Origin of the sequence: Pedobacter antarcticus (assembly GCF_900103515.1) — a bacterium.
GTDB lineage: Bacteria > Bacteroidota > Bacteroidia > Sphingobacteriales > Sphingobacteriaceae > Pedobacter > Pedobacter antarcticus.
This window is the reverse complement of the sequence record NZ_FNGZ01000003.1, coordinates 353,571-410,342: the sequence shown is the minus strand read 5'-3', so window position 1 is coordinate 410,342 and position 56,772 is coordinate 353,571. Positions and strand designations below refer to the sequence as shown.

Annotated in this window: 65 protein-coding genes (2 of these 65 running past the window's edge); 11 read left to right on the top strand and 54 right to left on the bottom strand. The window is 40.2% G+C overall.

The features are described from left to right. The 5 genes from BLR53_RS09040 to BLR53_RS09020 form a co-directional block, all read right to left on the bottom strand. Positions 1 to 1,823, bottom strand: partial view of a TonB-dependent receptor gene (locus BLR53_RS09040; RefSeq protein ID WP_074589092.1) — the 5' portion only. It extends 958 nt beyond the left edge of the window; 1,823 of the gene's 2,781 nt are visible here — the first part of the coding sequence; the start codon lies at positions 1,821 to 1,823; its stop codon lies off the left edge, out of view. Between the two features lie 240 nt (positions 1,824 to 2,063). Continuing rightward, complete coding sequence (locus BLR53_RS09035; RefSeq protein WP_037440818.1) at positions 2,064 to 2,369, bottom strand: hypothetical protein; 306 nt, start codon at positions 2,367 to 2,369, stop codon at positions 2,064 to 2,066. A gap of 121 nt (positions 2,370 to 2,490) precedes the next feature. Beyond that, positions 2,491 to 3,492, bottom strand: coding sequence for an NAD(P)H-dependent glycerol-3-phosphate dehydrogenase (locus BLR53_RS09030; RefSeq protein ID WP_037440774.1), 1,002 nt, complete (start codon positions 3,490 to 3,492; stop codon positions 2,491 to 2,493). Positions 3,493 to 3,564: 72 nt separating this feature from the next. Continuing rightward, positions 3,565 to 4,917, bottom strand: a complete 1,353-nt coding sequence (locus BLR53_RS09025) for an efflux RND transporter periplasmic adaptor subunit (RefSeq protein ID WP_074589089.1) — start codon at positions 4,915 to 4,917, stop codon at positions 3,565 to 3,567. Between the two features lie 27 nt (positions 4,918 to 4,944). Beyond that, on the bottom strand, positions 4,945 to 6,327 hold the full coding sequence (locus BLR53_RS09020) for a TolC family protein (RefSeq protein WP_037440770.1): 1,383 nt from the start codon (positions 6,325 to 6,327) through the stop codon (positions 4,945 to 4,947). Positions 6,328 to 6,405: 78 nt separating this feature from the next. On the opposite strand from BLR53_RS09020, the gene BLR53_RS09015 reads away from it, so the two are divergent. Together BLR53_RS09015 and BLR53_RS09010 are read left to right on the top strand one after the other, a co-directional pair. Further along, entirely contained in the window at positions 6,406 to 7,023 is a 618-nt protein-coding gene (locus tag BLR53_RS09015) for a polysaccharide deacetylase family protein (RefSeq protein WP_074589087.1), read from the top strand. Between the two features lie 285 nt (positions 7,024 to 7,308). Continuing rightward, positions 7,309 to 9,576, top strand: a complete 2,268-nt coding sequence (locus BLR53_RS09010; protein WP_074589084.1) for an aconitate hydratase — start codon at positions 7,309 to 7,311, stop codon at positions 9,574 to 9,576. 48 nt (positions 9,577 to 9,624) lie between these two features. Here BLR53_RS09010 and BLR53_RS09005 read toward each other — a convergent pair whose 3' ends face one another. Next, positions 9,625 to 10,959, bottom strand: a complete 1,335-nt coding sequence (locus tag BLR53_RS09005; protein ID WP_074589082.1) for a GH1 family beta-glucosidase — start codon at positions 10,957 to 10,959, stop codon at positions 9,625 to 9,627. Positions 10,960 to 11,043: 84 nt separating this feature from the next. Then, positions 11,044 to 12,873, bottom strand: coding sequence for a MutS-related protein (locus BLR53_RS09000; protein ID WP_074589080.1), 1,830 nt, complete (start codon positions 12,871 to 12,873; stop codon positions 11,044 to 11,046). Positions 12,874 to 12,974: 101 nt separating this feature from the next. On the opposite strand from BLR53_RS09000, the gene rlmH reads away from it, so the two are divergent. After that, positions 12,975 to 13,448, top strand: a complete 474-nt coding sequence (gene rlmH / locus BLR53_RS08995) for a 23S rRNA (pseudouridine(1915)-N(3))-methyltransferase RlmH (RefSeq protein ID WP_037440759.1) — start codon at positions 12,975 to 12,977, stop codon at positions 13,446 to 13,448. Between the two features lie 263 nt (positions 13,449 to 13,711). Here the strand turns inward: rlmH and BLR53_RS08990 are convergent, their stop codons facing one another. The 5 genes from BLR53_RS08990 to lpxK form a co-directional block, all read right to left on the bottom strand. Further along, the gene (locus tag BLR53_RS08990) at positions 13,712 to 14,251 is read right to left on the bottom strand and encodes a DUF5606 family protein (protein WP_074589078.1); all 540 of its coding nucleotides are present in this window, start codon (positions 14,249 to 14,251) and stop codon (positions 13,712 to 13,714) included. A gap of 4 nt (positions 14,252 to 14,255) precedes the next feature. Continuing rightward, positions 14,256 to 14,717 carry a peptidylprolyl isomerase gene (locus tag BLR53_RS08985; RefSeq protein WP_037440755.1) on the bottom strand — a complete coding sequence of 154 codons (462 nt, stop codon included), beginning with the start codon at positions 14,715 to 14,717 and terminating at the stop codon, positions 14,256 to 14,258. 128 nt (positions 14,718 to 14,845) lie between these two features. Then, on the bottom strand, positions 14,846 to 16,933 hold the full coding sequence (locus BLR53_RS08980; RefSeq protein ID WP_074589074.1) for a putative porin: 2,088 nt from the start codon (positions 16,931 to 16,933) through the stop codon (positions 14,846 to 14,848). Next, the gene (locus BLR53_RS08975; RefSeq protein WP_074589070.1) at positions 16,926 to 17,747 is read right to left on the bottom strand and encodes a purine-nucleoside phosphorylase; all 822 of its coding nucleotides are present in this window, start codon (positions 17,745 to 17,747) and stop codon (positions 16,926 to 16,928) included. The genes BLR53_RS08980 and BLR53_RS08975 overlap by 8 nt, the downstream gene beginning before the upstream one ends. Then, positions 17,698 to 18,771 (bottom strand): tetraacyldisaccharide 4'-kinase, encoded by a 1,074-nt coding sequence (gene lpxK / locus BLR53_RS08970; protein WP_074589066.1) that lies wholly within the window; start codon positions 18,769 to 18,771, stop codon positions 17,698 to 17,700. Before lpxK ends, BLR53_RS08975 begins: the two co-directional genes overlap by 50 nt. A 189-nt stretch (positions 18,772 to 18,960) precedes the next feature. On the opposite strand from lpxK, the gene pruA reads away from it, so the two are divergent. Next, a complete protein-coding gene (pruA, locus tag BLR53_RS08965; protein ID WP_074589063.1) occupies positions 18,961 to 20,589 on the top strand; it encodes an L-glutamate gamma-semialdehyde dehydrogenase in 1,629 nt (542 codons plus the stop codon). Between the two features lie 80 nt (positions 20,590 to 20,669). Here pruA and can read toward each other — a convergent pair whose 3' ends face one another. The 3 genes from can to BLR53_RS08950 form a co-directional block, all read right to left on the bottom strand. Continuing rightward, positions 20,670 to 21,341 (bottom strand): carbonate dehydratase, encoded by a 672-nt coding sequence (gene can, locus BLR53_RS08960; RefSeq protein ID WP_051759872.1) that lies wholly within the window; start codon positions 21,339 to 21,341, stop codon positions 20,670 to 20,672. A 1-nt stretch (position 21,342) separates the two neighbouring features. Then, positions 21,343 to 22,950, bottom strand: coding sequence for a SulP family inorganic anion transporter (locus tag BLR53_RS08955; protein ID WP_051759871.1), 1,608 nt, complete (start codon positions 22,948 to 22,950; stop codon positions 21,343 to 21,345). Between the two features lie 71 nt (positions 22,951 to 23,021). Next, complete coding sequence (locus BLR53_RS08950) at positions 23,022 to 23,363, bottom strand: hypothetical protein (RefSeq protein ID WP_037440747.1); 342 nt, start codon at positions 23,361 to 23,363, stop codon at positions 23,022 to 23,024. A gap of 186 nt (positions 23,364 to 23,549) precedes the next feature. Here BLR53_RS08950 and BLR53_RS08945 point away from each other — a divergent pair, with 186 nt between their 5' ends. The 3 genes from BLR53_RS08945 (at position 23,550) to BLR53_RS08935 (ending at position 27,174) form a co-directional block, all read left to right on the top strand. Beyond that, entirely contained in the window at positions 23,550 to 24,782 is a 1,233-nt protein-coding gene (locus BLR53_RS08945) for a porin (RefSeq protein ID WP_074589059.1), read from the top strand. Between the two features lie 115 nt (positions 24,783 to 24,897). Then, on the top strand, positions 24,898 to 26,013 hold the full coding sequence (locus BLR53_RS08940) for a M42 family metallopeptidase (RefSeq protein ID WP_074589054.1): 1,116 nt from the start codon (positions 24,898 to 24,900) through the stop codon (positions 26,011 to 26,013). Positions 26,014 to 26,274: 261 nt separating this feature from the next. Next, complete coding sequence (locus BLR53_RS08935; protein WP_037440740.1) at positions 26,275 to 27,174, top strand: nucleotidyltransferase family protein; 900 nt, start codon at positions 26,275 to 26,277, stop codon at positions 27,172 to 27,174. A gap of 137 nt (positions 27,175 to 27,311) precedes the next feature. Here BLR53_RS08935 and dnaK read toward each other — a convergent pair whose 3' ends face one another. From dnaK to rplC, 31 genes are all read right to left on the bottom strand, one after another. Further along, on the bottom strand, positions 27,312 to 29,228 hold the full coding sequence (gene dnaK, locus BLR53_RS08930) for a molecular chaperone DnaK (protein WP_037442563.1): 1,917 nt from the start codon (positions 29,226 to 29,228) through the stop codon (positions 27,312 to 27,314). Between the two features lie 176 nt (positions 29,229 to 29,404). After that, positions 29,405 to 30,595, bottom strand: coding sequence for a class I SAM-dependent methyltransferase (locus BLR53_RS08925; protein WP_074589050.1), 1,191 nt, complete (start codon positions 30,593 to 30,595; stop codon positions 29,405 to 29,407). A gap of 76 nt (positions 30,596 to 30,671) precedes the next feature. Then, entirely contained in the window at positions 30,672 to 31,217 is a 546-nt protein-coding gene (rplQ, locus tag BLR53_RS08920; RefSeq protein WP_037442567.1) for a 50S ribosomal protein L17, read from the bottom strand. 84 nt (positions 31,218 to 31,301) lie between these two features. Continuing rightward, positions 31,302 to 32,294, bottom strand: coding sequence for a DNA-directed RNA polymerase subunit alpha (locus tag BLR53_RS08915; protein ID WP_037442569.1), 993 nt, complete (start codon positions 32,292 to 32,294; stop codon positions 31,302 to 31,304). An 81-nt stretch (positions 32,295 to 32,375) separates the two neighbouring features. Next, entirely contained in the window at positions 32,376 to 32,984 is a 609-nt protein-coding gene (gene rpsD / locus BLR53_RS08910) for a 30S ribosomal protein S4 (protein WP_037442571.1), read from the bottom strand. A gap of 65 nt (positions 32,985 to 33,049) precedes the next feature. Continuing rightward, positions 33,050 to 33,439, bottom strand: a complete 390-nt coding sequence (rpsK, locus tag BLR53_RS08905) for a 30S ribosomal protein S11 (protein ID WP_037442574.1) — start codon at positions 33,437 to 33,439, stop codon at positions 33,050 to 33,052. Positions 33,440 to 33,460: 21 nt separating this feature from the next. Beyond that, positions 33,461 to 33,838, bottom strand: a complete 378-nt coding sequence (gene rpsM / locus BLR53_RS08900; protein ID WP_037442576.1) for a 30S ribosomal protein S13 — start codon at positions 33,836 to 33,838, stop codon at positions 33,461 to 33,463. Between the two features lie 79 nt (positions 33,839 to 33,917). Beyond that, entirely contained in the window at positions 33,918 to 34,034 is a 117-nt protein-coding gene (gene rpmJ / locus BLR53_RS08895) for a 50S ribosomal protein L36 (protein WP_010599887.1), read from the bottom strand. Position 34,035: 1 nt separating this feature from the next. Then, complete coding sequence (infA, locus tag BLR53_RS08890) at positions 34,036 to 34,254, bottom strand: translation initiation factor IF-1 (protein ID WP_008244555.1); 219 nt, start codon at positions 34,252 to 34,254, stop codon at positions 34,036 to 34,038. A 71-nt stretch (positions 34,255 to 34,325) separates the two neighbouring features. Then, positions 34,326 to 35,111, bottom strand: a complete 786-nt coding sequence (gene map / locus BLR53_RS08885; RefSeq protein ID WP_074589046.1) for a type I methionyl aminopeptidase — start codon at positions 35,109 to 35,111, stop codon at positions 34,326 to 34,328. Between the two features lie 6 nt (positions 35,112 to 35,117). Then, positions 35,118 to 36,461 (bottom strand): preprotein translocase subunit SecY, encoded by a 1,344-nt coding sequence (gene secY, locus BLR53_RS08880; protein WP_037442580.1) that lies wholly within the window; start codon positions 36,459 to 36,461, stop codon positions 35,118 to 35,120. Between the two features lie 3 nt (positions 36,462 to 36,464). Next, complete coding sequence (rplO, locus tag BLR53_RS08875; protein WP_037442631.1) at positions 36,465 to 36,911, bottom strand: 50S ribosomal protein L15; 447 nt, start codon at positions 36,909 to 36,911, stop codon at positions 36,465 to 36,467. A gap of 109 nt (positions 36,912 to 37,020) precedes the next feature. Beyond that, positions 37,021 to 37,200 carry a 50S ribosomal protein L30 gene (gene rpmD / locus BLR53_RS08870; RefSeq protein WP_074589042.1) on the bottom strand — a complete coding sequence of 60 codons (180 nt, stop codon included), beginning with the start codon at positions 37,198 to 37,200 and terminating at the stop codon, positions 37,021 to 37,023. 4 nt (positions 37,201 to 37,204) lie between these two features. Beyond that, complete coding sequence (gene rpsE / locus BLR53_RS08865) at positions 37,205 to 37,723, bottom strand: 30S ribosomal protein S5 (RefSeq protein WP_008244566.1); 519 nt, start codon at positions 37,721 to 37,723, stop codon at positions 37,205 to 37,207. 18 nt (positions 37,724 to 37,741) lie between these two features. Next, entirely contained in the window at positions 37,742 to 38,095 is a 354-nt protein-coding gene (rplR, locus tag BLR53_RS08860) for a 50S ribosomal protein L18 (RefSeq protein ID WP_037442582.1), read from the bottom strand. Between the two features lie 5 nt (positions 38,096 to 38,100). After that, positions 38,101 to 38,658 (bottom strand): 50S ribosomal protein L6, encoded by a 558-nt coding sequence (gene rplF / locus BLR53_RS08855; protein ID WP_037442583.1) that lies wholly within the window; start codon positions 38,656 to 38,658, stop codon positions 38,101 to 38,103. Between the two features lie 18 nt (positions 38,659 to 38,676). Next, positions 38,677 to 39,075 (bottom strand): 30S ribosomal protein S8, encoded by a 399-nt coding sequence (gene rpsH, locus BLR53_RS08850; protein ID WP_037442585.1) that lies wholly within the window; start codon positions 39,073 to 39,075, stop codon positions 38,677 to 38,679. 129 nt (positions 39,076 to 39,204) lie between these two features. After that, positions 39,205 to 39,474, bottom strand: a complete 270-nt coding sequence (gene rpsN / locus BLR53_RS08845) for a 30S ribosomal protein S14 (RefSeq protein WP_037442587.1) — start codon at positions 39,472 to 39,474, stop codon at positions 39,205 to 39,207. Beyond that, on the bottom strand, positions 39,474 to 40,049 hold the full coding sequence (gene rplE / locus BLR53_RS08840; protein ID WP_037442589.1) for a 50S ribosomal protein L5: 576 nt from the start codon (positions 40,047 to 40,049) through the stop codon (positions 39,474 to 39,476). The genes rpsN and rplE overlap by 1 nt, the downstream gene beginning before the upstream one ends. Beyond that, on the bottom strand, positions 40,049 to 40,390 hold the full coding sequence (gene rplX / locus BLR53_RS08835) for a 50S ribosomal protein L24 (RefSeq protein ID WP_037442591.1): 342 nt from the start codon (positions 40,388 to 40,390) through the stop codon (positions 40,049 to 40,051). The genes rplE and rplX overlap by 1 nt, the downstream gene beginning before the upstream one ends. 1 nt (position 40,391) lies before the next feature. Beyond that, positions 40,392 to 40,760, bottom strand: coding sequence for a 50S ribosomal protein L14 (gene rplN / locus BLR53_RS08830; protein WP_037442593.1), 369 nt, complete (start codon positions 40,758 to 40,760; stop codon positions 40,392 to 40,394). A 1-nt stretch (position 40,761) separates the two neighbouring features. Further along, a complete protein-coding gene (rpsQ, locus tag BLR53_RS08825; protein WP_037442595.1) occupies positions 40,762 to 41,016 on the bottom strand; it encodes a 30S ribosomal protein S17 in 255 nt (84 codons plus the stop codon). 13 nt (positions 41,017 to 41,029) lie between these two features. Further along, positions 41,030 to 41,239, bottom strand: a complete 210-nt coding sequence (gene rpmC, locus BLR53_RS08820) for a 50S ribosomal protein L29 (protein WP_037442597.1) — start codon at positions 41,237 to 41,239, stop codon at positions 41,030 to 41,032. Positions 41,240 to 41,312: 73 nt separating this feature from the next. After that, complete coding sequence (rplP, locus tag BLR53_RS08815; protein WP_037442599.1) at positions 41,313 to 41,735, bottom strand: 50S ribosomal protein L16; 423 nt, start codon at positions 41,733 to 41,735, stop codon at positions 41,313 to 41,315. Between the two features lie 37 nt (positions 41,736 to 41,772). Further along, positions 41,773 to 42,618, bottom strand: coding sequence for a 30S ribosomal protein S3 (gene rpsC / locus BLR53_RS08810; protein ID WP_037442601.1), 846 nt, complete (start codon positions 42,616 to 42,618; stop codon positions 41,773 to 41,775). A gap of 5 nt (positions 42,619 to 42,623) precedes the next feature. Then, on the bottom strand, positions 42,624 to 42,986 hold the full coding sequence (gene rplV / locus BLR53_RS08805) for a 50S ribosomal protein L22 (protein WP_037442604.1): 363 nt from the start codon (positions 42,984 to 42,986) through the stop codon (positions 42,624 to 42,626). Between the two features lie 7 nt (positions 42,987 to 42,993). Further along, positions 42,994 to 43,260 carry a 30S ribosomal protein S19 gene (gene rpsS, locus BLR53_RS08800; RefSeq protein ID WP_008244581.1) on the bottom strand — a complete coding sequence of 89 codons (267 nt, stop codon included), beginning with the start codon at positions 43,258 to 43,260 and terminating at the stop codon, positions 42,994 to 42,996. Beyond that, a complete protein-coding gene (rplB, locus tag BLR53_RS08795; RefSeq protein WP_037442607.1) occupies positions 43,260 to 44,084 on the bottom strand; it encodes a 50S ribosomal protein L2 in 825 nt (274 codons plus the stop codon). Before rplB ends, rpsS begins: the two co-directional genes overlap by 1 nt. A gap of 23 nt (positions 44,085 to 44,107) precedes the next feature. Continuing rightward, entirely contained in the window at positions 44,108 to 44,398 is a 291-nt protein-coding gene (rplW, locus tag BLR53_RS08790) for a 50S ribosomal protein L23 (protein WP_037442609.1), read from the bottom strand. 1 nt (position 44,399) lies between these two features. Continuing rightward, positions 44,400 to 45,029 (bottom strand): 50S ribosomal protein L4, encoded by a 630-nt coding sequence (gene rplD, locus BLR53_RS08785; RefSeq protein ID WP_037442611.1) that lies wholly within the window; start codon positions 45,027 to 45,029, stop codon positions 44,400 to 44,402. Positions 45,030 to 45,033: 4 nt separating this feature from the next. Beyond that, entirely contained in the window at positions 45,034 to 45,651 is a 618-nt protein-coding gene (gene rplC / locus BLR53_RS08780; protein ID WP_037442613.1) for a 50S ribosomal protein L3, read from the bottom strand. Between the two features lie 398 nt (positions 45,652 to 46,049). Here rplC and BLR53_RS08775 point away from each other — a divergent pair, with 398 nt between their 5' ends. Further along, positions 46,050 to 46,661 carry a hypothetical protein gene (locus tag BLR53_RS08775; RefSeq protein WP_234797571.1) on the top strand — a complete coding sequence of 204 codons (612 nt, stop codon included), beginning with the start codon at positions 46,050 to 46,052 and terminating at the stop codon, positions 46,659 to 46,661. Between the two features lie 64 nt (positions 46,662 to 46,725). Here the strand turns inward: BLR53_RS08775 and rpsJ are convergent, their stop codons facing one another. The 5 genes from rpsJ to BLR53_RS08750 all read right to left on the bottom strand — a co-directional run bounded on the left by rpsJ (position 46,726) and on the right by BLR53_RS08750 (position 50,774). Next, positions 46,726 to 47,031 carry a 30S ribosomal protein S10 gene (gene rpsJ / locus BLR53_RS08770; RefSeq protein WP_008244591.1) on the bottom strand — a complete coding sequence of 102 codons (306 nt, stop codon included), beginning with the start codon at positions 47,029 to 47,031 and terminating at the stop codon, positions 46,726 to 46,728. A gap of 57 nt (positions 47,032 to 47,088) precedes the next feature. After that, positions 47,089 to 49,203: an elongation factor G gene (gene fusA / locus BLR53_RS08765; RefSeq protein WP_037442616.1), complete on the bottom strand. Its 2,115-nt coding sequence runs from the start codon at positions 49,201 to 49,203 to the stop codon at positions 47,089 to 47,091. A 17-nt stretch (positions 49,204 to 49,220) separates the two neighbouring features. After that, a complete protein-coding gene (rpsG, locus tag BLR53_RS08760; protein ID WP_037442618.1) occupies positions 49,221 to 49,688 on the bottom strand; it encodes a 30S ribosomal protein S7 in 468 nt (155 codons plus the stop codon). Positions 49,689 to 49,704: 16 nt separating this feature from the next. Next, positions 49,705 to 50,118 (bottom strand): 30S ribosomal protein S12, encoded by a 414-nt coding sequence (gene rpsL / locus BLR53_RS08755; protein WP_008244597.1) that lies wholly within the window; start codon positions 50,116 to 50,118, stop codon positions 49,705 to 49,707. A 431-nt stretch (positions 50,119 to 50,549) separates the two neighbouring features. Next, the gene (locus BLR53_RS08750) at positions 50,550 to 50,774 is read right to left on the bottom strand and encodes a VF530 family protein (protein WP_037442634.1); all 225 of its coding nucleotides are present in this window, start codon (positions 50,772 to 50,774) and stop codon (positions 50,550 to 50,552) included. 155 nt (positions 50,775 to 50,929) lie between these two features. On the opposite strand from BLR53_RS08750, the gene BLR53_RS08745 reads away from it, so the two are divergent. Together BLR53_RS08745 and BLR53_RS08740 are read left to right on the top strand one after the other, a co-directional pair. Further along, positions 50,930 to 51,574, top strand: a complete 645-nt coding sequence (locus BLR53_RS08745; protein WP_074589038.1) for a hypothetical protein — start codon at positions 50,930 to 50,932, stop codon at positions 51,572 to 51,574. 22 nt (positions 51,575 to 51,596) lie between these two features. Then, positions 51,597 to 52,889 carry a mechanosensitive ion channel family protein gene (locus BLR53_RS08740; protein WP_051760056.1) on the top strand — a complete coding sequence of 431 codons (1,293 nt, stop codon included), beginning with the start codon at positions 51,597 to 51,599 and terminating at the stop codon, positions 52,887 to 52,889. A gap of 56 nt (positions 52,890 to 52,945) precedes the next feature. Here the strand turns inward: BLR53_RS08740 and BLR53_RS08735 are convergent, their stop codons facing one another. Genes BLR53_RS08735 through BLR53_RS08725 form a run of 3 tightly spaced genes read right to left on the bottom strand, consistent with a single transcriptional unit; the run spans position 52,946 to position 56,091 of the window. After that, positions 52,946 to 54,913 (bottom strand): M1 family metallopeptidase, encoded by a 1,968-nt coding sequence (locus tag BLR53_RS08735; RefSeq protein ID WP_074589033.1) that lies wholly within the window; start codon positions 54,911 to 54,913, stop codon positions 52,946 to 52,948. A gap of 26 nt (positions 54,914 to 54,939) precedes the next feature. Beyond that, positions 54,940 to 55,677: a hypothetical protein gene (locus tag BLR53_RS08730; protein WP_037442620.1), complete on the bottom strand. Its 738-nt coding sequence runs from the start codon at positions 55,675 to 55,677 to the stop codon at positions 54,940 to 54,942. Between the two features lie 54 nt (positions 55,678 to 55,731). After that, on the bottom strand, positions 55,732 to 56,091 hold the full coding sequence (locus BLR53_RS08725) for an ArsC family reductase (protein WP_037442622.1): 360 nt from the start codon (positions 56,089 to 56,091) through the stop codon (positions 55,732 to 55,734). A gap of 112 nt (positions 56,092 to 56,203) precedes the next feature. Here BLR53_RS08725 and BLR53_RS08720 point away from each other — a divergent pair, with 112 nt between their 5' ends. Further along, a protein-coding gene (locus BLR53_RS08720; RefSeq protein ID WP_074589030.1) for a sensor histidine kinase crosses the window boundary here: on the top strand, positions 56,204 to 56,772 show its 5' end (the start). 946 nt of this gene lie beyond the right edge of the window; only the first 569 of its 1,515 coding nucleotides appear in the window; it begins with the start codon at positions 56,204 to 56,206; its stop codon lies beyond the right edge, outside the window.

Here is a 56,772-nt window from a genome sequence, read left to right as displayed (position 1 = left end):
GAACCGAAATCTGAATAATTCTCGAAACGGGCAGCTGCATCTACGAGGAATTTTTCCGTGAAATTAAATTCGACATCGCCATAAGCTGCTACAGAGTTTCTGGATTCATTAGTCAGATTAGCCTGATTGATACCTGGGAAACCTTGCGCACCACCGGCATAGGCTGCACCATTTGGTGCAAAACGCGTAGGAATATTTCCATTTGGATCGGAAACCAGAATAGGTTTACCCTGACCGTCTACACCTACTTGCAATGCATTGCCATAATTCCTCCAGGAGCTTTCTTCGCCCGGATTGATCTTATAATTTTCATATCTGTTCTCAAATCCAAAAGCAACGTTAATTCCTTTTAATGGTCCTTCAAAGAAACGGCTGAAATCCAGATTGGTGGTATTCTGAGCGAATTCATATCCACCCGATTCAAAGGAAGTCGGAGATGCAGTAAGCATAGATGCATTTACTGAATTACCGGTTTTGAAATCGATCACATTGCGGCCGTAAGTATTACTGAAGTCTGACTTCCATTTGCCGACAGTCCCGCGGATACCAACTGCGAAAGATTGATCCAGACTATTGGTAATAATCTCAGGAAGGAATCCATTTGGATAAATTACTGCATTATTCTGATTCAGCTGACGCGGTGTACGGTAAAACGCAGTAGATACTCCATTCCTGTAATTAACACCTCCAAAAGCATAAACTTCTGCATCCTGTGCAACAGGAATTACCGAGTTGAAGAATAAAGCTCCTCCCCTGTTTCTGGACTGGCCGATATTAGGAACGAAATCTGAACGGCTCTGACCCCTGCGGGCTAGTTCTGCATCTGTAATATCCACACCCGTTGGGGTTGGATAGAGTGAAGGATTATTATAATCCGTATAGATTGCACCTCTGTATGGCGTAGTTCTGGAGGCGAAATCACGGTAGTCGAATGATCCTGATAGATTCAGATAACCACCTTTATCATTCAGGGCGACTCCATAATTGACGTTAGCTTGTACAGTTTCCCCGTCTAATCCATCGGAATGCTTGCCAGTATAACCGCCACCTGAAACACTAGCTGTAAGCTTATTGACATCATTATTCAGGATAATATTAATCACGCCTGCAATCGCATCAGATCCGTACTGCGCGGCAGCACCATCCCTGAGGATCTCAACCCGTTTAATTGAAGAAGTAGGAATTGCATTCATGTCTGTACCGACAGAACCCTTACCCAAACTTCCATTGATATTTACAAGAGCTGTGGTATGTCTCCTTTTACCGTTAATTAAAACCAGAACCTGATCTGGGCCCAGACCACGCAGAGACGCCGGATCAATATGATCGGTTCCATCTGTTAAGCTCATTACATTAGACGTGAATGATGGGGCCACAAAATTCAGGATCTGGTTGAGGGATACCTGCGGTATATTTTGAGTGATCCTGCTGATATCAACCACGTCAACAGGAACAGGTGTATCCAGGTTAGACCTTGGTGCACTTCTGGAGCCCAATACAACCACATTATCCAGCTCATTGCTGTTAGGCAACAGGAAAAAATCTACTGTCTGTGTTTCCTGTTCACCTATAGTGATTCTTTTTTGCTGCGCCTGATAGCCCAGATAAGTAACTGAAATGGTATAAGTGCCCGCGCTTGGCAATTTTAGTTCATAACGGCCGGCAGAATTAGTACCGGCTTTTGGTCCATTTCCGGAAACTGCAACAGTGGCACCGATAATGGTCTGCGATGTATCGCTGACGACCCCCCGGATAGTTTGTGCCTGACTGCCCAGTGCCAGTAAAGTAAGACCTGTTAAAATTGAGTAGAATTTAATTTTCATAGAATTGATTTAGGTTATTAGATGATTCTCAAACAAATATATTCGATTAAACGACAAACACTACATACCTAGTCGTATTTAGTGCTTTATTTAACCTAACCCTTAAGTTACAGAAAATTATCATGTTATATTCCGGACATAAGACAAAGCCGCGGCAGCTATAAAGCAAAAAAGACGTGCCATTGCTGACACGTCTTTTTTTTACGCAAATTTAGCGTTATCACAATAACTTAGCGTATACTAGTCTACTCTGTCTCTGATCTGAGAGGCTTTCAGATAAACTTTACCACCTTTTTTATCAACGTAATATTTACGGTTTTTACCGTCAATATATACATCTGTACCATCTGGTGCTTTCTTACCTTTATAAGTTTTGTCAGCAACTTTAGCTGTACCCTTTACAGCAACTTCTGCTGTTTTGTTACCTACTTTACTGGCGGTGTTTTCAATTTTCTGACCAACTGTCTTTTTTTCCTGGGCTTGTACCGATAAAGATACCGATGCCAGAGCTAGGGCGAAGAAACCCAATACAAAAGTTTTTTTCATATTCTTAGAATTTAATTTAGCAGTAATGAAGCTAAGATCAGGCAGCCTGCAGTATAGGATATATAGCAGGCCTGAAGATGGTTTCACGATTGTGTTAAATCAATTTCCAGGCCGAATAAAATCAGATCAGTTTTTCTGTCAATAACCTCATTTCTATCTGCGGCGAGTTTTTTTCGTATAATATTGCATACACTGCGCGGCTGATCGGCATATCAACTTTGTACTTTTTATTAATCACATGCATACAGGCAGTTGCATAGTAACCTTCAGCTATCATATTCATTTCGAGCTGAGCAGACTTAACCGTGTATCCCTTGCCTATCATATTACCAAAAGTTCTGTTTCTGCTAAACTGCGAATAGGCTGTGACAAGCAAATCACCTAAATAAGCGGATTCTTTAATATCCCTGTCAATTGGATGGACAGCATCTACAAAATCTTTCATTTCACGGACCGCATTAGAGATAAGCACTGCCTGAAAGTTATCGCCATAACCCAAACCATGACAAATTCCACTCGCTACCGCATAGATATTCTTAAGCACCGCAGCGTATTCTGTACCGTAAATATCGTCTGAAACATTAGTTTTAATATACCTTGTATTAAGCAGTTTAGAAAATTCAACTGCATATTCCAAAGTAACTGAAGAGATAGTCAGGTATGAGAGTTTCTCCAATGCGACTTCTTCTGCATGGCAAGGTCCACTGATTACTATCAGATCTTCTTTTGGAATGCCATACTTTTCCTGCATGAATTCGCCTATAATCTGATTCTCATCTGGCACGATTCCTTTAATTGCAGAAACTATTTTCTTACCGGCAAGCATCTCCGGCGTTACACCGCGAAGGCTTTCCTTAAGAAATGCAGCCGGCACATTCAGGATGACATAGTCTACCGGTTCCAGTATAGCTGGCAGCTGATCGGAAATATGCGATTCAGGTATCCTGATCTCGACCGAGCTCAGGTATTTAGGGTTATGTTTATATTTTTTAAGGTGTTCGATTACTTCGGTATCCCGCAGCCACCAGTATATGTCTTTCTCGGTAAGGTTATCCGAAAGCATCTTGATAACGGCCGTCGCCCAGCTTCCGCCGCCAATCATTGCAACTTTTGGTCTCATCATAGTCAAATAAAAAATCCCGGTTTAATGTTTTAAACCGGGACAAATTACTTAAATTATTATGAAGCGTCGTTTTTACTTTTTATCAGGATTTGCAAATAACTGATCCTTAGTAGTTTTTTCTACCTTCGCACCATCTTTCAAACGGTTCTGTATGGCAGAATAAGGTCCGCTAACAATTTCAGTTCCTGCTTTCAGACCACTCTTGATCTCAATGAACTGATCATTTTGAATACCGGTTGTAACCTCAACTTGTTTTACTGTACCACCTGCATAGGTATAAACATATTGTTTAATAGTTTTATCTGTCAGTTTTGACTTCTGCTTATCTGCATTTGCGTCATTTCCCTGCTGTTCTTTGTCGCTGCCGCCACCTTCGCTCTTTGTAAATACGGATTGGATCGGAACAGAAAGACTGTTCACAGATGAACTTTCAATATCAACTGTAGCCGATAATCCGGGTCTGAAAGGCGAGGGTAAATCTTTAGCACCACCCTGAACGCCACTGTATGAATCTGCTGAGATTCTTACTTTGACAACAAAATTCGTCACCTGGTCAACTGTTGTTGTTGTTGTGCCCACATCTTTAGAAGAACTGGCAATTTCTGTAACGATTCCTTTAAATTTCTTATCAGCAAACGCGTCTACCTCTATCGTTGCACTGTCACCTACGTTCACACGGTTAATATCATTTTCATTTACGTCTACGTTCACCTCCATAGAGTTCAGGTTTGAAATACGCATGATCTCTGTACCAGCAAACTGAGCTGTTCCCAGGATCCTGTCGCCAAGCTCAACCGATAACTTTGAAATTACACCATCCACCGGAGCGAAAGTAGTTGCTTTAGCCAAATTGGCACCGGCTTCCTGAACATTGGCACCTGATTGTGCTAGATTAAATTTAGCAGCAATCAAAGATTGTTTTGCACTCTCAAGATTCGTTCTTGCTGTGGAATATGCGGCTTTGGCTGCATCAAATTCTGCAACAGAGATCACTTTTTTATTGAAGAGTTCTACATTCCTTTTATAGATTCCATCTTCGTTTGCGAAGGTACCCTGAGACTGTTTCAACAATTGTTCAGCGGAACTCACACTCGCCTTCTGAGAATTATAGGAAGCGCTGGCCTTATCATATCCAGATTGCAGAATATCCGGTCTGATCTTAAACAATAACTGGCCTTTTTTAACCACATCACCTTCTTTAACCAGCAATTCAACTACTTCTCCCGACACCTCGGAACTCAGTTTCACTTCTGTCTCCGGCTGTACTTTTCCACTGGCAGTTACCGTTTCTATAACTTTCCTGACCTCTGCTTTCTCAACAGTAACCTTTTCCACTGTTTCACCTCCTATCAGACCGGTCATTTTTGCTGCTACCAGTAAGGCAATCAGCATGCCAACTGCAATGAGTATGTGTTTTAATTTCATCGTTTGATAATTATAGTTTGAATTGCGTTAAAATGTAATCTGGTTCCCCAGGTAATAATCAATAACTTTTGACCGGAATAACAGGTCGTATTTTGCCTGGATCAGGTCAATTTCTGCTTTATTTCTATTTGTTCTGCTTGTATTATAATCCAATGAGTTAACCAGACCTACATTATAGCGCTGCTCAATCACATTAAATGCATCTTTTTGCGCATTAAATGTGTTTTCGTTAGACTTATAACGACTATCTGCGGCACGCAAATCTGCAACAGCCTGCGCAATTACCTTATTCAAATTATTTTTTGCCAGCTGCTCCTGGATCTTAAAATCTTCATAATTTATTTTTGCTCTTTTCACATTAGATCTTGCCTGTAATCCGTTAAATATAGGAATCTGAACAGAAAGTCCTACGTTCTGAAAAAAGTTGTTGCTGATCTGATCAAATAAATGCGGATTGGGGATGGAGCCCATCAAACCTGTACCCAGAAGATAAGAATATCTGGAACCGATTCCCCCACCCAGGGAAATACGTGGACTCAAAGCGCCTTTCGCCACTGCCACTCCCTTTTCGGCAGCTTCGCGGTTTAACTTAGCCAGTTTAATATCAGGGAATATAGCGAGTGAAGAGTTATAAACCTCATTGACATTATAGTTCTTACGGGCCATTGCGATATCCACAATAGTTGGCGCAACCACCTCGTAATTCGAAGAATCCGGACGCATCTCCATTAACTGAGACAGTGTAAGAAAAGATATAGTCAGCTGGTTTTGCGCATTGGTCACATTTAATTCTGCAGTCGCTGCCTGAGCCTTTGCCTGAGAGATATCTGCCAGTGTTTTATTTCCCGCCTCCAGCAATGCCTGCTCTCTTACCTCAGTTTCCTGCGCAACGATCAGCTGCTCATTAGAAGCTTTCAATAAATCTTCATTAAAAACCACCTGAAAATATGCTGTGACAACCTGCAGGGTCAGATCATTTTTAATCTTGTCCAGATTGCTGTTTCCTGCCTCCAGTAAAATCTTATTCTGACGGATCTGATTCAGTTTGGCAAAGCCACCAAAAAGATCTACCGATGCATTCAAACTACCCGTACCCTGATAAAACTTATTACTAACCAGCTGATTTGTGGCCGTGTTCAGACTTCGTCCAAAATTCAGACTATTGTCCAGACCACCGTTAAGTGAAGGGTAAAGCGCTGCTTTCGATTGCTGCAAGTTCACTTCTGATGTAGAAACATTCAGCGCGGCTTGCTTAATAGTCAGGTTATTCTGCAACATCCTTTCTACTGCCTGCTGAATAGTCAGTTTTTCCTGGGCAGCAGCCGTTCCGCTAAATCCGAGAGCAGCGACCAATAATGTCATACTGAAGGTAACAGGCCCGCGCAGGCTCTTAGGCGTAAAAGTTTTCATAATTTATATATACGTTGTTTAAACAATATGTTTTTCAGCTAACCAGTGGCAAATCCTGGTTTATTTTTATCTTTGGCCATGTACCTGGTCAGATCTCCCCTTCTTTTAAAGTGGTATTACAAAGGCTTAACCTGGCATAAGGAACGCGCTGAAAAAGTTGTTTACTTAACCTTTGACGACGGCCCTATGCCGATTGTTACAGAGTTTGTTTTAAATACTTTAAAAACTTACAAGTGCAAAGCAACTTTCTTCTGTATTGGTGACAATATCAGAAAACATCCTGATATTTTTGAGCGTTTAAAAACCGAAGGTCATGCTATAGGCAATCATACCTTCAATCACTTGAAAGGTTGGAAAACTCCAACGGATGTATATGTCACTAATTTCATCCGGTGTCAGGAGCTGACAGGCACCAATCTATTCAGGCCGCCTTACGGAAGGATCAAAAAATCACAGATCCGGGCACTCAGAAAAATCCATCCGGACCTTCAGATTATTATGTGGGACACACTCAGTGGAGATTTCGACACTTCCATTTCCGCTGAAAAATGCATTAGCAATGTGCTATCTTACACCAGAAACGGATCTGTTATTGTCTTCCACGACAGTTTAAAGGCGTTCGACAGGATGCAGACAGCTTTGCCGGCTGTCATTGAATCGCTAAAGAAAAAAGGCTACAGTTTCCGCACACTCTAAAACCCGCACAGAAAATTCAGGCCAGAATTATGAGAGGTGTCTCAACAGCAGATACAGGGCTTTTTAATGGAAAATCGCCCTTCATCTGTTCAGTACCGGACAGTGCTTTTTAAAAATGAACACCACGCTGATTATGGTCTTAATTTGCCCCATCGTTATGATTATTCAATTATTTAGAACATATATAAATAATATAATGATTTGCTTATCAACCCACACCCCTGTTTTTTTTTGTAAATTCGCAATAAATAATTCTTAATATATTACCTTTTAACACATTTATCAATGGCTTTTGATATAGAAATGATCAAAAAGGTGTATGCAAACTTTGGACCCCGGGTTGAGGCGGCCCGTAAACTAGTAGGCAGACCTTTAACACTCTCAGAAAAAATCTTATATACCCACCTTTGGGATGAAAATACAAATACCTCTTACGTTAGGGGTACGGACTATGTAGATTTTGCACCTGACCGTGTAGCTATGCAGGACGCTACGGCCCAAATGGCACTATTACAATTTATGCAGGCTGGCAGACCGAAAGTTGCAGTACCCTCTACTGTACACTGCGATCACCTGATCACAGCAAAACTGGGTGCTGAAATTGACTTACCTGCAGCAAATACAGAAAGTAAAGAAGTTTTTGATTTCCTGGCTTCAGTTTCTAACAAATATGGTATCGGTTTCTGGAAACCGGGTGCTGGTATTATTCACCAGGTTGTATTGGAAAATTATGCATTCCCAGGTGGAATGATGATCGGTACTGACTCACACACAGTAAACGCAGGCGGTTTAGGTATGGTAGCTATTGGTGTTGGTGGTGCTGATGCATGCGACGTAATGGCTGGTTTACCTTGGGAGCTTAAATTCCCTAAACTGATTGGTGTAAAGTTAACCGGTAAATTAAACGGCTGGACTTCTCCTAAAGATGTAATTTTAAAAGTAGCTGGGATTCTGACTGTAAAAGGTGGAACAGGTGCTATCGTAGAATATTTTGGTGACGGCGCAACTGGCATGAGCTGTACTGGTAAAGGTACCATCTGTAATATGGGTGCTGAAATCGGTGCAACAACTTCTACGTTTGGTTACGATGAAAGTATGGAGCGTTATTTACGCGCTACAAACAGAGCTGATGTTGCTGACGCTGCAAACGAAATTAAAGAACATTTAACTGGTGACGCAGAAGTATACGCTGAGCCTGAAAAATATTTTGACCAGCTGATTGAAATTGATCTTTCTGCATTGGAGCCTTACCTGAACGGACCGTTCACACCGGATCTGGCTACACCTATTTCAAAAATGAAAGAAGTAGCTGCCGCTAACGGATGGCCAATGAAAATTGAAGTCGGACTGATTGGTTCTTGTACAAATTCTTCTTATGAAGATATTTCGAGAGCTGTTAGTGTGGCAAGACAAGTAGCTGAGAAAGGACTGACTGCAAAAGCAGAATATTGTATCAACCCAGGTTCTGAGCAAATCCGTTTCACCATTCAGCGTGATGGTTTTATGGATGTTTTCAACCAGATTGGTGCTAAAGTATTCACTAATGCCTGCGGACCATGTATCGGTATGTGGGACAGGGTTGGTTCTGAAAAACAGGAGAGAAACACTATCGTTCACTCTTTCAACAGAAACTTTGCAAAACGTGCAGATGGTAACCCTAACACTTTTGCTTTTGTTGGTTCTCCGGAACTGGTAACTGCACTGGCTATAGCAGGTGATCTGAGCTTTAACCCCCTGACTGATACTTTAACGAACAACAAAGGTGAGCAGGTGAAACTTGATGAGCCAACTGGTTCTGAATTACCGGCAAATGGCTTCGCTGTTGATGACGCAGGTTATCAGCAACCAGCTGCTGATGGCAGTGGTATTGAAGTACTGGTATCTCCAACTTCACACCGTCTTCAATTACTGGATCCATTCACCCCATGGGAAGGTTCAGACCTGAAAGGTTTAAAACTACTGATCAAAGCTAAAGGTAAATGTACTACTGACCATATTTCTATGGCTGGCCCATGGTTGAAATTCAGAGGCCACCTGGACAATATCTCTAACAACATGCTGATTGGTGCTGTCAACTACTTCAACGACAAAACTGACGACGTTAAAAATTCTTTAACGGGTGAGTATGGTCCGGTTCCTGCAACTCAGCGTGCTTATAAAGCTGCTGGAATAGGTTCAATCGTTGTTGGTGATGAAAATTACGGTGAAGGTTCTTCTCGTGAGCATGCGGCAATGGAACCTCGTCATTTAGGTGTTCGTGCGGTATTGGTAAAATCATTTGCCCGTATTCATGAGACTAACCTGAAAAAACAAGGTATGCTTGGTCTTACTTTCGTGAACAAAGAAGATTATGAAAAGATTCAGGAGGATGATGTTATCGACATCACAGGACTGACTACTTTCGCTCCGAATGTTCCATTAATTATTGTTTTACACCATTCTGATGGTACTCAGGAAGAATTCCCTGTAAATCACAGTTATAATGCACAGCAAATCGAATGGTTTAAAGCCGGTGGTGCGCTGAATATTATCCGCAAACAAGTAAAGAGCTAATATTTACTTAACATCTAAAAAAGCTGTCCCAAAAAAGGACAGCTTTTTTTATTTTCGCAAGAAATCCTGCCACCAGTAACCGGAAGATTTAATAATCCGCTGCTGGGTTTTAAAATCGGTGTAAACCAGGCCGAAACGGGTTTGATAACCTTCAGCCCATTCAAAGTTATCCATTAATGTCCAGGCCATATAGCCCGCTATATTCAATCCCTCCTGCTTAGCCTTTAATAGAGCCCCCAGGTATAATTCAAAATAACGAATCCTTTCCTGATCATCGACCTTTCCATCTGTAAGCTTGTCAGCATAAGCTGCCCCATTTTCTGTAATATACAATTTTGGTATTCCCGGATACGCGGCAAATTGTTTGATAATCGCATAAAAACTGTCGGGATTAACTTCCCAACCCATCGCTGTATGCGGCTTAAGTCTGGATTTTGCCTTTACTTCCCATGCCTGAACCACTGGTACGAAAGCATTATATTTTACAGTTAAGGGAAAATAATTCTGCAATCCAATAAAGTCAAAATCAAAAGCCAGTTTCTCCGTATGCCGCCAGGTGGAATGCGAAATAGCAAATTTCTCCATCACCTCCCAGTCCATTCCCGGGTAGCCCATCCCCAGAAGAGGCTCGACAAACATCCGGTTGAGTAATATATCCATTCGGTATGCGGCCAGGTGATCATTATCAGCATCAGTATGGGGAAACACCTGAGAGCAGGAGAACGTCGTTCCTATATGCGCATTTTGAACTTCTGCACGTATAATACGACCTCCGTCAGCTTGTGCTATAGCGGCATGATGTACTGCAGTAAAAAATGAGGTAACACCTGTCTGACCAGGGGCGTGAATGCCGAGCATATAACCCAGAGAAGTAAATCCGAAGGGTTCATTTAGAATGATCCAGTTCTTAACTTTATCTCCGTAAGTCTGCGCACAAAGACTCACAAATGTATTGAACGCTCCATTGACGCTATATGCTGCCCAGCCCCCTTCATTTTCCAGCGCCTCCGGCAAATCCCAGTGATATAATGTGACATAAGGAACAAGGCCATTCTCCAGGCAACAATCGATAACCCGATGGTAAAAATTAATTCCGGCTTCATTTATTTTGCCAGTACCCTCAGGAAGTAATCGCGGCCAGGAAATAGAAAAACGAAAGGTGTCAAACCCGAGGGTTTTCACAAGAGCAATATCCTCAGCGTAGCGATGATAAAAGTCACAGCCCGGGTTTGGACCAGCGCCCCTCTTAATTTTGCCGCTACGCCTGGCAAAAGCATCCCAGATCGACGGCCCCTTACCGTCCAGATCTGCTGCTCCTTCATTCTGTGCTGCTGCTATAGCGATACCCCAGACAAAATCGTCCCCAAAATCGGCTGCTTTCATATTTTTCGGAATAACGTTAAATATCAACAGGTTATTTAAACACCGCGTTAAGCCTATGTTATTTCATCAGGTCTTTACATCCTGTTAAAGATCCATAGATGCTGGTAATTCCAAGCCAATCTCCTTGAGTAAAATGGCAGCGTTAAATGTTTTACAAGCGCCTGTTTTCAGCAGGTAATCGAAATTCATCTCCCCTTCTGCCAGTTGAATATCAAAATGATAATTTCTCACTTGTTTGGGGTGATCGCCGATCATTTCTGAAAGCTGCAGATCATGTGTGGCAAACAAAGCTGGTGTATTTTTACCGATCAGGTGTTCTATGAAAACTTTAGAACCCAAATACTTGTCCCTGCTGTTCGTACCCCGCAGCATTTCATCTATCAGTACCAGCGCATCAGGCATTCGGGCAACACCATCCAAAATCATTTTTAAACGATTCAGTTCTGCTTTAAAGGTGGATGTTTGGTCGTTCAACGAATCTTTAATCCGCATATAACTAAGCAAACTAAAAATTGAGACTTTAAAAGAATGCGCACAAACCGGGGCTCCGGCATAAGCGAGCACCATGTTTACTCCTGCAGTTCTAAGGAAAGTACTTTTCCCTGCCATATTTGACCCTGTCACAATATCTACTGTCGGCCTGGATTCAAAACTATAGCTATTCACTACTCTGTTTTTCTCGTCAATCAGGGGATGTCCCAAGGCTAGGGCTTCAAGACGGAAAGTATTGCTGATAACCGGATATACCCATTCTGGTTCATTATGCCGCAAGGTAGCGAGTGATATCAGTTCTTCAAAGTGACTAATCGTTTCGAGTCCTCTGAGCATTCCTGCAGCAGATTGTATATACCATTTATCCAAACGGACAGCACACTTTAGATCATGCAGCATAAACAGATTTAATACACTTCCCACCAGAACATTGAGGCGCGCATCGAATGACACGATAATACCAGAAAGTTCTTTGATCTGCCTGCTTAAAGGCTTACCCTGCTCATCTTGTATCGTAAAACGCTGGATATAGCTACTTTGCCAATTTACTTCTTCAACCCATCTTATTGTTCCGGATAATGAATTCAACAATGTAGAACCTCCGCTAAAGCCATAATAAAGTTGATTAATAAATTTGAACCGATATAAGACCAGAGAAATATTGACAAAAAGATATACCCCGAAAAGACTCCAGGCTCGGTCTCCATAAATATAGCCCAGAATAATCCCGGCCAGAGAAAGATAAGGAACCATTGAAATATATACCCGCAGCGCTTTACCTTTTATAAATTCCAGCTGCTTTGGCAGGTCATTTTCTAGTTTTGCAGCTATATTTTCCAATTGATTTTCTTTCTGTCCCTGCAGACCAGCACGAAAATGAAAGGTTTCCTGAATTTTACCACTCAGTTCTGTAATCGCCTGTTGCCGCAATAGAATATCGGCCTCAGCAGCGGGGATTGAAAAACTTTGGGCAAGCAGGTCTTTACCCAGTCTTGTAGTTGCACGGTTCACTTTCGCATATAAAGATCTTTTCCCAAAAATATCGAGATCTGAACTGTAGGGATGCAGTTCATTTTCATAAGCTGTACCATCTGCATAAATACTTTTATGGCGCCGAATCAGGTTGTCCTCATTTTCGTAAATGGTCAGGAGCTGACCGGCATAACTAAGTTCGTTCTCCACTCTAACTTGTTTTTTAACGAGCCATAGAAAGATCAGAACCGGTAAAATTGTAGCCACACCCAATACTGGATGGAAGCCAATGCTAATAATGAGTGTCACCAGGATAATCTCTGCCACAAACAAACCCAGCCGCGACAAAGAGATGGCATTGAGCTTCTTTTTAAGCCTTTCTACTTCAGTTTTCTGGGCATTTATACTATTTTGATAGTCCTTTAAAATACTATCTCTGGAATTTACCATACCTTTGATTTTACGCTAAACGCGATTATAACTTATTTCTGCTAGAAACAGGCTGTTTTTATGCAGAAATAAAAATATACATACTATACTGAGCTAAAAGCATGAAGATTACACTGCTTGTTGTCGGCAAAACTGAAGACAAATACCTGATTGAAGGCATAGAAAAATATCTGTCAAGACTGAAACACTATATAGGTTTCACCCTGCTGGTCATACCAGAATTAAAGAATACCAAAAATCTGACTGAACAACAGCAGAAAAGTAAAGAAGCAGAACTGATCCTGAAACAGATCAGTAACCCCGATGTTATAATTCTGATGGACGAGAAAGGTAAAAAATACTCCTCCGTACAATTTGCACAGTATCTGAACAAACAGATGATCGGAAGTGTTCAGCAATTAACATTTGTCATTGGCGGCCCCTATGGTTTTGACGAATCGGTATATCAGCGGGCTAACGGTTTAATCTCACTCTCTGATATGACCTTTTCCCATCAGATGGTCAGGCTATTTTTTGTGGAACAACTCTACCGCGCATTCAGTATATTAAAGGGCGAGCCGTACCATCATCAATAAATTTGTGGAAAACCGCAGAATGACGCATCATTAAACAGGAATTAATAACTAAAAAGGAAGGATAATATGCAACCATCAGATTTTAAAAGAAAATATCGTTTTAAAAGCAGCAATTCTAATGACCGGTGGAGCTACACAATTGCTATTGTCATCTCTATTATTGCTTTTCTGGTTATCTGGTTATGTTTTTAAGTTTTAACCGAAATTAAAGGCATAAAAAAACCGGGAGCTAAACAACCCGGTTTTTTTATGTTAAAAGCAGACTAAACTCCTTTTTTACTTGTCATATTTACCTTTTTAGCAGGCTGAGCAGCTTTGCTCGGTGCTTTAGCATTTGCAGGCTTAGTTGCTGCTTTAGCTTTTTTATCTGCTTTATCGTCAGCTTTTGGGGCTTCCTGACCTTCTAATCCTGCAGGAGCTTCCTCTGAAAATAAAGGAAGGTCTTTTAAGAGATGGAACCAGGTAACGATTTTCTTCATGTCTGAAGTATAAACTTTATCCTGATCGTGTGCCGGAGCAACATCAACAAATAAATCTCTAAGTACTGCTGCATCGGCCTTAGCATCAGGAACTTCTCCTTTTACCGCAGCGATATTAGCCAGTACATCAACCAATTTCAGATCTTCTTCTTCACCATAAATAGTGATATCTTCCAGTGATGCTAATTTAGTGGAAGAAATACTAGCTACGATTTTAACTTTCTGAGCATCTAAGCCTTCAAGTACATAACCTGCTTTATTCTGTCCAACCAATTTATATAGTCCTGGTCTGCCGGATACGGCTACAATTCCTCTTAAATTCATATACTTAATCTGCTAAAACTTCAATACTTAAAATTTTATCGCCTTGTTTGATATCATCAACAAGATCTACGTTCTCGATAACTTTACCAAAACAAGTATGGTTTCTGTCTAAGTGCGCAGTGTTTGCTCTGCTGTGACAGATAAAAAATTGTGATCCTCCTGTATTTCTGCCTGCATGCGCCATAGAAAGGACACCACGGTCATGAAATTGGTTCTCACCTGACAGCTCACAATCAATTTTGTAACCCGGACCACCAGTACCTGCCAAATGCGCAGTAGCTGCGTCTTTAGAGTTAGGACATCCGGTTTGAACCATAAAATTAGGGATTACACGGTGAAAAGTAACACCATCATAAAATCCTTCTGAAGCTAATTTTTTAAAGTTCGCAACTGCTTTTGGTGCATCCTTCTCATAAAACTCGACAGTCATGTCGCCTTTTTCTGTTTTTATTATTGCTTTGCTCATATTTTCGTTATTGTAATCTGCAAATTTAGTAAAATGTGCGTAAAGTTAAATGCCGGGTTGAAATACCCCGACCTGTAAATGTATATAAAATCATCGGAATCGTATAAATACCTGAAGATGTTTTCGTGTTAATCGTAGAAATTCCAGCTTAAGCCAACCTTAAACACCCTGTCTTGCATCGGGTAACGGTTCACTGTATAGTATCCGTTCGACTGTAAACCCTGATTAATGTATTCATATTTCAGGAATATATTGGCTTTACGCAAACTTGCCCTGATCCAGAAATCTACTACAGGATAGGTATCGAGTTTCTCATCGCTTCCCAAATAAAATTGACCTACTGCCGGGGAATAGGAATAATTTGAGTACTTCGTATTGTATTTTACATCAAAACCAATATTCGTTCTAAGAACTTTGAATACCGTCTGATCTACGAAGAAGCTGTTGAAAGTATAAAAATCGGGAGTTCTGAGTATATTTTGTGCATTAGACTTCTGATAGACCATATAACTTTCCAGTGAGAATTTCCCAAAACGGAACTTCTTCCCCAGCGTAAATTTCAGCAAACTGATCGCATCGGTATATTGTTCGGGAACGACCACAGTCAAGTCTGCCTGATCTCCTGGCTGTTTGAAGTATAAGTAATCATTAATCAGAAAATATTCTGCGCTTGCATCGAGTTTCAACTTTTCATTCAGGTACCGGAATGACAGGTTTGTTGTTTTAGTTTTTGACCAGTCTTTGCCCAGGTTAAAATGTCTGCCATTATACAGCGTGTTAATCTGTTCTGCATTCATACCAGAACCGCTGATATTGTTATCATTTTCCCAGCTGAAATGGTTGCCATAATATTTGTTATAAATTTCTTCAGGAGATTTTTGCTGTAAATATGCGCCAAGTATAACACGCCCAATATTCTGGCTCACCAGAACATTACTTTTCGCTTCATATAAAAAGTCTCCTGTTTGTCTTCCCTGAAAGATCTGCTGTACATCTACATTCAGATCCACACGATCACTAAACCTGTAGCCGGCGTTACCCAGTAAGGTTACGTTCTGAAATGACTTCTGATTAATGTAAAAAGGCTGAGCATTTAAACGCTGCACTTGCTGTGTATAATCGTAGAAATCATGCCTGATACCTGCATCCAGCTTGAGTTCATTTTTAATAAGTGTACTGCTTTTTCCGCGCAGAAAGAAACTATATACGATCTCATTCTTCACGTGAACCACTCCCGTACTGTCGTTAGTATAATTCAGGTCTGCAATACCAGCAGGGAGTAACGTATGATCATCCAGCTCAGTTTTTTGAAAAGCATAAGCGTCTTTATCATACTGCAAAGTATAAGTAACCTTATTAGTGGGCAGCACCTTTTTTGTGATTTCCTGGTCCAGTGTATCAATACGGCCTACAAAATAAGATTGCTTCAGCATGATGGTATTCTTTCTGTAGATCTGCCTGCTGTTATTCAGATGTACGGCCTGCGCATTTCTGGCCACCCCATTTTCGTCGGTACCGAACACATCGGCAACCGGCGAACCATTCTCATAGGCCTTCAAAGTATTGAATATAGCGTTCGCAAATAAAGTATAGCGCTTATTAGGTGAAGTATACCAGGTAAAAATGGTACCATTTAATACATCTCCACGTTGTCTGGCATAAGTACCATTTGCACCTATCCGGTTATAACTCGCTCCAATATTCCAGTTCTTTTTAATGTTTTGTGAATGCAAAACCCTGAATAACTGCTCTTCGTCTCCGCTGTATTGTCCCCCGTAAAAGAGGTTACTGAAAGGCGTGCGTGCCTGATAATAAATAATATCATCATGTCCTTTTGCGTACCAATCAAGTGCATGAAAACCTGGGTTAAAACCTATTGTTTTATCCGGGTTGAAAAGCAGGTCTTTTGCCGCCAGCCCAATATTACCATTATATACGGTAGGTCTTCTGGGCTGTTCCACAGGACTATAATTCTGCATGCCATTTAAACTTGTATCCAGTGGCAATGTTTGAATACTATCTCTGGTAAGCTTTAATGTTGTGTAACGTACAAATCTGGACGTAAAAACCACAGAATCAGGGCCGTTCTCCAGCTTATTACGCAGGGAGTCGAGTTCCTTATTATCCCGGACAGTAGTTTTCAAATCCTGAGCACTAATCCTCGTGAAACCTGCCAATATCCAGGTAAAGCATACCAATACTATAATTTTATACATCTAAGGTCAGGATTAACTGGCTCAATATTTTGGTCATTAATGGTTCTGCTGCCCTGGCAGTAGCCAGTATCTCATCAAGGCTTACTGGTTTCAATTCTTCCGGGAACCCCTCATCAGTCAATACCGATATCGCGAAAACGGGCAGACTCATATGGTTAGCAACAATCACTTCAGGTACAGTGCTCATTCCAACGGCATCGCCCCCAATAATTCTAAGATATTTATATTCTGCTTTAGTTTCAAGATTAGGTCCTGTAACGGCCACATAGACACCCTGATGGCAAGTTATATTTTCATTTGAAGCTATTTCCAGGGCTTTTTGAACAAGATTACGTCTGTAGGGCTGGCTCATATCCGGGAAACGTGGCCCCATATCTTCATCATTTCTGCCACGTAGCGGACTCTCCGGCTGAAGATTGATATGATCGCTGATGATCATCAGGTCTCCTTTTTTAAAATCAGGGTTCAATGAGCCTGCAGCGTTGGAAATAAAAAGGTTTTTAACTCCCAGCGCTTTCATTACACGAATGGGAAAAGTAATCTGCTGCATAGAATAACCCTCATAATAATGGAGTCTTCCCTGCATGGCCACTACTTTTTTGCCATTCAGTATGCCAAAAATAAGTTTACCCGAATGGAACTCTAGTGTAGAGATCGGGAAATTCGGAATATTGGAATACATCAAACTAAATTCGACCGCTATTTCCTGTACCAGACCACCTAAACCGGTTCCCAGGATGATACCAATTTCAGGCTGAAAATGATTAGTTTTTTGATTGATATAAGTGACGGTCTCTTGTAATGTCTGAAACATAAGTTAATAGCTTTTGATCAAAAATAGATTGTTTCCCCTGCCCGATTTCCATACGGATCGGCAAATAAAATACAGGCAAATTTAGTAGTAATTCTTTGATTGTAACATCAAATAAACGTTGAGCATCCTTTTCTGTTGTGAGGATGATTTTTTCTTTTCCCGAATGCGCATGAAATGCATCCCTTAACCGTTGTAAATCTGAAAATTTATACAAGTAATGATCTGGATAATCATGATGAACTATTGTGCTGCCCAACTGCTTTAGATAAGTTAGTAAAGGCGCAGGATTAGCTATTCCGGTTAATAGAAAGATTGTTTTATCTTTTAATGCGGAAAGCGGAAATTCTTCACTATCATATAAACTGACTGGCTGCTGATAGACAATGGAAGAGCAAAATACAGCGTGCTCCGCATCAAATTTATCCTTGACTCGTTTTAATTCCGCGGCAGTAGTTTCGGATGGCACTTTTGTAATCATAAGTAAATCTGCCCGGCGGTAACTGCTAAAGGCTTCTCTCAAATTGCCCGCGGGTAATAAAAACTGTGTCTTATTAAGCTGGTTAAAATCAAATAGCAAAATGCTGAATCCCGGTTTCAGACTTCTGTGCTGAAAAGCATCATCGAGCAATATCAAGTCATGATCTGACTGCAATTTCCGGATTCCTTTCACCCTGTCTTCGCAAACAGCAACCGTAATCTGCGGAAATTTATGATAAAACTGGAGGGGCTCGTCGCCGATAGTTAAGGCCGTATCTGCTGCACCGGCCCTGATAAATCCTTTGGTCTTCCGGCCATACCCACGGCTGAGTACTGCAATTTTACGATCCCTGAACAGATTAATCAGATATTCAGTAGCGGGACTCTTCCCTGAACCTCCCACAACAAGGTTGCCCACTACAATAACCGGAAGGTCAAATTTTGTGGAATGGAAAACACCCAAATTATAAAGCTGATTACTGAGGTAAACCACCAGGCCATAAATCAACGAGAGCGGTAATAAAAGGATTCTTAAGTATTTAAGCATAGGAGTGAATCAAAAATAAGAATTATTTCAGCGAAGATTGACCTGGTATGTTTATAATGTTCCATAAGTGATAATCAGCGCAGTGTTTTCTGCGTTTAATTTAATGTTAGCTAAATATCATAATGCCAGCCGCATTAAATGGCCGGGTAAATAAAGAGCTATATTTGTACTATTCATAAATTATATATCATGTTAAAAGGATTTTTCAATGTGCCAACAGCTGTAAACGAACCCATTCAGGACTATGCTCCGGGAAGCAGGGAACGTGAGCTCTTACAGTCTGCACTGGCTGAAGCACGTGCGGTAGAAGGTGATATACCAATGTATATTGGAGGTAAAGCTGTTCATACCGATAAAAAAGGGAAAGTTACTCCACCCCACGATCATCAGCATTTACTGGCTCAATACAGTATTGGAGACAAAACACATGTTCAACAGGCAATTGATGCTGCGCTTGCGGCTAAACCTCAATGGGAGAACCTGGCATGGGAACAACGTGCCTCAATATTTCTGAAAATAGCAGACTTAATTGCAGGTCCATACCGCTATAAACTGAACGCCGCAACGATGCTGGGGCAATCTAAAAATGCTTATCAGGCCGAAATTGATTCTGCATGCGAGTTAATTGACTTTCTGCGTTTCAATGTAAACTATATGACGGAAATCTATCAGCAGCAGCCTCCTGTGTCACCAAAAGGTGTCTGGAACAGGGTCGAGCAACGCCCGCTGGAGGGATTTGTTTTTGCTTTAACACCGTTCAACTTCACTGCTATTGCCGCAAACCTGCCAACTTCGGCAGCCCTTATGGGAAATGTAGTCGTATGGAAACCGGCAGATACACAAGTTTATGCAGCAAACCTCCTTATGGAGATCTTCCGTGAAGCAGGTCTGCCTGACGGAGTAATTAATCTGGTATATGTAGATGGTCCGGAAGCTGGTGAGGTGATTTTTAACAGTCCCGATTTTGCGGGAATACACTTTACAGGCTCCACTGCTGTATTTCAGAATATCTGGAAAACTATTGGCAACAATATTCATAAATATAAAACCTACCCCAGAATTGTAGGTGAAACCGGCGGTAAGGATTTTATACTGGTTCACGGCTCGGCAGATGCAGAAGTATCGAGTACAGCTATTTTACGCGGTGCATTTGAATACCAGGGTCAGAAATGTTCTGCAGCTTCCAGAGTTTATATCGCTAAAAGCCTTTGGCCGTCAATCAAAGAACTGATGCTACGTGACCTTGCGACCTTTAAAATGGGCGGTACAGAAGACTTTGGTAATTTTATTAATGCTGTTATCGATGAACGCTCATTTGATAAGCTGGCCAAATATATAGACAGTGCAAAAGCTGATGGGAGTGTGGAGATTATTGCAGGCGGTAATTACGATAAATCAAAGGGCTATTTCATAGAGCCAACTGTTATAGTGGCCGACGATCCTAAATATATTACCATGTGCGAGGAGCTATTTGGTCCGGTACTGACGGTATTCGTTTATGAAGATGAAGCATTCGATGACATCTTAACTACTATTGATTCGACTTCCATTTATGCGCTGACCGGAGCGGTAATTGCACAGGACAGGTATGCAATTGAGAAGGCATCTAATGCTTTAAGAAATGCAGCCGGTAACTTCTATATCAACGATAAATGTACGGGAGCTGTTGTTGGACAGCAGCCTTTCGGCGGAGCCAGAGGTTCGGGAACAAATGACAAAGCAGGATCAATGATCAACTTATTACGCTGGGTGTCGCCACGTACAATTAAGGAATCTTTCGATCCTCCTAAAGATTACCGCTACCCTTTCCTGGGCTAATTTGTTTTATTCAGATTTATATATAAACAAAAGCGCCAGCTCCTATAAAGGGCTGGCGCTTTCTATTGGGACAGTGCTGTTTATTTAGTCAACATGTCTATCTTGAATACTGACGATATATTATCGTTAGATTCTGTAGTCACACTAAGATCTTTAATCAGACCTGTCTCCAGACTATATACCCAACCATGGATACCCAATTTCTTACCATTCGACCACCGATTCTGAATAATGGAAGTTTTAGTCAGGTTAAAGACACCCTCAATAACATTCAATTCCACCAGACGGTCGGCACGTTTCTTATCATCAGTGATCCTGTCCAGCTCATGGTAATGCAGACGGTAAGTATCTTTAATATTTCTCAGCCAGTTATCAATAATACCATATTGCTTATTGCCCAGGGCAGCTTGTACTCCACCGCATCCGTAATGTCCGCAAACAATCACGTGCTCAACTTCAAGTACGTTTACTGCATAATCCAGGACGCTTAAAAGGTTCATATCTGTGTGGACTACAACATTCGCAATATTCCGGTGTACGAAAATATCTCCGGGATTGGTATTGGTGATCTGATTTGCAGGCACCCTGCTGTCTGAACATCCGATCCATAATACTGGCGGCGTCTGTCCTGCAGAAAGTCTGGCAAAATATTCTGGATCTTCAGCTAATGTTGCTGCAACCCAGTCTTTGTTTCCTTGTAAAAGGGCTTCGTATGTGATATGTTTTGTGTGGTGTTCAATTTTTGCGCACATATTATTTGTGGTTTTTTAGGTTTTGAATAGGCATGTCGTCAACTATAGGTACTGTATAATGGTCTTTGATATCTTCCAGTGATACAATAATCCCTTTTGAGAATGCGCTGTGTTTAAAATTGTGAATTGTTTCCAGTACATCCGGGTGGATATAGCGGGAGTTTCCGCCGTCAATTACGACATTGGTTTCTTTTGGAATTTTGTTAAGTACTACCTGTATGGCAGCCTTATTCAAAAAGGACACTTCTTCAGAAAGTTTAATTCTAAGATTCTTATTGTCACCTTCCTGATGTATTTTATAAAAATACGGATTCCTCATATTGGTACGCAGCAGGTAAAATACAGATAGTAACATCCCTACAGCGACACCTTTTAGCAAGTCGGTTAGTAAAACAGCGATAATGGTAATTACGAATGGTACAAACTGGTCCCATCCTTTATGATACATATGTTTGAAGAGACTAACTCTCGCCAGTTTATAACCTGTAACAAGTAGAATCGCTGCTAAACAAGCCAGAGGAATCATATTCAGTATACCAGGTATAAATAAAAGAGACAGCAATAACCAGCTTCCGTGAAAGATGGCAGATATTTTTGTCCTTCCACCTGCATTCACATTGGCTGAACTTCTTACAATAACTGATGTCATTGGGATACCGCCGACCATTCCACTGGCCATATTTCCAATTCCCTGTGCGACAAGCTCCCTGTTAGTTGGAGAAGTCCTTTTCATTGGATCTATCTTATCAATAGCTTCAATACTCAGTAAAGTTTCCAAACTGGCAACTACCGCAATAGTGATAGCAACTTCCCAGACTTTGATATTGGTAATCGCAGTAAAATCAGGCATTGTAAATAAACTGAAGAATTCGCCAGCACCATTTACAACAGGTATTTCTACCATCTGACTTGCACGAAGTGCCTGTCCGGACTGTTGGAATAAAATGGCAGCGACAATACCCAGCACGACCACTACTAAAGGCGCTGGTATACTGCTCAGTTTTTTAATCTTTGGCCAGAATAATAATATAGCAATGGAAAGTACTGTAATCACGAAGGCCGGGATATTGATATTCTGTATTGCTTCGCTTAAATCGGCGAATACAGATGTACCGCCGGAAGCGACCAATCTTTCGTCAATAAAATCCAGATCTACGCCCAATGCATGAGGAAGCTGTTTCATAATCAGAATAATACCGATCGCGGCCAGCATTCCTTCAATAACACTTGACGGAAAATAATTACCTATTGTTCCTGCTTTGATCATACCAAGTATGACCTGAAATACACCAGCCAGAACAACTGCCAGCAAGAATATAGGGTAACTGCCTAAAGCTGCTACTGCACCAAGTACAATTACAGTAAGTCCTGCGGCAGGACCACTTACGCTTAACTGGGATCCACTGATACTAGCGACAACAATACCGCCAATAATTCCGGTTATAATTCCGGCAAATAATGGAACCCCAGACGCCAGGGCGATACCCAGACACAATGGGAGTGCGACTAAAAAGACAACTATACTAGCTGGCAGGTCGCGTTTTAAATTTTTTTTAAGGATATATTTCCTCACTTCTAATCTTGAAAAGATTGAATTTCCGTTCTGCATAATAAAATATTAAGTATTCCTTAAACACAATAGAATGGGCCATAAAGAAGCCGCATTCAGTTCAAAAAAAATTAACAGCAGTTAGGGGGCGGTGTCGGAACGGAAGGATAATAAGATGATATGTACCGCTTGAAATGATCGAAAAATGCGTTTGTTAAGGCAAAATCATGTAAAGGGGGTAGTATATTCGAAACCAGATAAGGCTCAAGTGGTTTATAATCTATAAACTTAACTTTATCCTTTCCCGTATCGGTTTCTGGTGCATGCTCATGCTCCAGTTGTAAAATTACGGAGTTAATCAGGTCTTTATCAAAATGAGCAATAAATACGGGCGCTGCTGAAATGAACATTTTCGCAGTGAAAATGCTGATAAATACGATGACTATATGTAACCGGAATTTACGAAGGCGCATTGAGTATTTTGATCATTATAATTTTTGTGTTCCCCAAATGTAAATAAGAATCAATGTAGATTAATAAACAAAATGGTAAAATAAATGTAATTATACGTATTGGAACATTAATTATACCAAAATTCGCCGGGATTTCAGCGATTTGTTTATATTTGCGAGATATGTCATTTTCATGGCAAATACATTATGAGAAAAATCTGTCTTAGTCTCCTGACTGCATTCCCCGCATTGGTTTTCGCGCAAAACAATAATGCCCCGTCCTCTTATGATATACATGATATCAAAATAACCGGATATCTGCAGACCCAGTTTCAAAAAGCACAAACACCCGGCATTTCGTCGTTCTCTGGCGGAGACTTTGGTGAAAATTCGGACAATCGTTTTATGATTCGCAGGGGCAGACTTAAAGTCGACCGCGTAGATACTTATTCCAGCATCGTATTTCAGCTGGATGCGACACAAAACGGTGTTCAGCTTATGGATGCTTTCCTACAGCTCAATCATCCGGACTATAAAGCTTATAGATTCACTGCCGGCGTTTTTAACAGACCGTTCGGGTATGCAATTGCCTATTCTTCTGGGTACCGGGATTTTCCGGAACGTCCCCGGGTTTACCAGACACTAATGCCCAGAGAAAGAGATATCGGTGGAATGATTACAATTAATCCTGTCAAGCAGCTTCATTTCCTGACCGCCGATTTTGCTGTGGTTAACGGAGCCGGCCTATTCGCCAGAGACTATGACTCCAGAAAAGACATGGTTGGTAACCTGCATTTTCAATTTGACAGTCTAGCTGCAAAAAAGATAAACGTAGCTTTCGGAGGATCGATTTATAAGGGTACGGTAAGAAACAATACAGATACATATTATAAAGCTTCCGCGGCTGGTTTCCTTAAAAACACTGCGGAAGAAAATAAGGGTGCAAATCTGAAGAGAGATTACTTTGGAGCAAATGTACAGCTGGAGTATACCCACTCGCTCGGGAAGTCCGGTCTGAAAGCAGAATATGTAGCGGGTGTACAGCCTGGAATCGCAGCTTCATCGGGAGTTAAGGGGCCGGAAGCCAGTACAAGTTTCTCTACGCAGCCGCAGACAGACCTTTATCTGAGGAATTTCTCAGGATACTATATTTGGTTTACACAGCAGATTCTTAAATCGAGGTTTTCGGCATTGCTAGCCTATGATGTATACGACCCGAATACCGACGTGTCGGAAGGCCAGATCGGTGTAGCAGACAATACAACCGCAGGTGATATCCGTTTCGCTACACTAGGTTACGGTTTCACCTACCTGTTTAATACCCGTGTTAAACTCACGGTCTATAATGAACAGGTGAAAAATGGCCCTACAGCATTAGAAAAATATGAGGATGATATCCGCGATAATGTATTTACTATGCGTCTGCAATACCGTTGGTAATAAAAATCTGTTCAGCGAAACCGGCTCAATTTTGTCATGATGGAGTTACAACTCGATAATAAACTTGATGCTTAATGGTTGATTGATATATTTGTTCTGATTAAAAAATACAATAATGGCTAAAAAGAAAGACGAGAAACCGCAACACGTTGCTGTAGTCAATAAAAAATCACTGCAGTTTTTTGAAGAATACATCAATAATCCATCCCCTACCGGTTTTGAATATCCTGGCCAAAAGCTTTGGCTGGATTATCTGAAACCATATATTGATGAGAGTTTTATAGATAACTACGGAACAGCTGTAGGCGTAATCAATCCGAAAGCGACTTATAAAGTAGTAATTGAAGCACATGCCGATGAGATTTCGTGGTTCGTTAATTATATTACCAGCGATGGTCTTATTTATGTGATCCGAAATGGTGGTTCTGACCATCAGATCGCTCCTTCTAAAAGAGTCAATATTCACACCGACAACGGACTGGTTAAAGCAGTATTCGGATGGCCGGCAATCCACACACGCGGCGCAGGTGAAAAAGAAGAAGCTCCGGCTCTAAAAAATATTTTCCTGGATTGTGGCTGTACTTCAAAAGAAGAAGTCGAAAACCTGGGAATTCATGTAGGTTGTGTAATCACATATGAAGATGAATTCATGGTCCTGAACGACAGATATTATGTCGGCCGCGCATTGGACAACCGGGCAGGTGGTTTTATGATCGCTGAAGTAGCCCGTTTACTGAAAGAGACTAAACAGAAATTACCATTCGGCTTATATATTGTCAATTCAGTACAGGAAGAGATTGGTTTGAGAGGTGCTGAAATGATTGCCCACCGTATTAAGCCAGATGTGGCTATTATTACAGACGTAACACATGACACTTCCACACCGATGATCAATAAAATAACTCAGGGTGACCTGGCTTGCGGTAAAGGTCCTGTCGTATCTTATGCACCAGCTGTACAGACCAATCTGAATAAGTTATTAATTGAGACTGCTCAGCAGCATAACATTCCATTCCAGCGCCAGGCTTCCTCACGTTCCACAGGAACTGATACCGATGCATTTGCGTATTCCAATGGTGGCGTTCCATCTGCATTGATCTCCCTACCATTAAGATATATGCATACGACAGTAGAAATGATCCATAAAGAAGATGTAGATAACGTAATCAACCTGATCTATCACTCCCTACTGAATATCAAAAAAGATCACGATTTTAAATACAATAAATAACAATTTATCTTCTTAAATAAAAAAGCGTATCCTGCTCAGGATACGCTTTTTTTTATCTGCGAAACGACATGGTTACTATTAATTTCAGAAATATACATTTACAGCCTTTTGGGAGATAAAATGGTTAAATTTTTGCTAGGTAGTTGCGCAAACACTGAAGCGATGATAATTGGATTGTTTCGGGGACAGAAGAGACCATATTTTATAAATTAATTGATACGATTAGCGCATGCGGCGCTTAATTACCCTTAGAAAAAAGAAATGAAACCAACCTTATTAATTCTTGCAGCCGGTATGGCGAGCCGTTATGGAAGCATGAAACAAATTGATGGCTTTGGCCCGAACCAGGAAACTATTATTGACTATTCAATATATGATGCCATCCAGGCCGGTTTCGGAAAAGTTGTATTCATCATCAAAGAAGAGTTTGTAGAGAACTTTAGAGCCATATTTGATCCGAAGTTAGCCGGAAAAATAGAGGTTGATTATGTCTTCCAAAATTTGGATCTTAAGCAATATGGAATAGACTATGAAATAGAAAGAACTAAACCATGGGGTACTGCCCATGCAGTTCTGGCGGCAAGAAATACAGTAAAGGAGCCTTTCTGTGTAATTAATGCAGATGATTTCTATGGTCTGGATGCTTACCAGAAAATGGTTAAGTTTTTAACCGAAGATGTAACCAGCAGTAATTATTCGATGATCGGTTATGAAATCGGCAAAACATTATCCGATTTCGGTTCTGTTTCCAGAGGTGTATGCAAAGTAAGTGCAGATGGTTACCTGGAAGAAATTATAGAAAGAACCAAGGTAATGTATTCCGGAGAGGCGATCGTTTACGAGGAAGACGAAAAACAGTATCCTTTACCCTATGAAAGCCGCGTATCTATGAACTTCTGGGGCTTTACTCCCGAAGTATTTAAACATGCAGAAGAAATGTTCAGGGATTTTGTAGAGGCAAACAAAGAAAATCCTAAATCTGAGTTCTTCATTCCCCTGGTTGCAGAAAACCTGTTGAGTGCGGAAACTGCAGACTTCAAAGTTATTCCTACAGACAGTAAATGGTTCGGCGTTACTTATAAAGAAGACAAACCAATTGTTCAGGCAAGTATAGATCAGCTAATCAAAGACGGAAAATATCCCGAAAACCTTTGGAAATAATAAAAAAAGGCTTCATTACTGAAGCCTTTTTTTATTATACCTTATATATAATTTGACAGGCTTGACAATACCAATTCTGACACATAAAAAAAGAGGATGCCTTTTGGACATCCTCTTTTTTTATGTGTTAAAGTCGATTATTTCTTATCGTCTTTTACTTCTTCGAAATCAACATCAGTAACATTGTCACCACCGTCAGCTGCCTGACCGTTAGCTGCCTGATCAGCGCCGCCTTCAGCAGTAGCACCATCTTGTCCAGCTTTGTACATATCTTCTGAAGCTGCATTCCATGCAGTTTGCAATTCTTCCTGAGCCGCATCAATATCAGCAAAGTTTCTTGCTGCATGAGCAGCTTGTAACTTAGCTAAACCAGCTTCAATAGGTGCTTTTTTATCAGCAGCCAATTTATCACCGAATTCTTTCAGTTGTTTCTCAGTAGAGAAGATTAATGCATCTGCACTGTTGATTTTATCAGCTTCTTCTTTAGCGATTCTATCAGCATCAGCATTTTGCTCAGCTTCTTCTTTCATTCTTTTGATCTCTTCGTCAGTTAAACCAGAAGAAGCCTCAATACGGATTTTTTGTTCTTTACCAGTTGCTTTATCTTTAGCAGATACATGCAGGATACCGTTAGCATCAATATCGAATGCAACTTCAACCTGAGGAACGCCACGAGGTGCTGGTGGAATACCATCCAGAATGAAACGACCAATTGTACGGTTCTGAGCAGCCATTGGACGCTCTCCTTGTAAAATATGGATCTCAACAGAAGGCTGGTTATCAGCAGCTGTAGAGAAAGTTTCAGCTTTTTTAGATGGAATAGTAGTGTTAGATTCGATTAATTTCGTCATTACACCACCCATAGTTTCAATACCTAAAGAAAGTGGAGTAACATCTAATAATAATACGTCTTTAACCTCTCCTGTTAATACACCACCTTGAATAGCAGCACCGATCGCTACAACTTCATCCGGGTTAACACCTTTAGAAGGCTCTTTTCCGAAGAAAGCTTTAACTGCATCCTGAATAGCAGGAATACGTGTCGAACCACCAACTAAGATAATTTCATCAATGTCAGAAGTTTTTAAACCTGCGTTTTTCAAAGCAGATTTACAAGGATCGATAGTACGTTTAATCAGATCAGCAGCCAATTGCTCAAATTTAGCACGGCTTAAGTTTCTAACCAAGTGTTTAGGTCCGCTGGCATCAGCAGTAATATATGGCAGGTTTACTTCAGTTGAAGTAGTACTTGATAATTCAATTTTAGCTTTCTCAGCAGCTTCTTTCAAACGTTGTAAAGCCATTGGATCCTGATTAAGGTCCATGCCGTACTCATTTTTAAATTCACTTGCTAACCAGTCAATGATCACGTGATCAAAGTCATCACCACCTAAGTGAGTATCACCGTCAGTAGATTTAACTTCAAATACACCATCACCTAATTCCAGGATAGAAACGTCATGTGTACCACCACCACAATCAAAGACAACAATTTTCATGTCTTTGTGTGCTTTATCCAAACCGTAAGCTAAAGCAGCTGCAGTTGGCTCGTTGATAATACGTTTAACAGTTAAACCAGCAATTTCACCAGCCTCTTTAGTAGCCTGACGTTGTGCATCATTGAAATAAGCAGGAACAGTAATAACCGCTTCAGTCACTTCATGTCCTAAGAAATCTTCAGCAGTTTTTTTCATTTTCTGCAAAATCATTGCAGAAATTTCCTGTGGAGTATATTTACGATCATCAATCTCAACACGTGGCGTGTTATTATCACCTTTTACCACTTTATATGGTACACGGCCTACTTCTTTAGAAACTTCAGCAAAGCTGCTTCCCATGAAGCGTTTGATTGAATAAATTGTTTTTGTTGGGTTAGTGATCGCCTGACGCTTTGCAGAATCACCTACTTTACGCTCACCATTTTCTGCAAATGCAACAATGGATGGCGTAGTACGTTTCCCCTCACTGTTGGCTATAACTACAGGTTCGTTACCTTCCATTACGGCTACGCAAGAGTTCGTTGTTCCTAAGTCTATACCAATAATTTTTGACATGTTATTTATCTTTGTTTATGTTATGAATTCTTAATTTTATTCTATTCATCAAGCAATGTGCCAATTGACTTTTGTCAGCAAAACAGACAGTGCTTTGCAGTTTATCAGGAAATGTAAATCAAATTGATTTATAAATGCTGACAGCTTGGCAGAAATACCGCGCCAACGCGATTAATCTAAAGCCCTACCAGCTTTTCCAGATAGTGACAATTTACGCCATAAAAATTTTTGACTGCATGAATTCGTTTTAATACTTCTTCCTGATGTTCAGGACTTATGGTAGCTTTCGTGCCAACAACCAGTACATTCTTCGGGGTATGTGCATCTGAAATAAATTCAAATACTTTGGTCTTGTAACCATGATATTCCAGAATGAGTGAACGAAGTGCATCGGTAACCATTTCAGCCTGTCTTTCCATAAAGATACCATGGTCGGTCAGTGCGGCGATCTCAGGTTGTTGTTTAACTTTCGACATCTCCCGCCGTATCTGTTTATGACAGCAAGGTGCAACCACAATTAGTTCTGCCCCGGCGAGAATTCCTTTACAAATCGCATCGTCAGTTGCGGTATCACAAGCATGCAGCGCGATAAGCATGTCAATTCCGGTTGCTGGATAATCTGCAATTGATCCTTCGACAAAATCTAACTTATGAAATCCGGAGCTCGCTGCTATTTCATTACAGAGTGCGACCAGATCCGGTCTAAATTCTATCCCGCGTACAGCAGTATCCGAACCCATTACATGATGCAGATAATCATATAGCGCGAAGGTTAAATATCCCTTACCCGACCCCATATCGACAACCTGTTTTAAACTGCCTGCTGAGATTGCACTGATCATCGGATGTAACAAGTTAATAAACTGGTTAATCTGCTTGTACTTATCCTGCGCATTTTTATAAACATTACCGACAGCATCAGTAATTTGTAAAGCATGCAGATAGGGCTTATCCAAAGCGGATATTAACCGTTTTTTAGTTTTATCATGTGTATCTGATACCGGGGTTTGCGATGTAGGCGCAGCCTGCCGAAACCGGAATCCCTGTCCCTGCTGCAAGTCCAGGATCAGATCTTTCTGTAAGGTGAAACAAGTACAGTGCTGGAATCCCTGATTCAATTCTTCGGCAATTCTCGCCGCCCCCTCTTCAAAAGGATAGTTCTTAACAATGTCCCTGGTCTTAAAGCGGGATGTGAAGGCGAGATGAGGTTTCCCTTTGATATTTACCTTTCTGACATAGATATTCTTCAGTCCGGCGAGCTCTCCGCGATATTTACCCAGCGTGAGCTTAATAAATGTATCCTGTGCGAAACTCTCCGCTAATGCGGTTAAAAATTCTGCAGGGATGACTACAGGCGTATTTAACATTTCCAATTAATTTAGCTCTAAAAAAAATGCCTCTCCGAAATTCAGAGAGGCATTTGTATTTCCAATAAAAGGGAAATTATTCGCCTTTATCTTCTTTGGTTTCTTCAGCAGCAGCTTCTTCAACAGGAGTAGCCGTCTCAGCAACAGGAGCAGCAGTCTCAGCAACAGGCTCAGCTTTAACAGCCTCATCTTTTTTAGCTGTTTTGCTTCTTCCACGACGAGTTGTTTTCTTCTCTTCTGTAGCAGCTTCAACACCATAAACTTCGTTATAATCAACAAGTTCAATCAATGCCATTTCAGCATTATCACCTAACCTGTTGTTTAACTTGATAATTCTGGTGTAACCACCCGGACGGTTTGCAACTTTAGCAGCAATGTCACGGAATAATTCAGTAACTGAATCTTTATCCTGTAAGTAACTAAATACAATACGACGAGAGTGCGTAGTATCATTTTTAGATTTAGTGATCAGGGGCTCAACATACATACGTAAAGCTTTAGCTTTTGCTAAAGTTGTAGTAATTCTTTTGTGCTTGATCAGTGATGATGACATGTTAGCCAACATCGCTTTACGATGGGAGTCAGTTCTGCCTAAGTGGTTGTTTTTTTTACCGTGTCTCATTTTGATTTTATTCAGTGCATACCGTCTCTTCTACATTGAAGAGGGAATTATACACTATTAACAATATTGTTATTTATATTGAAATTATTCTTCGTCCAGTTTGTATTTCCCAAGGTTCATCCCGAAAGATAAACTTTTGGATTTAACCAGCTCCTGAATTTCAGTCAATGATTTTTTACCGAAGTTTCTGAATTTCAACATATCGGCAACGTCATAAGAAACCAAGTCAGCAAGCGTGCGGATATCAGCAGCTTTAAGACAGTTTAATGCACGTACAGATAAGTCAAGGTCAACTAATTCAGTTTTAAGGATTTTACGCATATGTAAAATTTCCTCATCAACTTCTTTAGTCTCTTCTTTAGCCTGAGATTCCAGAACTAAATTCTCATCAGAGAACAACATAAAATGCTGGATTAAGATTTTAGCAGCTTCTTTTAAAGCTTCTTCAGGATGGATAGAACCATCTGTAGCGATCTCTAAAATTAACTTCTCATAATCTGTTTTCTGCTCAACACGATAATTTTCAATCGAGTATTTTACATTTTTCATTGGAGTAAAGATCGAATCGATCGCAATTACGCCAACTACAGCATCATTGATTTTATTTTCTTCAGCCGGAACATAACCACGACCTTTGTTGATTGTTAATTCAACCTCCAAAGTAACGCTTTTCTCCATGTTACAGATTACGAAATCCGGATTAAGGACTTCGAAATTGTTAGAGAATTTAGTTATATCACCTGCTAGAAATTGATCCTGGCCATTAACTACAATAAAAACTTTTTCAGAATCACCTGAATCACCTGCTTTTTTAAAACGAACTTGTTTTAAATTCAAGATAATTTCAGTTAAATCTTCTACAACACCTTTCATGGTAGAAAATTCATGTGATACGCCAGAAAAACGAATACTTGTAATGGCATAACCTTCTAAAGAAGAAAGAAGAATCCTTCTCAAGGCATTACCAATTGTTACACCGAAACCGGGTTCTAAAGGACGAAATTCAAATATACCATCGAAATCAGTTGATTTCTGCATGATGACCTTATCGGGTTTCTGAAATGCTAAAATTGCCATTTATAATGTTTTTAGATCGTTATTAAATATTAGGTAACGCAAAAAATAGTTAAAGCCCATACAGGCTTTAACTAGATATTGTTACTTAGAGTATAACTCGATAATCAAGTTTTCTTTGATATTTTCTGGAATCTCGTCACGATTCGGATAAGCCAGGAATTTTCCTGATAACTCAGATGCATTCCAGTCTAACCAATTAAATTTATTGATCATTCTGCCTGCTACTGAATTAGTGATGCTTTCCAGAGTTTTTGATTTCTCACGAACTGCAACCACATCACCAGCTTTTAACTGATAGGAAGGGATATTTACTACTTCACCGTTAACTGTGACATGTTTATGGCTAACTAACTGACGAGCAGCTGAACGAGTAGTAGCAATACCTAATCTATATACTGTATTATCTAAACGAGCTTCTAATAATTGTAATAAGTTATCACCCGTGATACCTTGACGGGAAGAAGCTTTAGTAAACAAGTTACGGAACTGACGCTCTAATACACCATAAGTATATTTCACTTTTTGTTTTTCCATTAACTGTACTGAATACTCAGATTGTTTACCTCTTCTTTTGGAAGCACCGTGCTGTCCAGGAGGATAATTTTTTCTGTCTAATACCTTATCAGGGCCGAAAATTGGCTCTCTGAATTTACGCGCGATTTTGGACTTGGGTCCTGTATATCTTGCCATTGTGCTTTGTTTTAAAGTATCATGCAACCTTAAGCTGCAGACTCTTAGCTTTAAAAATTAATAAATTAAACTCTTCTCTTCTTAGGAGGACGACATCCATTGTGTGGAAGCGGTGTGATATCTTTGATAGAGGTTACTTCGATACCGGAGATTTGCAATGTTCTAATTGCAGACTCACGGCCAGAACCCGGACCTTTAACAAAAACCTCTACTTTACGCAGACCTAAATCAAATGCTACTTTACCGCAATCAGATGCAGCTTGACCTGCAGCATATGGAGTGTTCTTTTTAGAACCCTTGAAGCCCATTTTACCTGCTGAAGACCATGAAATAGTTTGACCGTTGTTATTTGTTAAGGTAACAATGATATTGTTAAAAGTCGCATTGATATGTGCCTGACCAACTGGTTCAATAACAACAACACGCTTTTTGGTTACTTTTTTACTCTTAGCCATAATTATTATTCGTTACTAATTTTATTTAGTAGCTTTTTTCTTGTTAGCAACTGTTTTTCTCTTGCCTTTACGTGTACGGGAATTGTTTTTGGTACGTTGTCCACGTACTGGTAAACCTTTTCTGTGACGTAATCCACGGTAGCAACCAATATCCATTAAACGTTTAATGTTTAATTGAACCTCTGAACGTAAAGCACCTTCTACTTTAATGCCATCGTTAATGATTGTACGAATCGCTGATAACTCATCATCAGACCAGTCCTGTACTTTTTTGCTAAAATCGATACCTGCTTCAGTTAATATACGCTGAGCAGTTGATCTGCCTACTCCGAAGATGTAGGTTAGTCCAATTTCGCCTCTTTTGTTTCTTGGTAAATCTATACCTGATATCCTTGCCATATGTGTACTAAATGTTTGATTATTTGACGACAGATTGAGTAACCTGTACATTCAATCTAATCATACTTCAATAATTTGCTTAACCTTGACGCTGTTTGTATTTAGGATTTTTCTTGTTAATAACGTAAAGTTTACCTTTACGACGAATAATCTTGCAATCAGCGCTGCGTTTTTTAATTGATGACCTAACTTTCATTTTATTTATATCTATAAGTAATCCTGCCCTTTGATAAATCGTAAGGCGACATCTCTAATTTTACTTTATCACCAGGTAATATTTTGATGTAGTGCATCCTCATTTTACCTGAGATATGAGCAATGATTTCATGCCCATTTTCCAGTTCGACCCGGAACATTGCATTTGACAATGCTTCTCTAATTACACCGTCTTGTTCAATTGAGGCTTGTTTAGCCATATAATATTGATTTTTACTTGATTAGCTGCTATTAAACAGGGTTGCAAAATTAATTAAAAATATTTAATTATTTACCTTTTTTCTTTTAAAACTTCTTCGATCAGAGAAAAGGTAGATAAAACATCTGCTTTACCCTTTTTAACCGCAACAGTGTGCTCAAAATGAGCTGACGGTTGATTGTCACGGCTAGTTACGGTCCAACCATCAGACCAGAACTTTACATTGGCTGTACCGGCATTAATCATCGGTTCAATGGCAATAACCATACCCTCCTCTAACTTCATACCGGATCCTCTTTTTCCATAATTCGGAACTTCCGGTTTTTCGTGCAGCTTAACACCGACACCATGACCTACTAATTCACGTACTACGCCATAACCATTCTCCTCTGCGAGAGACTGTACAGCAAAACCGACATCACCAATACGGGAGCCGACCACTGCTTTGTCAATTGCACGTTTCAAACATTCCTGGGTAATCTCAATTAACTTCCGGCGTTCCGGGCTAATCTCCCCAATCGGGAAGGTATAAGCGGAATCACCAAAATAATTATTCAGAATCACGCCACAGTCAACAGAAATCAAATCGCCTTCCTGTATCACATAATCACTTGGAAACCCATGAACAACCTGCTCATTAGGCGAAATACAAAGTGAAAATGGGAATCCGTTATAATTAAGAAAAGCGGGGATACCTCCGTTATCTTTTATATAAGTCTCCGCAATATTATTTAATTGCATAGTGGTTACTCCGGGTCCGATTACTTTCGCTACTTCAGCGAGTGTAGAAGAAACCATTAAAGAGCTGGCACGAATTAATTCAACCTCTTCCGGAGACTTATAATAGATCTTAGACATTCAATATTAAATTACTGCACTACTGCTGCCTGTAGTAGTCGCAGCAGGTAAACCTGTACGGCCAGTAACTCTTCCTGTCTTCATTAAACCATCGTAATGGCGCATGAGCAGGTAACTTTCAATTTGTTGCAATGTATCTAATACAACACCCACCAAAATCAACAGTGATGTACCACCGTAGAAGTGCGCAAATTCAGATTTGATACCAAATTTAACAGCGATAGAAGGAAGGATTGCAATGATCGCCAGGAAAACTGATCCCGGGAAAGTGATCTTTGAGATTACATCATCAATAAAAGACGAGGTAGATAAACCTGGTTTGATACCCGGAATAAAACCACCGTTTTTCTTCATATCATCAGACATCTGCACCGGATTAACAGTAATCGCGGTATAGAAGAAAGTGAAAGCAATAATTAAAAATGCAAAAGTTAAACTGTAAGCCAGTGAAGTTGGATCACTAAACTGGATTAACCACGTGTTTTGCAGTGATGGGAAAAACTGGGTAAGTGTTGTTGGGATAAACATCAGAGCCTGAGCAAAGATGATCGGCATAACACCAGCAGCATTTACTTTTAATGGAATATACTGTCTTACCCCGCCAAACTGTCTGTTACCGACAATACGTTTAGCATATTGTACAGGTACCTTACGGACACCCTGAACAATCAGGATAGTAAACATTACAACCGCGAATAAAGCTACAATTTCAAGGACAAGGGCAATAAGACCGCCATCACCAACGAATCTAGAGCTGATCTCCTGTTGCAGGGCAATAGGAAGACGGGCAATGATACCCACCATAATGATCAGAGAGATACCGTTACCGACACCTTTATCTGTAATTTTTTCACCCAGCCACATGACGAATAATGTACCTGCAGATAAAACAAAAGTTGAGAGCACAAAGAATAAGGTATGGTCAATCAGAATTGCCTCTACCGGAACCTGCGTTTTCACATAACCAACCGCCTGCACTGCAGTAATTGCCACTGTCAGGTAACGGGTAATCTGATTAAGTTTGTTCCTGCCGCTTTCGCCTTCCTTTTGCATTTTTTGGAATGAAGGCACAGCAATACCTAATAACTGAACTACAATTGATGCAGAAATATATGGCATAACCCCCAGGGCTAAGATTGATACGCGGGAGAAGGATCCCCCGGCAAACATATCCAGCAGACCCAGGATTCCAGATTTCTCATTATCGCCTAGGGCTGTTGCATCAACACCTGGAAGAACCACGTGTGAAACGAACCTATAGACCAAAAGAATTACGAGCGTAAATAATATACGCTCTTTTAATTCTTGAATTTTCCAAATATTACTTAAAGTAGTAAACAGCTTCTTCATTAATTACAATTTTTCGATTGAGCCTCCAACAGCTTCAATGGCTTTTTGTGCGGTAGCAGAAAAAGCATGTGCTTTAACTTCAATTTTAGATTTAACTTCACCACGACCTAAGATTTTAACCAGGTCATTTTTGTGTGCTAAACCGTGTGCTTGTAAAGCTGCAAAGTCGATAACGGTTAAGTTAAATTTCTCAGCTAAACCTTGTAATACATCTAAGTTTACACTTACGTATTCTACACGGTTAATTGGCTTGAAACCTACTTTAGGTACACGACGTTGTAATGGCATCTGTCCACCTTCAAAACCAATTTTGGTTTTGTGACCTGAACGGGAACCAGCACCTTTATGACCACGAGTGGAAGTACCACCACGGCCAGAACCAGTACCACGACCAATTCTCTTATTATTTTTTGTAGAACCTGCTGCAGGTTTTAAATTACTTAAGTTCATTTTGAAACTTATTGTGTTGCCCTTCGCTTTCACTAATCAGGGACAACGGTTAAACATATATAAAGGTTGCAAATGTAATCATATAAACTACTTCTGCAACCTCTATAAATTATATACTCTCTATGGCAACTAAGTGATTCACTTTTCTTACCATTCCAATGATAGCAGCGTTAGCTTCAACTTCTACAGACTGGTTCATTTTTTTTAAACCTAATGCCTGCATAGTTCTTTTTTGACGTTCGCTTCTGTCAATGATACTTTTGATCTGGGTAATTCTGATTTTAGCCATGTTCTTATCCGTTAAAAACTTTGTTTAAATCAACACCACGCTGCTGTGCTACTGTATAAGCATCACGCATCTTAGTCAGAGCATCAACAGTTGCTTTAACCACGTTGTGAGGATTTGATGAACCTTTTGATTTTGCTAATACGTTATGTACACCAGCACTCTCTAATACAGCGCGCATTGCACCGCCAGCGATAACACCTGTACCTACTGCAGCTGGTTTGATTAATACAAAACCACCTGAGAATTTACCGATTTGTTCGTGAGGCACTGTACCGTTTAGTAAAGGAACTTTTACTAAGTTCTTTTTAGCGTCATCGATACCTTTAGCAATTGCTTCTGTTACCTCTTTCGCTTTACCTAAACCGTAACCTACGATTCCGTTTTCATCTCCTACAACTACGATAGCTGAGAAGCTGAAAGTACGTCCGCCTTTAGTTACTTTGGCAACGCGTTGGATACTAACTAAACGATCTTTTAATTCGATCTCGCTAGTCTTAACTCTTTTTATATTGATAGTTGACATTCTTATCCTATTTTCAGATTAAAATACTAAACCAGCTTCACGGGCACCTTCTGCCAACGATTTTACGCGACCATGGTATAAATAGCCATTTCTATCGAAAACAACTTCTTTAATGCCAGCTGCGATTGCTTTTTCAGCTACTAATTTACCTACAGCTACAGATTGCTCTGATTTATTGCCATTACCAGAAAAATCTTTTGATAATGAAGATGCTGATACGATTGTGCTTCCAGTTACGTCGTTAATGATTTGAGCATAAATTCCTTTATTGCTTCTATAAACTGATAAGCGTGGACGGCTTTCAGAACCGGTCAATCTTTTTCTGATTCCTTTTTTTATACGATCTCTACGAGATAATTTTTTCCCTGCCATGATGATTATTTTTTAGAAGCTGATTTACCTGCTTTTCTTCTTAACACTTCTCCTACAAACTTGATACCTTTACCTTTGTATGGTTCCGGAGCGCGTAACGAGCGTATTTTAGCTGCTACCTGACCGATCAGTTGTTTATCAATACTTTCTAAAATAATTTTAGGAGTTTGACCTTTTTCTGAAGCCGTAGTAACTTTAATCTCTTCCGGTAACTGGAATACATAATGGTGAGAGAAACCTAAAACAAGATCAAGCGTGTTGCCTGTATTAGTTGCACGGTAACCCACACCTACTAATTCTTGAGTCAGTTTATAACCTTCTGTAACTCCGATAACCATATTGTTAAGCAATGAACGGTATAAACCGTGTAATGCTTTATGTCTTTTTTGTTCAGTCGGGCGTGTAACAGTAATCACACCGTCTTCCTGAGTAACAGTGATGTCTGCATCAACTGTTTGTTTTAATTCACCTTTTGGACCTTTTACAGTAACGATGTTATTCTCATCAATTGAAACTGTAACTCCAGCAGGGATACTAATTGGGGCTTTTCCTATTCTTGACATTTTGCTATCCTCCTTTAATTAATAAACGTGACACAAAACTTCGCCACCAATGTTCAATCTAGCTGCTTCTTTATCAGTCATAACACCTTTAGATGTAGACAAGATAGCAATACCTAAACCGTTCAATACTCTTGGCATATTACCTACGCCTGCATATTGCCTTAAACCTGGTTTACTGATACGCGCTAAAGTGCGGATCGCAGGAATTTTAGTGATCGGATTGTACTTCAAAGCGATTTTAATTGTGCCCTGAACTGTAGTTTCTTCAAACTTGTAGTTGGCAATGTAACCTTTGTCAAAAAGTACTTTAGTAATTTCCTTTTTAAGATTTGATGCAGGAATTTCTACAATTCTGTGATTTGCCTTGATGGCATTTCTTACTCTTGTAAGATAATCTGCTATTGGATCTGTATTCATTTTTATTGATTTGTGATAGTGGTTTCCTTTCCGAACTATTCGGAGCGACCTTCCATCGGTTAATTTTTCTGTTAACGCATTACGTTAGTGATCGCTGTCTCAGCGGTCACTAACGTACACGATTTGTTTTTACCAGCTTGCTTTGGTAACTCCAGGAATTTTACCTGCTAAAGCCATGTCGCGGAACAATACCCTTGAAATTCCAAAAGTACGCATGTAACCACGAGGACGGCCAGTCAGTTTACAACGATTGTGTAAACGTACAGGAGATGAGTTTTTTGGTAACTTATCTAATCCTTCAAAATCACCTGCAGCTTTTAATTCTGCACGTTTGTCAGCATATTTAGCTACCAATTTCTGGCGCTTAATTTCGCGAGCTTTTACACCTTCTTTTGCCATTATTGATCTGTATTAATAGGGGTTTGATTTTTAAACGGTAAACCGAATTGTTTTAATAATTCCAATGCTTCAACATCAGTAGTAGCAGAAGTTACAAAGGTAATATCCATACCTAAGATCTTAGAGATCTTATCGATGTTCAATTCAGGGAAGATGATTTGTTCAGTAATACCTAATGTGTAGTTACCTTTTCCATCAAAACCTTTATCGTTAATACCTTTGAAATCACGGATACGTGGTAAAGCTACGGAAATTAAACGATCTAAAAACTCAAACATGTTATTATCACGCAATGTAACACGTACACCAACTGGCATACCTTTACGCAATTTGAAGTTGGAGATATCTTTTTTGGATTTCGCACCTACAGCCTGCTGACCTGCAATTGTAGACATTTCTAAAATAGAAGTGTCCATAATTTTCTTGTCTGTTACAGAGAAACGACCAACACCCTGGTTGATAGCAATCTTCTCTAACTTAGGAACTTGCATAACGCTTTTGTAGTTGAATTTTTCTTTCAACGTCGTTACGATTTCCTCTTTGTATTTAGTCTTTAATCTTGGTATGTAAGTCATTATTTGATCTCCTCTCCTGATTTTTTAGATACCCTAACTAATTTCCCATCAGCATTAAGCTTTCTGCCAACACGCGTAGTTTTTCCAGATTTAGGATCAATTAACGCAACGTTAGAAATATGAAGAGCAGCCTCTTTTTTAATGATACCTCCGTTAGGAGTAGCAGCATTTGGTTTCGTATGTTTCGATACAAGGTTCACACCTTCTACCAGAATTCTACTTTTAGTAATTAATACTGAAAGTACTTTACCTTCCTGGCCTTTAGAATCACCAGCGATAACCTTTACTAAATCTCCTTTACGGATTTTTATCTTTGGTTGAACAGTTACTTTATTTTTCATTTTATAATACCTCCGGTGCTAATGATACAATTTTCATGAATTGTTTTTCACGCAGTTCTCTCGCAACCGGGCCAAAAATACGGGTACCACGCGGCTCATCCTGTGCATTTAACAAGACAGCTGCATTATCGTCGAAACGGATGTAAGAACCATCTTTACGTCTGATCTCTTTCTTCGTTCTTACAACAACTGCTTTAGAAACTGTTCCTTTTTTAATGTTACCTGAAGGGATTGCACTTTTAACGGTAACAACGATTTTGTCACCAATAGAAGCGTATCTCTTGCCGGTTCCACCAAGTACACGGATAACCAATACTTGTTTTGCGCCGCTATTATCGGCTACGTTTAATCTTGATTCCTGTTGTACCATGTTATTTAGCCCTCTCTAAAATTTCCACTAATCTCCAGTTCTTGTTTTTACTCAGCGGACGAGTCTCCATGATCAGTACTGTATCACCAATACCGCAATCGTTTTTCTCGTCATGAGCCATAAATTTGGTAGTTTTCTTAACAAACTTACCATAGATCGGGTGCTTCACTTTACGTTCTACTGCCACAACAACAGATTTATCCATTTTGTTGCTTACCACCAACCCGGTTCTTGTTTTTCTTAATTGTCTTTCCATTTCGACTCTAAAGTTATTTAGTTTCACTAGCTGACGCCGCTTTACGCTTTGTCATTTCAGTATTTAATCGGGCGATATCTTTTCTTACCTTATTGATACGGGTAGGATTCTCAATAGCCGAAATTGTGTGTGCAAATTTTAACTTAACTAAGTTTTCTTTCTCTTCTGCAATCCTGACTACTAGTTCTTCTTGTGAAAGCCCTGTGATTTCTGAGTTCTTCATTTTATTAATATTTATGTTCTGGGTCTAGCGGTTATAATAACAAGTTACTTACAACATTGACCCCAAAACTTTTTTATGCTTCTACGTAATCTCTACGTACTACAAATTTTGTTTGGATAGGTAATTTCTGAGCAGCTAAACGCATTGCTTCTTTAGCGATTTCTAAAGAAACGCCTTCAGCTTCAAAAATGATGCGTCCTGGTCTAACAACTGCTACCCAGTATTCAGGAGCACCTTTACCTTTACCCATACGTACTTCAGCTGGTTTCTTAGTTACCGGTTTGTCCGGGAAAATTCTAATCCACACCTGGCCTTCACGTTTCATGAAACGAGTTACCGCAATACGGGCTGCCTCTATCTGACGACTGGTAATCCATGTCGCCTCTAAAGATTTAATCCCGAAAGACCCGAATGACAATTCAGCACCACGTGTTGCTAAACCTTTCATTCTGCCCTTTTGCATCTTTCTGAACTTCGTTCTTTTTGGCTGTAACATTTTATTTGAATATTATCGTAAAACGATTTGTTAATAATTATTTACGAGGACCTCTGTTAGGAGTATTTCCGCCTCTGTTATCTCTACCTGCACCTGGACCGCCTTGACCTGGACCTCTTCCGCCACGACTTTTGTCGTTTCTTCTGTCGCCACCGCCACGGTTATCTCTGTCTCTGCCGCCACCAAAAGCACCTTCAGGTCTGCCACCTTTACCAGGAGCATTATTGGTTGCGCCAATGTTTGGAGAAAGATCACGTTTACCGTAAACCTCGCCTTTGCAGATCCAAACTTTAACACCGATCTTACCATAAGTAGTCAATGCTTCAGCTAATGCGTAGTCAATATCAGCACGGAAAGTATGCAAAGGAATTCTTCCTTCTTTATACTGCTCATTACGAGCCATCTCAGCACCACCTAAACGACCTGAAGTCATAATTTTGATACCTTCTGCACCCATACGCATCGTAGACGCGATTGTAGATTTCATAGCTCTACGGAATGAGATCCTTGCTTCTAATTGTTTTGCTACACCTTCTGCTACCAGTTGTGCATCAAGCTCAGGACGTTTGATCTCAAAAATGTTAATCTGAATCTCTTTTTTTGTAAGTTTCTTTAACTCTTCTTTGATTTTATCAACCTCAGCTCCTGCTTTACCGATTACGATACCCGGGCGTGCAGTGTGGATAGTAACCGTGATACGTTTTAATGTACGCTCGATAACCACCTTAGATACACCGCCTTTAGCGATACGTACTGAAAGGTATTTTCTTATTTTTTCGTCCTCAACTAATTTGTCAGCATAGTTGTTGCCACCGAACCAGTTAGAATCCCAACCTCTGATGATTCCTAACCTGTTACCTATTGGATGTGCTTTTTGTCCCATTTCTACTAATTAGTTTGAGTTTCAACGTTTTTACTATCTACTATCAAAGTTACGTGGTTAGAACGCTTACGTATTCTGTATCCACGGCCTTGAGGTGCCGGTCTAAGTCTTTTCAACTGACGGCCACCACCAACCATAATGGTTTTCACATATAATTGGTTTTCTTCAGGGCGAGAACCTTCATTTTTAGTTTCCCAGTTTTTGATGGCTGATAATAAAAGTTTCTCAACTCTTATTGCTGCCTCTTTATTGGTAAATTTTAAAATATGTAATGCTTTCTCAACACGCTCACCTCTGATAAGATCTACAACCAAACGCATCTTACGTGGTGAGGTTGGACAATTGTTTAATTTCGCTACTGCTTCCATCTCTTAATTATTTTTTCTTTTCAGAGTGACCCCTAAATGTTCTGGTTGGAGCAAACTCTCCCAGCTTGTGACCAACCATGTTTTCTGTTACGTATACCGGTATAAATTTATTACCGTTATGCACTGCAAATGTATGACCCACAAAATCTGGTGAGATCATTGATCTGCGAGACCAAGTTTTAATGACAGACTTTTTGCCTGAATCATTCATAGAGACTACTTTCTTCTCTACGTTATGGTCAATATAAGGTCCTTTTTTTATCGAACGAGCCATTATTTCTTCCTTTTCTCTATGATGAAACGATTTGAGTATTTTTTAAGTGAACGGGTTTTGAAGCCTTTAGCATACATACCGTTTCTTGAGCGAGGTTGACCTCCTGATGAGCGACCCTCACCACCACCCATTGGGTGATCGACAGGATTCATCGCTACCGGACGTGTTCTAGGACGACGTCCTAACCAACGTTTACGACCTGCTTTACCTAATACTTCATTTGCGTGATCCGAATTTGAAACAGAACCTATCGTTGCTAAACAAGTAACTAAGATAGATCTTACTTCACCTGAAGGCATTTTAACAGTTGCATATTTACCATCACGTGCTGCTAATTGAGCATAAGCACCAGCACTACGTGCTAATTGTGCTCCACGTCCTGGTTGAATTTCAATATTGTGGATAATTGAACCCAAAGGAATGTTAGACAATTTCAATGTGTTACCTACTTCTGGAGCAGCTGTATCACCTGAAACTACTTTCTGTCCAACCTGCAATCCATCCGGTGCAATGATGTAACGTTTTTCACCATCCGCATAATGTAATAATGCGATACGTGCTGTACGGTTTGGATCGTATTCAACAGTTGCAACTGTTGCAGGAATATCAAACTTATCACGTTTAAAGTCAATTAAACGGTAAGATTTTTTGTGACCACCACCCATGTAGCGCATAGTCATCTTTCCTGTATTGTTACGTCCTCCCGATTTTTTAGAAGAAACAACCAATGATTTTTCGGGCTTGGTTGCTGTAATCTCCGTGAAACTGGCACCGACTCTAAAGCGGGTACCCGGAGTGACTGGTTTAAATTTTCTTAAGCCCATAGTTATAAATTATTCAATTCTTATTAAATATTCGCGTAATAATCAATTGTTTCACCTGCTGCCAGGGTTACAATAGCTTTTTTGTATTTCGGGCTACGGCCGGTAACTAAACCACCTTTAGTGTTTCTAGATTTTAATTTTCCGTTTACAATCATTGTATTGATTGCCAGAATATTAACACCATACATCTTTTCGATGGCCTGTTTGATTTGCAATTTATTTGCTTTGTGTTCTACTTTGAAAGTAAAGCGGCTAGACTTTTCTGTAAGAGCAGAAGCTTTCTCGGTTAATATTGGTTTCTTTAAAAATTCCATATTACTTGGCAAATGCCTCCTCCAATGTTTTAACAGTATTAGCAGTTAACAAAAGTTTACCACAGTTTAATACATCATAAGTACTTAACTGATCAGCGGTAATAACTTTCACTTTCTGAATGTTTCTGCTTGATAAATAGATATTGTTATCTTGTGCAGGTAAAACCAACAATGTTTTTTGACCTGTTAAGCTTAAAGCATTAACCAAGTTCACATAATTTTTAGTTTTAACTGAATCAAAGCTAAAATCTTCTAAAACAAGGATGTTGTTATCCTGAGCTTTGTAAGACAACGCAGATTTACGTGCCAGAGATTTTAATTTTTTGTTTAGTTTAAAACTGTAATCACGTGGTTGAGGACCGAATACACGACCACCACCATTAAACAAAGGAGATTTAATACTACCAGCACGAGCGCCACCAGTACCTTTTTGTTTGTATAATTTACGGGTTGAACCAGCGATCTCATTACGTTGTTTAGACTTGTGAGTACCCTGACGTTGATTAGCCAAATACTGTTTTACATCTAAATAAATTGCATGGTCACTTGGAGTAACACCAAATACCGACTCAGGAAGCTGCACCTTGGCACCTGTCTCTTTTCCTGAAATGTTTAATACATTAACTTCCATCTGCTTACTTGTCTAAGATTACGTAAGAACCTTTAGCTCCTGGAATGGAACCACTAACTACAACAAGATTTTGATCTGCATAAACTTTCAAAACCTGTAAGTTTTGAATTTTCACTCTATCTCCACCCATTCTTCCTGCCATACGCATACCTTTAAATACACGTGCTGGATAAGATGCAGCACCCAGTGAACCCGGAGCACGCATTCTGTTGTGCTGACCGTGAGTTTGACCACCCACACCAGCAAATCCATGGCGTTTCACAACACCCTGAAAACCTTTACCCTTAGAAGTACCAACTACATCTACAAAATCACCTTCGTTGAAAATGTTTACCGTTACAGTATCACCTAAACTAAGTGATTCTTCAAACGGCTCAAATTCAACCAATTTACGCTTTGGAGTTGTGCTTGCTTTCGCAAAGTGGCCTTTCAGAGGCTTGGTTGTGTTTTTTTCTTTAGCTTCATCGAAGCCTAATTGAACTGAAACGTAACCGTCTTTCTCTTCGGTCTTAACCTGTGTTACTACACATGGCCCAGCTTCGATCACCGTGCATGGAATGTTTTTTCCATCGGCGTCGAAAATGCTGGTCATTCCTACTTTTTTTCCAATAATACCTGACATTTTCTTTTTTTAGTTTAACACCCATCGAAGCAGTAGGGCTTCGTTCAAGGTGGATACAATTCCCTTTAAGGGAGGGCAAAAATAGGAAAGAAATCTTAATTTTCAAAGAGTTAGCGAATTATTTTTATAAATATTATCCACATTACCAGATAGATCGGTAAAAAAACATCGCAAAGCCCGCCCCACTCAGAATCTTTGGCATACCCGTTCTTCTCAAAGCCTTCGCGAAATAGAAAGCACCTGCCTATAAAGCTAAAAACGAGATGTTTTCGCAGGAGATTACGCTGTCAATTGCATAATTATGAATTGATTTGCCGACATTAGAAAGAATAAATGTTAATTGCGGGCGTACAATAAACCCGAAAAATGACAGTTAAATTAGAATACTATTTATAATTATGATGAAAAGAACCCTTTTACCACTGCTTGGCCTGTTTCTGATGTGCCTGATAACTTCCCAGACAAGCGCGCAGGACAGTACAATGGTAGACCCTAGTCTTAAAGGACAGTATCAGCTGATGCTGTCTAAATCCAGAACTTTAGACGGATACAAATTGATTAATCCGTACAGACTCACAAGCTTTTATAAGAGCGTAACCGATACAATCAGGAAAGAAAGACAGGGACATATTGGCGCCCAGACTAAAATAAAAGAGCAAGCTGCAACGATTGCTGGCCTCAATAATGAAATAAAAGGAAAAGAAGCCTCTCTGGCGACCTCAAATGCCAGACTGGATCAGATAAGCTTCCTGGGAATTCCTTTCGACAAAGGGACTTATAATACGATCGTGTGGGTGCTTATTATCCTGCTGGCTATCGCATTAGCGATTGTAACGATTCGTTCTGCGAAAAGCATTCAGGAAGCAAAATATCGCAGCGGTCTGTATGAAGAGATCGCGCAGGAGTATCAAACTTATAAGGTAAAATCTAACGAGAAGGAAAAGAAACTTGCCAGAGAACTGCAAGACGAAAGAAATAAACTAGAGGAACTCCGAACAAGAGGAAATTAAAAAAACCGCTTAAAAAGAAAAAGCCTCCGGAATCCGGAGGCTTTTTCTTTTACTCAAAATTTCATTAAACTTTGATTTCAACTTCAACACCGCTAGGTAATTCAAGTTTCATCAGTGCGTCAACAGTTTTTGAGTTAGAACTATAAATATCTAACAAACGTTTGTAAGCACATAACTGAAATTGCTCACGTGCTTTTTTGTTCACGTGTGGTGAACGTAAAACAGTGAAGATTTTCTTTTCAGTTGGCAACGGAATTGGTCCGCTAACTACTGCACCCGTAGGTTTTACAGTTTTTACGATTTTCTCAGCAGATTTGTCTACCAGATTGTAATCGTAAGATTTCAATTTAATTCTGATTCTTTGGCTCATTGGATTATAATTAAAGCTGCCTGTTAGAGCTATTAATAACAGGCAGCTGATTAAAAACTAGTCTGCAGATTTGATTCTGCCTTTGGATTTAGCGATAACTTCTTCCATTACGTTTCTTGGAGCTGGCTCATAGTGATCGAATTCCATAGTAGACGTTGCACGACCTGAAGTGATTGTACGTAACTGAGTTACATAACCAAACATCTCAGAAAGAGGCACAGTAGCTTTAATTACCTGGGCACCGTTACGGGTATCCATACCTAAAAGCTGACCACGACGACGGTTCATATCACCGATTACATCACCCATATTTTCTTCTGGAGTAAGGATCTCGATTTTCATGATTGGCTCCATCAATACTGGATTACACTTAGGCAATGCCTCACGGTAAGCCATTTTAGCAGCAAGTTCGAATGACAAAGCATCTGAATCGACTGCGTGGAATGAACCATCAATTAATCTAACCTTCATATCAGGAAGTGGATATCCTGCTAATACACCGTTAGACATAGAAGCTGCAAATCCTTTCTCAACTGAAGGAATAAATTCACGTGGAATAGATCCACCTGTAATTTCGTTTACAAACTGTAAACCACCTTTTTCGTAATCAGCATCAATTGGAGAGATAATAACCTGAATATCCGCGAATTTACCACGACCACCAGATTGTTTTTTATACGTTTCACGGTGCTGAACAGTACCGTTAATAGCCTCTTTATAAGCAACTTGTGGCGCTCCCTGGTTAACCTCTACTTTAAACTCACGTCTTAAGCGGTCAATCAGGATGTCTAAGTGAAGCTCACCCATACCAGAGATTACAGTCTGACCAGTTTCCTCGTCTGTCTGAACTCTGAATGTAGGATCTTCTTCAGCTAATTTAGATAAGCCCAGACCTAATTTATCAACATCAGCCTGAGTTTTTGGCTCAATAGCTAAACCGATAACCGGCTCAGGGAAATCCATAGATTCCAGAACAATTGGATGTTTCTCATCACACAGTGTATCACCGGTTTTGATATCTTTAAATCCTACTACAGCAGCAATATCACCAGCACCTACATTAGGAATTGGGTTTTGCTTGTTAGCATGCATCTGGAAAATACGTGAAATACGTTCTTTATTTTCAGAACGTGCATTATATACGTAAGAACCAGCTTCCAGGTTACCTGAATAAACACGGATAAAGCATAAACGACCTACGAAAGGATCTGTTGCAATTTTAAATGCTAAAGCTGCAAAAGGCTCTTTAATATCCGGTTGACGGGTAACTTCCTCACCTGTATTTGGATTGATACCGGTAATACCGTCAACATCCATTGGTGATGGCAATAATTCCATAACCAGGTCAAGCATAGTCTGAACACCTTTGTTTTTGAAAGATGAACCACAAACCATAGGAACGATCTTAGCATCTAAAGTTGCTTTACGCAATGCATCAAGAATTTCACGCTCCGTGATAGAGTTTGGATCTTCGAAGAATTTCTCCATCAAAGATTCATCATAATCAGCTACAGCTTCTAATAAATTCTCTCTCCATTGTGCAACTTCTTCTACCATATCCTCAGGAATTGGCACTTCAGTAAAGGTCATACCTTTATCATGCTCATTCCAGATAATACCACGGTTGTTGATTAAATCAACTACACCAGTAAAACTGTCTTCTGCTCCAATTGGTAACTGTAAAGGTACTGCATGGCTACCCAGCATATCTTTAACTTGTTTCACAACTTTCAGGAAATCAGCTCCTGAACGATCCATTTTATTAACAAAACCGATACGTGGAACAGCATAGTTATTAGCTAAACGCCAGTTAGTTTCAGATTGAGGCTCAACACCATCAACAGCTGAAAATAAGAATACTAAACCATCAAGTACACGTAATGAACGGTTTACCTCAACGGTAAAATCCACGTGACCTGGTGTGTCAATAACGTTTACCTGGTATTTTTCACCACGGTAAGGCCAGAAAACTGTTGTTGCTGCAGACGTGATTGTTATCCCGCGTTCCGCTTCCTGAACCATCCAGTCCATGGTAGATGCACCTTCGTGTACCTCACCAATCTTGTGATTTACTCCGGCATAATAAAGGATACGCTCAGTTGTTGTGGTTTTACCCGCATCAATGTGAGCCGCGATCCCAATGTTTCTTGTAAATTTTAAATCTCTTGACATTTTATGATTTTCTAAGATTAGAAACGGAAGTGAGAGAACGCTTTATTAGCCTCAGCCATTTTATGCGTATCTTCTTTTTTCTTAACTGCGGCGCCTTCACCTTTGGCAGCTGAAACGATCTCACCAGCTAATTTTTCTTTCATTGTTTTCTCACCACGTCTGCGGGCGAAAGAGATTAACCATTTCATGCCTAAAGCAATCTTACGGTCTGGTCTTACTTCTGTTGGTACCTGGAAGTTTGCACCACCTACACGGCGTGATTTCACTTCAACTGCAGGCATAACGTTTGTTAACGCACGTTTCCAGATCTCTAAACCGTTCTCACCAGCTTTTTTCTCTGCTAATTCTACAGCATCATAAAAAATAGAATATGCGATGGATTTTTTTCCATCATACATCATATTGTTTACAAATCTTGTCACCTGAACATCGTTAAATTTTGGATCAGGAAGGATAATTCTCTTTTTTGGTTTTGACTTTCTCATTTGTTGTTCCTCCTAATTATTTCTTTTTACCTTTTGTTGGTGCAGCAGCTACTTGTCCTGGTTTAGGACGTTTAGTACCATATTTTGAACGACGTTGGTTACGACCAGCAACACCTGAAGTATCTAATGCTCCACGGATGATGTGATAACGTACACCTGGTAAATCTTTAACACGACCACCACGGATCAATACGATTGAGTGCTCCTGTAAATTGTGACCTTCACCTGGAATATAGGCATTCACCTCTTTACCATTGGTTAAACGTACACGGGCAACTTTACGCATTGCTGAGTTTGGTTTTTTAGGGGTAGTGGTATATACACGTGTACATACACCTCTTCGCTGTGGACAGCTGTCCAACGCCGGAGACTTACTCTTGAACTCCAGTGCTACTCTACCTTTTCTAACTAATTGTTGAATGGTTGGCATTGTTTTTTTTTGTTTTCTATGTTGTTACTAAAAACTTTACCCCTAATTAAGGGACTGCAAAGGTATGACAATACATTTTATAAATCAAGGGGTTAACCTAATTTTAATGAATACAAACAAAAAAAATAACGAAGGGGTAAAATACTGATGCTGAAGCCGGGAGCAGATTTAAGCTCTAAATATTCTGCCCGGGATATCGCCAGATAGTGCAGGAAGGCCCTGGTGCGGTTTTGCGGTGACGGCAGGTGGCTTTACACCTGTAAATCTTCGGAGTTGATATACCGTTGCGATACCCTTGGTATACCCTTCCTTTACCCAAAGGGTATACCAAGGGTATCGCAACGGTATACCAAGGGTAAAGGAAGGGTATCGCAACCCCGAAGAAAAACAAAAGAATACTTAATGGTTTAGGCAGCTAAACTGCTGGGAGACTAATCAAAAGTATCCAGATATAGTTTCTCTACTTTTTTCCTCGCCCAATCTGTTTTACGAAGGAATTTAAGGCTGGATTTCAAACTCGGATCATTCGTAAAACACGCGATTTTAACGTGAGTACCCAATTCTTCCCAACCGTAATGCCAAACCAGTTGCTTGAGGATAAATTCCAGGGTTTTACCGTGTAAAGGATTATTAACTTGTTTTTCGTCTGTTGTCATATTGAAAATTATTAAGTCCGGAGGATCAGAAACTGAGGCACCTTTCTGCTGACAGCAGGTCATTCCCGGACTCAGCCCCAAAGATAAAATTTATTTTATTATGCTTAGGTTTGCAGGTAAGGGAATCACCCCCGGCTTTATAAAAACCAGCGTATATGAATTTAAATTTAGGAGATTTTGTTCGTTTTGTAGACGAAAACATCGAAGGTTATATCACAAAGATTATTGATAAAGATACTATTGGCGTAACGGATTCCAATGATTTTGAAATTCCTGTTCAAGCCAGTAAAGTCACCTTGGTTCATGGCGATATTCCGGAAGACAACGCAGTGGTTTCCAACCGCCCGCAGGCTGCTGCACCGGTGGCCGAATTTAAAAAGGAAGGCGTTTACCTGGCAGTTATTACCGATCAGCATAGCGCAGCAGTTGCACATTTCCACCTGGTGAATGAAACTTCGTTTCAATTGCTGGGTTCATTTACCACTGCAAAATCCGGACACTTCAAAGGAGAATTTGCGGCATTGATTGCTCCGGGGACTACGAAGAAAGTATTCAGTGCAAATCTGGGTGATATTCAGTTGTGGCCTGAATTCAGAATCGATATTCTTTTTTCGACCGCTGCCGATATTGAACCGCTTCCGGCTTTACATTATAAACAGCAGCTGCGTGGAAAAGACCTTTCAGTTGCCAAAGTTGACATTCCCCTACTCAAACAGAAAGGCTGGCAGATCAGATTGGATGAACCTGCCCCGCTTATAGATGCACAACTTCTTAAAGAAAGTTTTTTTAAGGCTAGATAGCCTGTACCCCAGATAATCGCTTATGACTGAACCTCAACTGCTTAAACATATTTCCCCTGTCAGCCGCTGGACCTACAATTTACTTACCAAATGGGGCGTAGACCATGATCTTGCATCTTTTCTGAATTTATTTGCTTTAGTATTCGCACTAATTGTTCTGGTCTATGTTGTCCACAGGGGTATCCGTCGGATACTCAGGCTCATACTTATCAGAATAAGCAAAACCTACCCGCTTAATTTTTTCAGGCATCTGCTGAATAACAGGCTCCCGCATTATATCGCCTCAAGTGTGGTTCTGGTTTTTGTACAACTGGTCTTACCAGTTGTGCTGGCAGATTTCCCGGAATGGATTAAACCGGCAAATATTATAGCAGATTGTTATATGGTTTTTGTAGTGATCTGGATTCTGATGACGCTGATTAAAGCGGGCGCAGATGATTTCCGCAATAAACCTGCATTCCGCGGACAGCCTATAGATAGTTATCTGCAGGTAATCAGACTAATTTTATTCTTAATTGGTGCAGTAGTCATCTACTCCAACCTGACCGGACAGTCAATTGTGGCATTCTTCACAGCAATGGGTGCCATCTCCGCAGTATTACTCTTAATGTTCAAGGATACCATCATGGGGTTCGTCGCCAGCATTCAGATTACAGCAAATGACACTGTACGCATCGGAGACTGGATTACGATGAGCAAATTCGGGGCTGACGGTGACGTCGTGGAAATTAACCTGACTACAGTAAAGGTTCAGAATTTTGATAAGACTATTACGACTATTCCCACATACTCGCTGATTTCAGATTCCTTCCAAAACTGGAGAGGCATGACAAAAACAGGCGGAAGAAGGATCAAAAGGGCTATCTATATAAAACAGTCCTCTATTCGTTTTATAACTCCGGAGGAAGTTGAGCAGATGAAACAGATCCAGTCACTGACAAGTTATATAGAACACCGGCAGAAGGATATTGACAAAAGTAATGAGCGGTCTGGAGCAGATAAATCTTTACTGGTCAACGGCCGCAACCTGACTAATGCCGGGCTTTTCCGGAAATATATAGACAATTACCTTTCCAATCATACCGGAACGCACAAGAACATGTCGATGATGGTGCGCCACCTCGCTCCCACACCTTACGGACTGCCACTTGAAATCTATGTCTTCGCGGGAACAACCAAATGGATAGATTATGAACATATTATGGCCGATATTTTTGACCATGTAATTTCAGCAGCACCTTATTTCAATCTGCAGATCGGAGAGCTTGACAGTACACAGGCACAAGGCCGTATCTCACCTGAAACACTGGAATAAACTAATAAAAAGAAAGGCTGTCATTGATAAAATGTACAGCCTTTCTTTTTATTAGTTTATTTAAACCACGTATTATTCGCCGGGTCTATATCTGGCAGAACCTTGTCCGGATCCAGCTCAGCTGAAACCAGCTCTTCTGTTGTCGGATAATCCACTACCCAGCTTTTATTACTCATCCAGATATCAACCGGTAACTTGATAGTATCTTTACGTCCGCTTTTTCTAGTTACACGTAAGATCACCGGCATCGGCATTTGCTGAAGGTTATCTATCTTCAAATGATAACTTTCAATTTTACCGTCTTTCATTACAGGCGTTACAGAACTGATGGCCTGGTCTAATTTCCAGTTGCCAATAAACCAGCCTTTCCAGAACCAGGAAAGATCTTCACCAGCTGCATTTTCCATAGAGCGGAAGAAATCGAATGGTGTAGGATGTTTATATGCCCAGTGGCTAATGTATTGTTTAAAAGCATAATCAAACCTGTCTTCACCAAGAATCTGGTCTCTTAAAAGATTAAGTCCCCATCCTGGTTTACTGTACAGATTAACGCCTATATTTTTCTCTTCCATTGCATCTGGCGTCAGCATAATAAACTCCCGCTCCGGATTTGCCAGATAACGCGCAACTTTATGCATATCTACCGCCGGTGATTTATATTCGCCTTTATTAAATTCTGCAGAAGAAATACCATTGATAAAGGTATTAAAACCCTCATCCATCCATCCGTATTTGCGTTCATTGCTGCCAACTATCATTGGAAACCAGCTATGGCCAAACTCGTGGTCTACCACACCCCATACATCTCCATTTTTAGCTTTCCAGCCACAAAAGACAATTCCAGGGTATTCCATACCGCTAATATTAGAAGCAATATTAACCGCCATCGGATAAGGATAAGAAAACCATTTATTAGAGTAATGCTCAATACTAGCTTTTACATACTCCACTCCCCTGCCATAGCTGTCATCGCCATTACTCTCCACAGGCTGAGCAGAAACCGCCAATGACTTCTTACCATCAGGAAGATTAATCCTTGCCGCATCCAGCACAAAAGCTTTAGAAGAAGCCCAGGCTACGTCACGCGTATTGTTCATCTTAAATTTCCAGGTCAGCTGTTTACCGGAAGGACGTGATTTAGGGTCTGTCACTTCCTGAGCAGAGCGGATTGCAATTTTCTGGTCGCTGTTTTTAGCTGCATTCCAGCGTTTCAACTGTTCTGCGGTAAACACCTCCTGCGGATTTAGCAATTCACCTGACCCCATCAAAATATGACTGGCAGGTGCGGTTACAGAAAAGTTAACATCTCCATATTCACAGTAAAATTCAGATGCACCCCAATAAGGCAAAGTGTTCCATCCGGTTACATCATCATAGACAGCCATTCTAGGGAACCATTGTGCAATAGTGAAAATTTCTCCGTTTTGAGTCTCCAGATGTCCCATACGATCAGAGCCATTTTTAGGGACAATAAAAGAGAAATCCATCTTTAAAGTGATTACTTCTCCGTTGGCAGCAAGCGGGCGATCCAGACGGATTTGCATTCTGGTATCTTCAATGATCGAAGTAAACTTTAAATCTTTTCCTTTTTGCGCTACATTCAGACCTGAGATGGTATACCCACCTTCGACTTTCTCTCCCCTGGCTCCGTAACGGCTACCCGCTTTGATCAGACTGTTACCTCTGGAACCCTCTTTAAAAAGGTTCTGATCTAACTGAAGCCATAAATAAGGTAAAGCATCCGGGCTATTGTTTTTATAGGTTATGGTTACTGTACCACTAACTTTATTCTGCGTTTCATCTAATACTGCCGAAATATTATAATCGGCACGGTTCTGCCAGTATTTAGGGCCCGGATATCCACTTGCCGAACGGTATTCATTACCATTCTGGGTATAGAACAATGGACTAAAAGCCACATGTGGATCATAACCCTGTTTAGCTGAATCCTGAGCAACAGCACTGATACTATAAACAAAAAACACTGCCATCAGGAGTGTTTTCTGAACAAAATGGTTCTTCATTCGTGTAAAGGTTTTATACATTGGTTCTATTTTTTAATGAGTTTAGGCATAGGCGGAGTTCTGCGCTGATCCGGCGGAAGTTTCATCCAGGCCTGATATGCCTGCGCAATATAATAATCATAATTAAATGGAGGATCGGTTTTTACAGTAGCTACTGTAGGGCGGTAGAAATTAATAAAGTCTTTCAGTTCCTGTCCTTTAATCTTCAACATGCCACTGATATACTCTTCATTGAAATAATGATTGATCTCCGATTCATAATAGGCACGTTCTTCCAATGCCTCTTCCTTAATTTTCTCTCTCCTTGCTTTACCCGAGCCAAAAGCCAACCCAATTCCACCGGCACGCTGAATGTTTTTGGTAGGTGCAATTCCAGATACACGTTTGAATGCCTGCCCCTGTCCTGCTTTCAAATCCAGATCTTTAGAAAGCCGGGCACTCTGAACGTCAACCTGTTTAAGATTGTTGGAAAGTGGTGGCAAATAGATAGTTTTACTTTGCATACTGGTTAGATACAAAGTGTCAGTATGATAGCCCGGAAGATAAAACTCCAGTAAATCTCCTTTTTCCGCGCGGATAGAAAATTGCCCGGCGGCACCTGTTTCCATCGTTACGTCTTTGGTCAGGTTTTTCACTCTTACCTTTTGTAACGGCATACTTTTGTTCTCCTGATCAAAAACTCCACCACTAATACCCGATTGTGCAGAAGCAACCCAGGGTAAAGCGCAGATGACAGCGGCTAATATGATTTTTATTTTATTCATGCGTTGAGATAGATTTAGGTAAAGCTAAGGATTGACGGGTTTACGGCTGATATTTTAACAAAAATTAACAGCATACTGTTCTGCGTCAAAACTGATTAATACAGGTTTTCCGTTTACTTCGACAACAGGTCTTTTGATCGCACTGGTATTTTCAAGCAGTACAGCGATAGCCGAATTTTCGTCCTTCACTCCAGCCTGCACAGCAGGATCCAGCTTACGCCAGGTCGTTCCTTTTTTATTAAGTACAATTTCCCAGCCAAAAACTGCCGACCATTGTGCTAATTTTTCCCTTGTAATCCCCGCTTTTTTAAAATCGTGAAAAGTATAATTCAGACCCTGTTCTTCCAGCCAGACTCTGGCTTTTTTTACAGTATTGCAATTTGGAATACCATAAACTGTAATTGTTGCTTCCATAGGCGCAATTTAACCCATATTTCATTATTCATCACATTTATTCTCCAGTTCGTCACATTTTCATCAGGCCTAAAAACGACTTCCGTAATATTGTAGAAGAAATTAACAATTTATGACCCATATTAAACTTCCCTTCAGTTTTAAGGAACTTCAAAAAACAGAATTCAAAATTGTCAGCGCAATTTATGCTTTCGCGATTCTAACCTTAATTTCAAGCGGAAATAATGCCCATGATATTCCCTACGAATTCAGTCAGGCGGGTATCCGTTTCAATTATATTTATAACTACTTCATTCCCGCAGTATTTAAATATTCCCTTCTATATTTCAGTTTTCTGCTCCTTAATTTTTGCAGCCTTCCTGCCCTGTACAGGAAAACAAATACTGGAATGCATTTATGTCTGATCTTTATTGTATTCGTGTTTGCCGGCCTAATTATCAGTATCACCAGAACGTATAGCCAGGCCTTTCTGCTAATTCGTTACGATACTATTCAGGACGCTTATGAACAAATATTTTTTAATGGCTTTGGTTATGCGGCATGGCTGGTCGTACTAATTGCAATTTATGTCGCCTTAAAAAACCTCATCTTTCATTTTGCCAACCAACAAGAGCGGAATGATCTCAGTCAGCAAAAACTGGAGATCTTGTTTGGCTCAATTATCTGGTTTGCGGGTATTTT

Coding starts and splice junctions, on each gene's coding strand:
- rplV (WP_037442604.1), bottom strand. CDS start 42,986: ATGGAAGCAGTAGCGAAATTAAACAATTGTCCAACCTCACCACGTAAG.
- BLR53_RS09000 (WP_074589080.1), bottom strand. CDS start 12,873: ATGGTAAATTCCAGAGATAGTATTTTAAAGGACTATCAAAATAGTATA.
- rpsD (WP_037442571.1), bottom strand. CDS start 32,984: ATGGCAAGATATACAGGACCCAAGTCCAAAATCGCGCGTAAATTCAGA.
- rpsC (WP_037442601.1), bottom strand. CDS start 42,618: ATGGGACAAAAAGCACATCCAATAGGTAACAGGTTAGGAATCATCAGA.
- rpsQ (WP_037442595.1), bottom strand. CDS start 41,016: ATGGAAAGACAATTAAGAAAAACAAGAACCGGGTTGGTGGTAAGCAAC.
- BLR53_RS09005 (WP_074589082.1), bottom strand. CDS start 10,959: ATGAAAGCAGCCGATTTTGGGGACGATTTTGTCTGGGGTATCGCTATA.
- BLR53_RS08990 (WP_074589078.1), bottom strand. CDS start 14,251: ATGAATTTAAGAGGAATTGTAGCCGTATCCGGCAGACCAGGACTATAT.
- BLR53_RS08925 (WP_074589050.1), bottom strand. CDS start 30,595: ATGTTAAATACGCCTGTAGTCATCCCTGCAGAATTTTTAACCGCATTA.
- BLR53_RS08730 (WP_037442620.1), bottom strand. CDS start 55,677: ATGAATAAAATAAAAATCATATTAGCCGCTGTCATCTGCGCTTTACCC.
- BLR53_RS08915 (WP_037442569.1), bottom strand. CDS start 32,294: ATGGCAATTTTAGCATTTCAGAAACCCGATAAGGTCATCATGCAGAAA.
- infA (WP_008244555.1), bottom strand. CDS start 34,254: ATGGCTAAACAAGCCTCAATTGAACAAGACGGTGTAATTAGAGAAGCA.
- rpsJ (WP_008244591.1), bottom strand. CDS start 47,031: ATGAGCCAAAGAATCAGAATTAAATTGAAATCTTACGATTACAATCTG.
- rplF (WP_037442583.1), bottom strand. CDS start 38,658: ATGTCAAGAATAGGAAAAGCCCCAATTAGTATCCCTGCTGGAGTTACA.
- BLR53_RS08740 (WP_051760056.1), top strand. CDS start 51,597: ATGACTGAACCTCAACTGCTTAAACATATTTCCCCTGTCAGCCGCTGG.
- rplQ (WP_037442567.1), bottom strand. CDS start 31,217: ATGAGACACGGTAAAAAAAACAACCACTTAGGCAGAACTGACTCCCAT.
- BLR53_RS08955 (WP_051759871.1), bottom strand. CDS start 22,950: ATGCAGAACGGAAATTCAATCTTTTCAAGATTAGAAGTGAGGAAATAT.
- BLR53_RS08935 (WP_037440740.1), top strand. CDS start 26,275: ATGAAACCAACCTTATTAATTCTTGCAGCCGGTATGGCGAGCCGTTAT.
- rplP (WP_037442599.1), bottom strand. CDS start 41,735: ATGTTACAGCCAAAAAGAACGAAGTTCAGAAAGATGCAAAAGGGCAGA.
- BLR53_RS08950 (WP_037440747.1), bottom strand. CDS start 23,363: ATGCGCCTTCGTAAATTCCGGTTACATATAGTCATCGTATTTATCAGC.
- BLR53_RS09020 (WP_037440770.1), bottom strand. CDS start 6,327: ATGAAAACTTTTACGCCTAAGAGCCTGCGCGGGCCTGTTACCTTCAGT.
- rpsM (WP_037442576.1), bottom strand. CDS start 33,838: ATGGCAAGGATATCAGGTATAGATTTACCAAGAAACAAAAGAGGCGAA.
- rplB (WP_037442607.1), bottom strand. CDS start 44,084: ATGGGCTTAAGAAAATTTAAACCAGTCACTCCGGGTACCCGCTTTAGA.
- rpsS (WP_008244581.1), bottom strand. CDS start 43,260: ATGGCTCGTTCGATAAAAAAAGGACCTTATATTGACCATAACGTAGAG.
- rpsL (WP_008244597.1), bottom strand. CDS start 50,118: ATGCCAACCATTCAACAATTAGTTAGAAAAGGTAGAGTAGCACTGGAG.
- BLR53_RS09035 (WP_037440818.1), bottom strand. CDS start 2,369: ATGAAAAAAACTTTTGTATTGGGTTTCTTCGCCCTAGCTCTGGCATCG.
- rpsK (WP_037442574.1), bottom strand. CDS start 33,439: ATGGCTAAGAGTAAAAAAGTAACCAAAAAGCGTGTTGTTGTTATTGAA.
- pruA (WP_074589063.1), top strand. CDS start 18,961: ATGTTAAAAGGATTTTTCAATGTGCCAACAGCTGTAAACGAACCCATT.
- BLR53_RS09015 (WP_074589087.1), top strand. CDS start 6,406: ATGTACCTGGTCAGATCTCCCCTTCTTTTAAAGTGGTATTACAAAGGC.
- BLR53_RS08980 (WP_074589074.1), bottom strand. CDS start 16,933: ATGTATAAAATTATAGTATTGGTATGCTTTACCTGGATATTGGCAGGT.
- rplD (WP_037442611.1), bottom strand. CDS start 45,029: ATGGAAGTTAATGTATTAAACATTTCAGGAAAAGAGACAGGTGCCAAG.
- BLR53_RS08945 (WP_074589059.1), top strand. CDS start 23,550: ATGAGAAAAATCTGTCTTAGTCTCCTGACTGCATTCCCCGCATTGGTT.
- BLR53_RS09030 (WP_037440774.1), bottom strand. CDS start 3,492: ATGATGAGACCAAAAGTTGCAATGATTGGCGGCGGAAGCTGGGCGACG.
- rlmH (WP_037440759.1), top strand. CDS start 12,975: ATGAAGATTACACTGCTTGTTGTCGGCAAAACTGAAGACAAATACCTG.
- BLR53_RS08745 (WP_074589038.1), top strand. CDS start 50,930: ATGAATTTAAATTTAGGAGATTTTGTTCGTTTTGTAGACGAAAACATC.
- BLR53_RS08735 (WP_074589033.1), bottom strand. CDS start 54,913: ATGAAGAACCATTTTGTTCAGAAAACACTCCTGATGGCAGTGTTTTTT.
- BLR53_RS09010 (WP_074589084.1), top strand. CDS start 7,309: ATGGCTTTTGATATAGAAATGATCAAAAAGGTGTATGCAAACTTTGGA.
- rpmC (WP_037442597.1), bottom strand. CDS start 41,239: ATGAAGAACTCAGAAATCACAGGGCTTTCACAAGAAGAACTAGTAGTC.
- BLR53_RS08940 (WP_074589054.1), top strand. CDS start 24,898: ATGGCTAAAAAGAAAGACGAGAAACCGCAACACGTTGCTGTAGTCAAT.
- rplW (WP_037442609.1), bottom strand. CDS start 44,398: ATGGAATTTTTAAAGAAACCAATATTAACCGAGAAAGCTTCTGCTCTT.
- BLR53_RS08775 (WP_234797571.1), top strand. CDS start 46,050: ATGATGAAAAGAACCCTTTTACCACTGCTTGGCCTGTTTCTGATGTGC.
- BLR53_RS08975 (WP_074589070.1), bottom strand. CDS start 17,747: ATGTTTCAGACATTACAAGAGACCGTCACTTATATCAATCAAAAAACT.
- rpsN (WP_037442587.1), bottom strand. CDS start 39,474: ATGGCAAAAGAAGGTGTAAAAGCTCGCGAAATTAAGCGCCAGAAATTG.
- rplC (WP_037442613.1), bottom strand. CDS start 45,651: ATGTCAGGTATTATTGGAAAAAAAGTAGGAATGACCAGCATTTTCGAC.
- rplO (WP_037442631.1), bottom strand. CDS start 36,911: ATGAACTTAAGTAATTTAAAACCTGCAGCAGGTTCTACAAAAAATAAT.
- rpsE (WP_008244566.1), bottom strand. CDS start 37,723: ATGTCAACTATCAATATAAAAAGAGTTAAGACTAGCGAGATCGAATTA.
- BLR53_RS08985 (WP_037440755.1), bottom strand. CDS start 14,717: ATGAGCAAAGCAATAATAAAAACAGAAAAAGGCGACATGACTGTCGAG.
- fusA (WP_037442616.1), bottom strand. CDS start 49,203: ATGTCAAGAGATTTAAAATTTACAAGAAACATTGGGATCGCGGCTCAC.
- rpmJ (WP_010599887.1), bottom strand. CDS start 34,034: ATGAAAGTTAGGTCATCAATTAAAAAACGCAGCGCTGATTGCAAGATT.
- BLR53_RS09025 (WP_074589089.1), bottom strand. CDS start 4,917: ATGAAATTAAAACACATACTCATTGCAGTTGGCATGCTGATTGCCTTA.
- rplX (WP_037442591.1), bottom strand. CDS start 40,390: ATGAAAAATAAAGTAACTGTTCAACCAAAGATAAAAATCCGTAAAGGA.
- rplE (WP_037442589.1), bottom strand. CDS start 40,049: ATGACTTACATACCAAGATTAAAGACTAAATACAAAGAGGAAATCGTA.
- lpxK (WP_074589066.1), bottom strand. CDS start 18,771: ATGCTTAAATACTTAAGAATCCTTTTATTACCGCTCTCGTTGATTTAT.
- can (WP_051759872.1), bottom strand. CDS start 21,341: ATGTGCGCAAAAATTGAACACCACACAAAACATATCACATACGAAGCC.
- rpsH (WP_037442585.1), bottom strand. CDS start 39,075: ATGAATACAGATCCAATAGCAGATTATCTTACAAGAGTAAGAAATGCC.
- BLR53_RS08725 (WP_037442622.1), bottom strand. CDS start 56,091: ATGGAAGCAACAATTACAGTTTATGGTATTCCAAATTGCAATACTGTA.
- BLR53_RS08750 (WP_037442634.1), bottom strand. CDS start 50,774: ATGACAACAGACGAAAAACAAGTTAATAATCCTTTACACGGTAAAACC.
- rpsG (WP_037442618.1), bottom strand. CDS start 49,688: ATGAGAAAGTCAAAACCAAAAAAGAGAATTATCCTTCCTGATCCAAAA.
- rplR (WP_037442582.1), bottom strand. CDS start 38,095: ATGGCAGGGAAAAAATTATCTCGTAGAGATCGTATAAAAAAAGGAATC.
- rplN (WP_037442593.1), bottom strand. CDS start 40,760: ATGGTACAACAGGAATCAAGATTAAACGTAGCCGATAATAGCGGCGCA.
- secY (WP_037442580.1), bottom strand. CDS start 36,461: ATGAAGAAGCTGTTTACTACTTTAAGTAATATTTGGAAAATTCAAGAA.
- rpmD (WP_074589042.1), bottom strand. CDS start 37,200: ATGGCTAAAATCAGAATTACCCAGATCAAAAGTATCATTGACAGAAGC.
- dnaK (WP_037442563.1), bottom strand. CDS start 29,228: ATGTCAAAAATTATTGGTATAGACTTAGGAACAACGAACTCTTGCGTA.
- map (WP_074589046.1), bottom strand. CDS start 35,111: ATGTCTAAGATCTATTATAAGTCTCCGGAAGAGGTTGAATTAATTCGT.